The organism is Terrabacter sp. MAHUQ-38 (genome assembly GCF_014518425.1).
Taxonomy (GTDB): Bacteria; Actinomycetota; Actinomycetes; order Actinomycetales; family Dermatophilaceae; genus Terrabacter.
The window spans coordinates 791,435-846,939 of sequence record NZ_JACVCU010000001.1; the positions used below are offsets into that span (position 1 = coordinate 791,435).

57 protein-coding genes and 1 pseudogene (2 of these 58 running past the window's edge) are annotated in these 55,505 nt (G+C 71.9%); 28 read left to right on the plus strand and 30 right to left on the minus strand.

The features are described 5' to 3' along the window. A protein-coding gene (locus H9I49_RS03735) for a MerR family transcriptional regulator (protein WP_188028951.1) crosses the window boundary here: on the minus strand, window positions 1-3 show its start. 435 nt of this gene lie to the left of the window's left edge; 3 of the gene's 438 nt are visible here — the first part of the coding sequence; the start codon lies at window positions 1-3; its stop codon lies beyond the left edge, outside the window. Between the two features lie 60 nt (window positions 4-63). Here H9I49_RS03735 and H9I49_RS03740 point away from each other — a divergent pair, with 60 nt between their 5' ends. Next, window positions 64-963, plus strand: a complete 900-nt coding sequence (locus tag H9I49_RS03740) for an NAD(P)/FAD-dependent oxidoreductase (RefSeq protein ID WP_370587412.1) — start codon at window positions 64-66, stop codon at window positions 961-963. 2 nt (window positions 964-965) lie between these two features. On the opposite strand, the gene H9I49_RS03745 is transcribed toward H9I49_RS03740, so the two are convergent. Beyond that, the gene (locus tag H9I49_RS03745) at window positions 966-1,415 is read right to left on the minus strand and encodes a hypothetical protein (RefSeq protein ID WP_188028953.1); all 450 of its coding nucleotides are present in this window, start codon (window positions 1,413-1,415) and stop codon (window positions 966-968) included. A gap of 173 nt (window positions 1,416-1,588) precedes the next feature. Here H9I49_RS03745 and H9I49_RS03750 point away from each other — a divergent pair, with 173 nt between their 5' ends. Further along, window positions 1,589-5,158, plus strand: coding sequence for a BTAD domain-containing putative transcriptional regulator (locus tag H9I49_RS03750; RefSeq protein WP_188028954.1), 3,570 nt, complete (start codon window positions 1,589-1,591; stop codon window positions 5,156-5,158). A gap of 13 nt (window positions 5,159-5,171) precedes the next feature. Here H9I49_RS03750 and H9I49_RS03755 read toward each other — a convergent pair whose 3' ends face one another. Then, window positions 5,172-5,885: a hemerythrin domain-containing protein gene (locus H9I49_RS03755; protein ID WP_188028955.1), complete on the minus strand. Its 714-nt coding sequence runs from the start codon at window positions 5,883-5,885 to the stop codon at window positions 5,172-5,174. 167 nt (window positions 5,886-6,052) lie between these two features. On the opposite strand from H9I49_RS03755, the gene H9I49_RS03760 reads away from it, so the two are divergent. Further along, on the plus strand, window positions 6,053-6,565 hold the full coding sequence (locus H9I49_RS03760) for a hemerythrin domain-containing protein (protein WP_188028956.1): 513 nt from the start codon (window positions 6,053-6,055) through the stop codon (window positions 6,563-6,565). Window positions 6,566-6,569: 4 nt separating this feature from the next. Here the strand turns inward: H9I49_RS03760 and H9I49_RS03765 are convergent, their stop codons facing one another. The 6 genes from H9I49_RS03765 to H9I49_RS03790 all read right to left on the minus strand — a co-directional run bounded on the left by H9I49_RS03765 (window position 6,570) and on the right by H9I49_RS03790 (window position 11,762). Then, window positions 6,570-7,664, minus strand: a complete 1,095-nt coding sequence (locus H9I49_RS03765) for an alpha/beta fold hydrolase (protein WP_188028957.1) — start codon at window positions 7,662-7,664, stop codon at window positions 6,570-6,572. A 135-nt stretch (window positions 7,665-7,799) separates the two neighbouring features. Then, a complete protein-coding gene (locus H9I49_RS03770) occupies window positions 7,800-8,600 on the minus strand; it encodes an ABC transporter permease (protein WP_188028958.1) in 801 nt (266 codons plus the stop codon). Further along, a complete protein-coding gene (locus H9I49_RS03775) occupies window positions 8,597-9,565 on the minus strand; it encodes an ABC transporter ATP-binding protein (RefSeq protein ID WP_188028959.1) in 969 nt (322 codons plus the stop codon). Before H9I49_RS03775 ends, H9I49_RS03770 begins: the two co-directional genes overlap by 4 nt. A gap of 155 nt (window positions 9,566-9,720) precedes the next feature. Then, window positions 9,721-10,239 carry an EXLDI protein gene (locus tag H9I49_RS03780; protein ID WP_188028960.1) on the minus strand — a complete coding sequence of 173 codons (519 nt, stop codon included), beginning with the start codon at window positions 10,237-10,239 and terminating at the stop codon, window positions 9,721-9,723. Window positions 10,240-10,329: 90 nt separating this feature from the next. Further along, window positions 10,330-10,992, minus strand: a complete 663-nt coding sequence (locus H9I49_RS03785; RefSeq protein WP_223128245.1) for a class F sortase — start codon at window positions 10,990-10,992, stop codon at window positions 10,330-10,332. After that, complete coding sequence (locus H9I49_RS03790) at window positions 10,989-11,762, minus strand: DUF4397 domain-containing protein (protein WP_188028961.1); 774 nt, start codon at window positions 11,760-11,762, stop codon at window positions 10,989-10,991. The genes H9I49_RS03785 and H9I49_RS03790 overlap by 4 nt, the downstream gene beginning before the upstream one ends. Before the next feature lie 173 nt (window positions 11,763-11,935). Here H9I49_RS03790 and H9I49_RS03795 point away from each other — a divergent pair, with 173 nt between their 5' ends. Next, window positions 11,936-12,796 carry a hypothetical protein gene (locus H9I49_RS03795; RefSeq protein WP_188028962.1) on the plus strand — a complete coding sequence of 287 codons (861 nt, stop codon included), beginning with the start codon at window positions 11,936-11,938 and terminating at the stop codon, window positions 12,794-12,796. Beyond that, window positions 12,796-13,674, plus strand: coding sequence for a CopD family protein (locus H9I49_RS03800; RefSeq protein WP_188028963.1), 879 nt, complete (start codon window positions 12,796-12,798; stop codon window positions 13,672-13,674). The genes H9I49_RS03795 and H9I49_RS03800 overlap by 1 nt, the downstream gene beginning before the upstream one ends. A gap of 33 nt (window positions 13,675-13,707) precedes the next feature. Here H9I49_RS03800 and H9I49_RS03805 read toward each other — a convergent pair whose 3' ends face one another. Then, window positions 13,708-14,817, minus strand: a complete 1,110-nt coding sequence (locus H9I49_RS03805; RefSeq protein ID WP_370587413.1) for a glycoside hydrolase family 76 protein — start codon at window positions 14,815-14,817, stop codon at window positions 13,708-13,710. Window positions 14,818-14,934: 117 nt separating this feature from the next. On the opposite strand from H9I49_RS03805, the gene H9I49_RS03810 reads away from it, so the two are divergent. The 5 genes from H9I49_RS03810 to H9I49_RS03830 all read left to right on the plus strand — a co-directional run bounded on the left by H9I49_RS03810 (window position 14,935) and on the right by H9I49_RS03830 (window position 20,955). Next, window positions 14,935-15,330 carry a YciI family protein gene (locus tag H9I49_RS03810; protein WP_188028964.1) on the plus strand — a complete coding sequence of 132 codons (396 nt, stop codon included), beginning with the start codon at window positions 14,935-14,937 and terminating at the stop codon, window positions 15,328-15,330. Window positions 15,331-15,344: 14 nt separating this feature from the next. After that, entirely contained in the window at window positions 15,345-16,583 is a 1,239-nt protein-coding gene (locus tag H9I49_RS03815; protein ID WP_188028965.1) for an RNA polymerase sigma factor, read from the plus strand. A gap of 356 nt (window positions 16,584-16,939) precedes the next feature. Then, the gene (locus tag H9I49_RS03820) at window positions 16,940-18,769 is read left to right on the plus strand and encodes an amino acid permease (protein ID WP_188028966.1); all 1,830 of its coding nucleotides are present in this window, start codon (window positions 16,940-16,942) and stop codon (window positions 18,767-18,769) included. Continuing rightward, window positions 18,766-19,671 (plus strand): universal stress protein, encoded by a 906-nt coding sequence (locus H9I49_RS03825; RefSeq protein WP_188028967.1) that lies wholly within the window; start codon window positions 18,766-18,768, stop codon window positions 19,669-19,671. Before H9I49_RS03820 ends, H9I49_RS03825 begins: the two co-directional genes overlap by 4 nt. 156 nt (window positions 19,672-19,827) lie before the next feature. After that, a complete protein-coding gene (locus H9I49_RS03830; RefSeq protein WP_370587414.1) occupies window positions 19,828-20,955 on the plus strand; it encodes an SGNH/GDSL hydrolase family protein in 1,128 nt (375 codons plus the stop codon). 12 nt (window positions 20,956-20,967) lie between these two features. On the opposite strand, the gene H9I49_RS03835 is transcribed toward H9I49_RS03830, so the two are convergent. Both H9I49_RS03835 and H9I49_RS03840 read right to left on the minus strand, forming a co-directional pair. Further along, complete coding sequence (locus H9I49_RS03835) at window positions 20,968-21,423, minus strand: GNAT family N-acetyltransferase (protein WP_188028968.1); 456 nt, start codon at window positions 21,421-21,423, stop codon at window positions 20,968-20,970. Between the two features lie 38 nt (window positions 21,424-21,461). After that, window positions 21,462-22,343, minus strand: coding sequence for a DUF429 domain-containing protein (locus H9I49_RS03840; protein WP_188028969.1), 882 nt, complete (start codon window positions 22,341-22,343; stop codon window positions 21,462-21,464). Window positions 22,344-22,425: 82 nt separating this feature from the next. Between H9I49_RS03840 and gndA the strand changes: the two genes are divergently transcribed. The 5 genes from gndA (at window position 22,426) to H9I49_RS03865 (ending at window position 28,869) form a co-directional block, all read left to right on the plus strand. After that, window positions 22,426-23,874, plus strand: a complete 1,449-nt coding sequence (gndA, locus tag H9I49_RS03845) for an NADP-dependent phosphogluconate dehydrogenase (protein ID WP_188028970.1) — start codon at window positions 22,426-22,428, stop codon at window positions 23,872-23,874. Between the two features lie 151 nt (window positions 23,875-24,025). Next, on the plus strand, window positions 24,026-25,423 hold the full coding sequence (locus tag H9I49_RS03850) for a sigma 54-interacting transcriptional regulator (RefSeq protein ID WP_188028971.1): 1,398 nt from the start codon (window positions 24,026-24,028) through the stop codon (window positions 25,421-25,423). A gap of 4 nt (window positions 25,424-25,427) precedes the next feature. After that, a complete protein-coding gene (locus tag H9I49_RS03855; protein ID WP_188028972.1) occupies window positions 25,428-27,422 on the plus strand; it encodes a hypothetical protein in 1,995 nt (664 codons plus the stop codon). A gap of 33 nt (window positions 27,423-27,455) precedes the next feature. Further along, window positions 27,456-28,046: a dihydrofolate reductase family protein gene (locus tag H9I49_RS03860; protein WP_188028973.1), complete on the plus strand. Its 591-nt coding sequence runs from the start codon at window positions 27,456-27,458 to the stop codon at window positions 28,044-28,046. Between the two features lie 58 nt (window positions 28,047-28,104). Further along, window positions 28,105-28,869: a GNAT family N-acetyltransferase gene (locus H9I49_RS03865; protein ID WP_188028974.1), complete on the plus strand. Its 765-nt coding sequence runs from the start codon at window positions 28,105-28,107 to the stop codon at window positions 28,867-28,869. Window positions 28,870-28,991: 122 nt separating this feature from the next. On the opposite strand, the gene H9I49_RS03870 is transcribed toward H9I49_RS03865, so the two are convergent. Further along, window positions 28,992-29,945: a thermonuclease family protein gene (locus H9I49_RS03870; RefSeq protein ID WP_188028975.1), complete on the minus strand. Its 954-nt coding sequence runs from the start codon at window positions 29,943-29,945 to the stop codon at window positions 28,992-28,994. Between the two features lie 128 nt (window positions 29,946-30,073). On the opposite strand from H9I49_RS03870, the gene H9I49_RS03875 reads away from it, so the two are divergent. Then, window positions 30,074-30,439 (plus strand): iron chaperone, encoded by a 366-nt coding sequence (locus H9I49_RS03875; RefSeq protein ID WP_370587415.1) that lies wholly within the window; start codon window positions 30,074-30,076, stop codon window positions 30,437-30,439. Between the two features lie 2 nt (window positions 30,440-30,441). On the opposite strand, the gene H9I49_RS03880 is transcribed toward H9I49_RS03875, so the two are convergent. The 3 genes from H9I49_RS03880 to H9I49_RS03890 form a co-directional block, all read right to left on the minus strand. After that, on the minus strand, window positions 30,442-30,693 hold the full coding sequence (locus tag H9I49_RS03880) for a DUF4287 domain-containing protein (RefSeq protein WP_188028977.1): 252 nt from the start codon (window positions 30,691-30,693) through the stop codon (window positions 30,442-30,444). A gap of 187 nt (window positions 30,694-30,880) precedes the next feature. After that, the gene (locus tag H9I49_RS03885; protein ID WP_188028978.1) at window positions 30,881-32,149 is read right to left on the minus strand and encodes an FAD-dependent oxidoreductase; all 1,269 of its coding nucleotides are present in this window, start codon (window positions 32,147-32,149) and stop codon (window positions 30,881-30,883) included. Then, complete coding sequence (locus H9I49_RS03890; RefSeq protein WP_188028979.1) at window positions 32,146-33,210, minus strand: NAD(P)-binding domain-containing protein; 1,065 nt, start codon at window positions 33,208-33,210, stop codon at window positions 32,146-32,148. Before H9I49_RS03890 ends, H9I49_RS03885 begins: the two co-directional genes overlap by 4 nt. 157 nt (window positions 33,211-33,367) lie before the next feature. Here H9I49_RS03890 and H9I49_RS03895 point away from each other — a divergent pair, with 157 nt between their 5' ends. Next, the gene (locus tag H9I49_RS03895; RefSeq protein ID WP_188028980.1) at window positions 33,368-33,688 is read left to right on the plus strand and encodes a hypothetical protein; all 321 of its coding nucleotides are present in this window, start codon (window positions 33,368-33,370) and stop codon (window positions 33,686-33,688) included. On the opposite strand, the gene H9I49_RS03900 is transcribed toward H9I49_RS03895, so the two are convergent. From H9I49_RS03900 to H9I49_RS03910, 4 genes and pseudogenes are all read right to left on the minus strand, one after another. Further along, a complete protein-coding gene (locus tag H9I49_RS03900; RefSeq protein WP_188028981.1) occupies window positions 33,648-34,760 on the minus strand; it encodes a DNA glycosylase AlkZ-like family protein in 1,113 nt (370 codons plus the stop codon). The two genes, H9I49_RS03895 and H9I49_RS03900, sit on opposite strands and share 41 nt — an antisense overlap. Before the next feature lie 157 nt (window positions 34,761-34,917). Further along, entirely contained in the window at window positions 34,918-36,024 is a 1,107-nt protein-coding gene (locus tag H9I49_RS24330) for a helix-turn-helix domain-containing protein (RefSeq protein WP_370587463.1), read from the minus strand. A 72-nt stretch (window positions 36,025-36,096) separates the two neighbouring features. Next, a pseudogene (locus H9I49_RS24335) lies at window positions 36,097-36,285 on the minus strand (hypothetical protein); the annotation flags it as partial. Beyond that, a complete protein-coding gene (locus tag H9I49_RS03910) occupies window positions 36,197-37,183 on the minus strand; it encodes an alpha/beta hydrolase (protein ID WP_370587416.1) in 987 nt (328 codons plus the stop codon). The pseudogene H9I49_RS24335 and the gene H9I49_RS03910, both read right to left, overlap by 89 nt. A gap of 253 nt (window positions 37,184-37,436) precedes the next feature. Here H9I49_RS03910 and H9I49_RS03915 point away from each other — a divergent pair, with 253 nt between their 5' ends. The 4 genes from H9I49_RS03915 (at window position 37,437) to H9I49_RS03930 (ending at window position 40,678) form a co-directional block, all read left to right on the plus strand. Beyond that, window positions 37,437-38,252, plus strand: coding sequence for a hypothetical protein (locus H9I49_RS03915; protein ID WP_188028984.1), 816 nt, complete (start codon window positions 37,437-37,439; stop codon window positions 38,250-38,252). Window positions 38,253-38,382: 130 nt separating this feature from the next. Next, window positions 38,383-38,988 carry a sugar O-acetyltransferase gene (locus tag H9I49_RS03920; protein WP_188028985.1) on the plus strand — a complete coding sequence of 202 codons (606 nt, stop codon included), beginning with the start codon at window positions 38,383-38,385 and terminating at the stop codon, window positions 38,986-38,988. Window positions 38,989-39,054: 66 nt separating this feature from the next. Next, window positions 39,055-39,516: a MerR family transcriptional regulator gene (locus tag H9I49_RS03925; protein ID WP_188028986.1), complete on the plus strand. Its 462-nt coding sequence runs from the start codon at window positions 39,055-39,057 to the stop codon at window positions 39,514-39,516. Window positions 39,517-39,637: 121 nt separating this feature from the next. Continuing rightward, the gene (locus tag H9I49_RS03930) at window positions 39,638-40,678 is read left to right on the plus strand and encodes an NAD(P)-dependent alcohol dehydrogenase (protein ID WP_188029599.1); all 1,041 of its coding nucleotides are present in this window, start codon (window positions 39,638-39,640) and stop codon (window positions 40,676-40,678) included. 8 nt (window positions 40,679-40,686) lie between these two features. Here H9I49_RS03930 and H9I49_RS03935 read toward each other — a convergent pair whose 3' ends face one another. The 3 genes from H9I49_RS03935 to H9I49_RS03945 are packed head-to-tail and all read right to left on the minus strand — an operon-like array spanning window position 40,687 to window position 43,459. Continuing rightward, window positions 40,687-41,691, minus strand: a complete 1,005-nt coding sequence (locus H9I49_RS03935) for a D-alanine--D-alanine ligase (protein ID WP_188028987.1) — start codon at window positions 41,689-41,691, stop codon at window positions 40,687-40,689. Beyond that, on the minus strand, window positions 41,688-42,818 hold the full coding sequence (gene alr / locus H9I49_RS03940) for an alanine racemase (protein WP_188028988.1): 1,131 nt from the start codon (window positions 42,816-42,818) through the stop codon (window positions 41,688-41,690). The genes H9I49_RS03935 and alr overlap by 4 nt, the downstream gene beginning before the upstream one ends. Beyond that, entirely contained in the window at window positions 42,815-43,459 is a 645-nt protein-coding gene (locus tag H9I49_RS03945) for a M15 family metallopeptidase (protein ID WP_188028989.1), read from the minus strand. The genes alr and H9I49_RS03945 overlap by 4 nt, the downstream gene beginning before the upstream one ends. Window positions 43,460-43,546: 87 nt before the next feature. Here H9I49_RS03945 and H9I49_RS03950 point away from each other — a divergent pair, with 87 nt between their 5' ends. From H9I49_RS03950 to H9I49_RS03960, 3 genes are all read left to right on the plus strand, one after another. Beyond that, window positions 43,547-44,251, plus strand: a complete 705-nt coding sequence (locus H9I49_RS03950; RefSeq protein WP_370587417.1) for a response regulator transcription factor — start codon at window positions 43,547-43,549, stop codon at window positions 44,249-44,251. 10 nt (window positions 44,252-44,261) lie between these two features. Further along, window positions 44,262-45,332: a HAMP domain-containing sensor histidine kinase gene (locus H9I49_RS03955; RefSeq protein WP_255523595.1), complete on the plus strand. Its 1,071-nt coding sequence runs from the start codon at window positions 44,262-44,264 to the stop codon at window positions 45,330-45,332. 195 nt (window positions 45,333-45,527) lie between these two features. Beyond that, window positions 45,528-46,313, plus strand: coding sequence for an alpha/beta fold hydrolase (locus H9I49_RS03960; RefSeq protein WP_188028992.1), 786 nt, complete (start codon window positions 45,528-45,530; stop codon window positions 46,311-46,313). Window positions 46,314-46,349: 36 nt separating this feature from the next. Here the strand turns inward: H9I49_RS03960 and H9I49_RS03965 are convergent, their stop codons facing one another. The 4 genes from H9I49_RS03965 to H9I49_RS03980 all read right to left on the minus strand — a co-directional run bounded on the left by H9I49_RS03965 (window position 46,350) and on the right by H9I49_RS03980 (window position 49,604). Continuing rightward, on the minus strand, window positions 46,350-47,375 hold the full coding sequence (locus H9I49_RS03965; protein WP_188028993.1) for a molybdopterin-dependent oxidoreductase: 1,026 nt from the start codon (window positions 47,373-47,375) through the stop codon (window positions 46,350-46,352). A gap of 72 nt (window positions 47,376-47,447) precedes the next feature. Beyond that, complete coding sequence (locus H9I49_RS03970) at window positions 47,448-48,239, minus strand: alpha/beta fold hydrolase (protein WP_188028994.1); 792 nt, start codon at window positions 48,237-48,239, stop codon at window positions 47,448-47,450. A gap of 100 nt (window positions 48,240-48,339) precedes the next feature. Beyond that, complete coding sequence (locus H9I49_RS03975) at window positions 48,340-49,230, minus strand: SDR family oxidoreductase (RefSeq protein WP_188028995.1); 891 nt, start codon at window positions 49,228-49,230, stop codon at window positions 48,340-48,342. A gap of 170 nt (window positions 49,231-49,400) precedes the next feature. Next, window positions 49,401-49,604 carry a cold-shock protein gene (locus tag H9I49_RS03980; protein ID WP_009777120.1) on the minus strand — a complete coding sequence of 68 codons (204 nt, stop codon included), beginning with the start codon at window positions 49,602-49,604 and terminating at the stop codon, window positions 49,401-49,403. Window positions 49,605-49,897: 293 nt separating this feature from the next. Between H9I49_RS03980 and H9I49_RS03985 the strand changes: the two genes are divergently transcribed. Together H9I49_RS03985 and H9I49_RS03990 are read left to right on the plus strand one after the other, a co-directional pair. After that, window positions 49,898-50,488 (plus strand): carboxymuconolactone decarboxylase family protein, encoded by a 591-nt coding sequence (locus H9I49_RS03985; protein ID WP_188028996.1) that lies wholly within the window; start codon window positions 49,898-49,900, stop codon window positions 50,486-50,488. A gap of 71 nt (window positions 50,489-50,559) precedes the next feature. Beyond that, window positions 50,560-51,360, plus strand: a complete 801-nt coding sequence (locus H9I49_RS03990; RefSeq protein ID WP_223128246.1) for an isocitrate lyase/phosphoenolpyruvate mutase family protein — start codon at window positions 50,560-50,562, stop codon at window positions 51,358-51,360. A gap of 85 nt (window positions 51,361-51,445) precedes the next feature. On the opposite strand, the gene H9I49_RS03995 is transcribed toward H9I49_RS03990, so the two are convergent. Then, window positions 51,446-51,985 (minus strand): ABATE domain-containing protein, encoded by a 540-nt coding sequence (locus tag H9I49_RS03995; RefSeq protein WP_188028998.1) that lies wholly within the window; start codon window positions 51,983-51,985, stop codon window positions 51,446-51,448. Window positions 51,986-52,053: 68 nt separating this feature from the next. Here H9I49_RS03995 and H9I49_RS04000 point away from each other — a divergent pair, with 68 nt between their 5' ends. Continuing rightward, a complete protein-coding gene (locus tag H9I49_RS04000; RefSeq protein ID WP_188028999.1) occupies window positions 52,054-53,310 on the plus strand; it encodes an MFS transporter in 1,257 nt (418 codons plus the stop codon). Here the strand turns inward: H9I49_RS04000 and H9I49_RS04005 are convergent. After that, window positions 53,295-53,555, minus strand: coding sequence for a VOC family protein (locus H9I49_RS04005; protein WP_255523596.1), 261 nt, complete (start codon window positions 53,553-53,555; stop codon window positions 53,295-53,297). The genes H9I49_RS04000 and H9I49_RS04005 overlap by 16 nt on opposite strands. After that, a complete protein-coding gene (locus H9I49_RS04010; RefSeq protein ID WP_188029000.1) occupies window positions 53,552-54,589 on the minus strand; it encodes a LacI family DNA-binding transcriptional regulator in 1,038 nt (345 codons plus the stop codon). The genes H9I49_RS04005 and H9I49_RS04010 overlap by 4 nt, the downstream gene beginning before the upstream one ends. Before the next feature lie 101 nt (window positions 54,590-54,690). On the opposite strand from H9I49_RS04010, the gene H9I49_RS04015 reads away from it, so the two are divergent. Then, a protein-coding gene (locus H9I49_RS04015) for an amidohydrolase (protein ID WP_188029001.1) crosses the window boundary here: on the plus strand, window positions 54,691-55,505 show its start. Its footprint extends 1,093 nt past the window's final position; only the first 815 of its 1,908 coding nucleotides appear in the window; the start codon lies at window positions 54,691-54,693; its stop codon lies beyond the right edge, outside the window.

Genomic DNA, 55,505 nt, shown 5'->3' on the forward strand with positions numbered 1-55,505 from the left:
CATGTCCACATGAAGGTACACGCTGGATCCCGAAGCAGCACAACGACAGCAAGGAGAGACCACGTGCACACCGACGTCGCCATCATCGGGGGAGGACCCGCCGGCCTCCAGGCAGCCCTGACCCTCGGCCGCATCCACCGCGACGCCGTCCTCTTCGACGACGGCACCTACCGCAACGCCACCGTGAGCCACATGCACAACGTCGTGGCGCACGACGGCACCCCGCCGGAGGAGTTCCGCGCGCACGCGCGCAAGCAGCTCGCGGCATACGACACGGTCACGGTGCGGGAGGAGCGTGTCGACACGATCGAGGAGGTCGGCGGGATCTTCCACCTGCGCGTCGCGGACGGCTCGACCGTGACGGCCTATGCGCTCATCCTCGCCACGGGTGTGCGGGACGGGCTGCCGCCGGTGCCGGGGCTCGACGAGCTGTGGGGCGACTTCGTCGCGCACTGCCCGTTCTGCCACGGCCACGAGCTCGGTGGACAGCGCGTCGGCATCCTCGGCGCGGCGGTGGCACCGCACCTGTCGGCGCTCCTCGGGCCGATCGCCTCGGAGCTCGTCGTCCTCGCGGACGGCGAGGACCTCCCCGACGAGTGGCACCCGGGTCCCGTGGTGCGCACCGAGCGGGTCGTCTCGGTCGAGCGGCACGGGGACGGCGTACGAGTGACGCTCGAGGGCGCGGACGGCGAGCAGGTGCACGAGCAGGTCGCAGGCCTCTTCGTGAAGCCTGCGCTGCGGCAGTCCACGGCGTTCGCGGAGCAGCTGGGCCTCGAGCTGAACCCCTCGGGTTGTGTGCGAGTCGACGAGTTCGGGCGGTCGAGCCGCGAGCGGGTGTTCTGCGCCGGTGACATGGCGCACCTCGCCGCGTACCCGATGCCGATGGCGTCGGTCGTCATGGCGTCGGCAGCCGGCCAGCTCGCGGCATCGGCGGCCACCATGGCGCTCCTGGCTCGTCCCTGAGCTCAGCGGCGCCGAGGTCGGCGCGCCAGCAGCTGTCGGGCGCGGAGCGCGGCGAACACCCCGACCGCGCCGGTGACCGTGAGCAGCACCACCTGGTATGCCGTCAGCCAGCCCGTGAGGCGAGCGTTTCCCAGGCCTCCGTCGAAGAAGCCGGAGGCGATGCTCACGAAGCAGGCAAGCGCGAGCAGTCCAGCCGGGACCGCGCCCCACCGACGCCGCGTGGACACGGAGAGGTAGGTGAGGATCGCCTGTCCGGCCATCATCGGGACGGGTGCGGCGAGCAGGGCCGCGGCGCCCCAGGCCTCCGCCCACGTGTTGACACCGCTCGCGACGGCGAGGAGGCCGCCGCCGACGTCGACGCCGAGCAGGATGAGCTGCGCGGCGACGAGCTGCGTCGCGGGCCGCGACGGACGACTCTCGGTGCGCAGCGTCGGGTCGAGGGTGGTGGTCATGGCGTGGTCCTCACTCGTGGTCCGACCCGTCGGTCCGGGTCGCCTGTGACGAGCGTCCTCCGCGGTTCTTGCGACCGTCTTGGGGCCGACCAGGGGTGGGGCCGAGCGCGGAGGCGACGGGGTGGATGCCGCAATCAGCCCCGCCGCGCCGGCCCGCTGGCTACCTTGACGGCATGCGCGTCTTCGTCCTCGGCGGGAGCCGGGTCGAGCGTGCGCCCGGCGCCCCTGCTGACGCCGACCAGGAGCACCTCGGCGAGCCCGCCGGCCTCCGCGAGCGCGTCGACCTGGGCGCGCGCAAGCCACGCTCGATCGTCGCAGCGCTCGCCATGCGTCCCGGACGTCCCGTCCCTGTGGACCTGCTGGCCGACCTCGTCTGGGCCGGCGAACCGCCACCGGCCGCGCACGGCGCCCTGCACGCGTACATCTCCGGTCTGCGCAAGGCCCTCGAGCCCGGGCGTCGAGGCCGGTCCGCGCCGTCCGTGCTCGGCAGGAGCGACCACGGCTACGTCCTGTCGGTGCCGAGGGACGCCGTCGACACGCACCGCTTCGCCGTCGCCGTGCGTGACGCGGAGCGGTCCCTTGCCCCGCTGGGCACGCAGTTCAGCACCGGGCTCGCGAAGGACTGGCCGTCGCGCACCGAGGTCGTGTCAACGCTCGACCGGCTCGACGAGGCGCTCGCCCTGTGGGTGGGTGAGCCGTACGCCGACCTGCCCGACCACCCGGACGTGCTCGCGGAGCGTGCCTCCCTCGAACGGTTGCGCGCCGCCGCCGAGGAGACCCGGCTGCTGGGCCTGCTCGCCCTTGGCGAACACGTCAACGTGCTCGCGACGACCGAGCCCCTGACCACGCTGCACCCGACGCGCGAGCGGCTCCACGCTCTCCACGCCCTCGCCCTCGTGCGCGGGGGACGGCAGGTCGAGGCGCTCGACCACCTCCGGGACGCCCGGGCGCACCTCGCCGACGAGCTCGGGCTCGACCCCGGACCCGAGCTGCGCGACGCCGAGCAGGCCGTCCTGCGCCAGGAGCCGGGGCTGCTCGAGTGGCTCCGCCCCCACTCGTCGAGGTCTGGGGCACGGTCGCCGTCGCAGGAGCCATCGCCGGGCCGGGGCACGCTCGGTGATGCGACGTCGACCGCTGGGGCCCACGACGGCTCGGCTGTCGCCGACAGCGCAGGTGCGGCCGGCGCAGGCGCGTCGACGCCCCGTGGCGAGGAGCCGATCGGCCGCACGGACGAGCGGGTCGGACTCGAGCAGCTGCTCTCGGACGCGCTGTCCGGGCGCACCAGCTCCGCCCTGGTCGTCGGTGAACCGGGCATCGGCAAGTCGTGGCTCGTGCGCTACCTCACCGAGCGGGCCCGCGGGCTGGGCTTCGTCGTGGCCTCCGGCTCCTGCTCCCAGGACGACGGTGCCCCTCCGCTCTGGCCGTGGCTGTCGGTGCTCCATGCCCTCGACGAGCAGGCGCCGGGTGGTGGTGACGACAAGCCCAGCGGGCTGGCCGAGATGGTCCCCGACACCACCGATCTCGGGCCGGGCCGGTCGGCGTTCCAGACGTGGCAGCGTGTCGCGTCCGCGGTGCTCGCGGCGTCGGCGCGCGTCCCCGTCCTCGTCGTCCTCGACGACCTGCACTGGGCCGACGATGCGACGCTCCGCGCCCTGCGCCACCTGCTCGAGGTCGCGCCGGAGACAGCCCGGCTCTTCGTCGTCGGGACGAGGAGGTCCCACCCTGAGCCGAGTGGTGCCCTCGCCGAGGTGGGAGAGGCGTTCGCCCGCAGGCAGGGTCTGCGCCTCGACCTCGTCGGCCTGCCGGGCGCGGATGCCGCCGAGCTCGTCCACTCGGTCGTCGCCGGAGTGCCAGCCGGCACGGTCAACGAGTGGCACACCCGCACGGGCGGCAATCCCTTCTTCCTGCTCGAGCTCGCCCGGCTGGGCGCTGCCGGCAGCACCGGCGTCCACGGGGGAGGGGTGCCGGCGACCGTGCGCGAGGTCGTGATGCGGCGCGTGGCCCAGCTGCCGGGGGCGACCATCGCCGCGCTCGGCACCGCGGCGGTGGTGGGCCGGTCGTTCCGGGCCGAGACCGTCGCCGCCGCAGACCAGGATGACCCGGACGAGACCGCTGAGTCGCTCGAACCGGCCCATGCGGCAGGGCTGCTCGTGGACCATGAGGCTGACGGGTTCGCGTTCGCCCACGCCCTCGCACGCGAGGCCGTCTACCTCTCGATCCCGCAGCGTCGACGGGCCCGCCTGCACGCGCAGATCGCCCACGCGCTCGCGACCAACGAGTCGCTGCGTGCCGCGTTCACACCCGACGAGCTGACGGCCGAGCTGGCGCGGCACTGGCTCGCGAGTGGTCCGAGCCACGCAGAGCAGGCATGGCGGGCCGCGGGTGCCGCGGCCACCCAGGCGCGCAACGCCGCGGCGTACCGCGATGCCATGCGGATGCGGTCGGAGGCCGTCGCCGCGCACCGGCGGGTGCCCGGCGCGAGCCAGGAGGAGCGCTGGGACCTGCTGCTCGAGCTGGCCCGCGACGCCGCCTACGCGGCGCACTGGCCACAGGTCGTCGACGCAGCGCTCGAAGCGTTGGAGCTCGGTCGCTCACTCGGCTCGCCCGACCGCGTCGCTCGAGCCGCTGCCGCGATCTCGCACTACTGCGTGTGGATGCCGCACTCATGGCTCGAGGTCTTCGAGGACGCCATCGACGACCTGCGGTGGGCCCTGCGGACCCTGTCGGAAACCGACTCGCCGACGCGGGCCCTGCTGCTGCTGTCGCTCGCGGTCGAGCTCTACTACGACCAGAACGCCCCCGCCGAGCGGGCGGCCCTCGTCGATGCCGGCCTCGCGGTGGCTCGCCGCATCGGCGACCCCGAGCTGCTCTCGTGGGCCACCCGCGCGGCCTGGATCGCGTCGTGGAGCCCGTCGCGTACCGAGGCCCGGCTCGGCATCGGAGCCGAGGGTGTCGCAGCCGCCCGAGCAGCGGGCGATCCTGTGGCAGAAGCGGTCTCACTCCTCACGCTCGCCACCGACCACCTCGAGCTGGGCCAGGTGGACGAGTGGACGAGACTGGCAGGGCAGGCCGACCGCATCGCGCGCCGCGAGCGACTGCCGTTCGTGATCTACACGTACAACTGGGTCGAGCTGTGCCTCGCGGCGATGCGTGGGGACGACGGCGAGGCGCAGCGCCTGGCCACCGTGGCGCTCGACCTCGCGTCGCAGGTCGCCCTGCCCGCCGAGCATCTCGCCAAGCCGGTCATCGCTCTCATCGCCGGGGTGTGGCGGGTGCCGATCCGCACCGACGTGTCGTTCCTCCGGCTCCTGGCCCTCGAGCCGATGGCGCGCGCGACGGCGCACGCCCTGCTCGGACGGGCCGGGCGAGCCGACCTCGTCGAGGAGGAGGTGCGTGAGCACCCGTACGTGCGTGTGCACGAGAACTGGCAGACCCTGCTCACCGAGTGCCTCGAGGCCGAGGCCACGAGCTACATCGGCCACGAGGCCCTGGCGCGCCAAGCCGTCGCGGAGCTCGAGCCCTGGTCGGGCCGCATCGCCCTGTCGGGTGTGTCGGTCGTCATCGGCCCGGTCGACGGCTACCTCGCCCTCGCCCAGGTCACGGTGGGGGACCTGTCGGCCGGGCTGCGCAGCGCCGCACGCGCCTTCGCCGACGCGGAGAGGTGGGGCTTCACGGCATACGCCGAGTGGCTGACCCGCAACCTCGAGCGCCTCGGCGTGGACGCCGAGACGCTCGCCCCCTGACGTCGCGCGGACCTCAGGCGAAGGCGAAGGCCCGCCTCGTCGCGCGCTCGTAACGCCGCCGCGTCAGCTTCAGCAGGATGACGAACGGCCTCCCCGCCTCGGCGAGCACCCGCTGCGCGACATCGCCCGGGACGCCGTCGGCGACCCACGGCACCATGAAGCCCATGAGCCTCGGTGGGTACGCCTTCTGCGCCGTGGCCTCGAAACGCTCGTTCTCCTCGACCGACACGACCCGCTGGAGGAAGGGCAGTGCCTGACCCTCCTCGTGCGCGAGGTGGTCGAGCAACGCGGCTCGCGCGGCCGTGACGTGGACGTCGAGGGCGTTGCGGTGGTCGGCGCACGGGTGCTCGCGCATCGCCGCGAACCCGTCGGTGCACGCCGTGAGTGCCGGGTCGATGACCGCGTGCTCGGCCTCCATGTCCTCGAGCATCCTCATTGCCGTCTCGTCGCCGAGCCGCTCGGCGTGTGCCGTGAGTACCGGCCACAGAGCGTCGTCCTCGACGGAGTGGTGGTGGTGGAGGATCTCGCCGTAGCGCGTCCAGCGGTGGGCAAGTGCTGCCCACGTGTCGGCGGCGCCGATCGGGGTGGCGCGCACGGACGCCTCGAACCGGGCGAGGTCGCGGCGAAACGCGTGGTGCATGAGGTACATGCCGGTCTGGGCGTGCGGGCCGTTGGCGACGTGCGCCTGGCCGGGGAGCGAGATCTGCTCGGTTGTCGTGGCGGTCATGGTGGTCTCCCTGTCGTGGTGGGGCCGCCCTGTGCGGCTGCACCCAGACTCCGGGCCGTGTCTTGTGCCGCTCTAGGGATCCGCTTGGGGCGGCAGCGCCGTGGGGCCACCGCGCAGCCGCGCGGCATACGATGCGGGCAGCCCCACACTCGAAGGAGCTGTCACGTATGCCGTCCGCCCCCTCGGGTCCCGAGCGCACCGCGGCCCTCGCCCACCAGCTCGCCGCGGTCCATGACGGGCTGCGTGTCCGGGTGCGCGACATCCGAGAGGCACTGGACCAGCACGACGGCGACGCAGCGGGAGCCGACATCGTCGACGGCACAAGGCTGCTCGAGCACTGCCTCGGCTTCTGCCACGGCCTGCAGGCCCACCACACGGGCGAGGACGACGGTCTCTTCCTGGCGCTGCGCACCGAACGCCCCGACCTCGCGCCGATGCTCGACAAGCTCATCGAGGACCACCACCTGATCGCGGGGATCCTTGCACGCGTGCACGGCATCGCGGGCCAGGCGGGCTCCGGCTTGGACGGCCCGGATCGCATCCGTCTCCGCGGCGAGCTCGACGGGCTCATGGCGATCATGGACTCGCACTTCGCCTTCGAGGAGCGGAGCATCGGCGCGGCGCTGGACGGCCTCACCGACCGGTCATGGACGGCGACGGCCCTCGACGCAGGTCGCTGACCCGTCAGCGCAGGTGCTTGGCGAGGAACGCCTCGGTGCGGCGGATCGAGGTGTCCCACTGCGGTGACGCGAGGGTGTGCCGACCGCCGGGATAGATGAACAGCTCGACGTCCTTGCCCTTCGCCTTCAGGGCCGCGACCGACTCGCGCGACCACGCGAGGGGGCAGGACTCGTCGGCCGTGCCGTGGTGGATGAGGAGCGGCTCGATGACCCGGTCGAAGTACGTGCGCGGGCTCGTCGCCGCCCACTTCGCGGGTTGCGCCTCCGGCGTGCCCAGCCGGGCGATGACCTGACGGGCGGCCGACTGGCGCTGGTCATCGCGCCGGATCCACTTGTTGAAGTTGTCGACCGTGTCGGAGCTGACGGGGGCGTAGGCCACGGCTGCGTCGAAGACGCCCGGGCGGGCGACGAGCGCGGTGTAGACGACCCCGCCGCCCATCGACCGGCCGATGAGGGCGACCCGCTCGGGGTCGACGACCTGCGCCTTCTTCAGTGCCAGGCCCGCGTTGATGGCGTCGACCGTGTAGCCGACGCGAAGGTTCGCGCTGTTGCCCGGGTCCTTGTCGGACTGGGCATGGTTGCGGTAGTCGATGTGCAGCGTCACGTAGCCCCGGCGAGCGAGGTGGTCGCGCTCGCGGAGCATCGTCTCGCCGTTCGTGTAGGTCTCCGGGTCGACGTAGCCGTGCGCGAGCACCACGGCGGGGAACGGGCCCTTCCCGCGTGGGATGTTGATCCGCCCCGAGATCGTCAGGCCGTTGCTCTCGTAGGTGGCGAAGTACTGCCGGTACGCGCTCGTGCTGCCGCGCTCGCGGCCGAGCCTCAGGTTGCCACCGTCGTACCTCGTCGCGACGAGGGCGGCGATCGAGGCCGGGTCGGGCGTTGTCGGCCTCGCCGTCGGGCTCGCCGTCGGGGTGGGCTCTTCAGGTCCCGGTGTCGTCGGCACTCTCGACGTGCCCGACCCGCTCGGCGTGCTGGCGGATGCCGGCCCGACCGGTTCCGGAGAGCCGCCGCCGGTGTCGTCGGCCGGTCCGCTGCTCGTGCAGGCGCCCAGGAGCAGCGCGGCGGTCAGGCCGGCGACGGTCGCTCGAACGGGGCGCACACTCGAGTCTCGCCCGTCCGGTCCGGGATTCCCAGCCCACTCCCAGCCTTCGTGCCCGATCCGAGATCTTGGTTCGACGTATCCGCCGGTCGCGCGTGACCGGCGGATACATCGAACCGGGTGACCGACGGGGAGTCAGCGCTCGCGGCGGTACAGCTTCCGCGCCCAGAGGTAGCCGACCACGGTGATCCCCGCACTCCACGCGACAGCGGCCGCAGCGGTGGCGCCGTCGACGGCGGTGCCGGATAGGAGCGTGCGCAGCGTTTCGATGATCGGCGTGAACGGCTGGTGCTCGGCGAACCAGGCGAGCGGGCCCGGCATCGAGTCGGTGGGCACGAAACCGCTGCCCAGGAAGGGCAGGAAGACGAGGAACATCGGCAGGTTGCTCGCCGTCTCGACGCTGTCGCTGACGAGGCCGAGAGCGACGGACAGCCAGGTCAGCGCCAGGGCCATCAGGGTCAGCAGGCCGACGAGCGCGAGCCACCCCAGGGCGCTCGCACCCGGTCGGTAGCCGAGCCCGACCGCGACGAGGAGCAGCGCGCCCATCGCGAGGAGCGACTGCACGACGCTGCCTAGCACGTGCCCGGCGAGCACCGACCCGGGCGAGATCGCCATGGTGCGGAAGCGCGCGACGATGCCCTCGGTCATGTCCATCGCGACACTGATCGCGGTGCCCTGCGCCGCCGCCGCGGCCGCCATGACGACGATCGCCGGCGTCACGTAGTCGAGGTACGCAGCCCGCCCGTCCGCTCCGATGCCGCCCCCTCCGGGGAGGCCGGCGCCCAGCGTGCCGCCGAAGACGTAGACGAAGAGGAGCAGGAAGAGGATCGGCATGCCGACGAGAAGCACCGTCATGCTCGGGTAACGGCGCATGCGCAGCAGGTTGCGTCGCGCCATCGTGCGGGAATCTTTGAGTGCCAGCGAGATCGAGCTCATCGTGCTGCCTTTCGGGTGTCGTCGGCCGCCACGCGGCCCGGTTCGGTGAGGGCGAGGAAGACGTCGTCGAGGTCGGGGCTGGTCACCTCCAGGCCGGAGGCGGGGACGTCGTGCTCGGCGAGGCGGTCGAGCATGCGACGCAGCCCGGGTATGCCGTCCGCCGCAGGGAGCGAGTACGTCGACGTCTCGTCGTGGCGGACGCCGTCGGGGAAGGCGCGCGCCGCCGCGTCGAGCCCGGCGGCGTCTGGCAGGTGGAGGTGGATCGCGCCGCCGGGGATGCGTCGCTTGAGCTCGGCCGGTGTGCCTTGGGCGACGATGCGTCCCCCGTCGAGCACCGCGACCGTGTCAGCGAGTGCGTCGGCCTCCTCCAGGTACTGGGTCGTGAGCAGGATCGTCGCACCGTCGGCGACGAGGCTCCGCACGATGTCCCAGAGGTCGCGTCGGCTGCGTGGGTCGAGCCCGGTGGTCGGCTCGTCGAGGAACACGACGCTGGGTCGACCCATGAGGGTCATCGCGAGGTCGAGCTTGCGCCGCATCCCGCCCGACAGCGTGGCCGCGGGCTTGGCGGCATACGGCAGCAGGTCGAAGCGCTCGCTCAGCGCGGCGGCGCGCGCCTGTCCGGTGGCGCGGTCGAGGCGAAGCAGGTCGGCCATGAGCCGCAGGTTTTCGCGCACGGTGAGAAGGCCGTCGACGGCGGAGAACTGGCCGGTCACACCGATCGACGACCGCACCGCGAACGGGTCCGCGGCGACGTCGTGTCCGGCGACGGCCGCCCGGCCGCCGTCGGCCCTCATGAGCGTGGACAGGATGTTGACGGTCGTCGTCTTGCCGGCGCCGTTGGGGCCGAGCAGGGCGAGCACGGAGCCGGCCGGCACCGCGAGGTCGATGCCGTCGAGGACGACCCGGTCGCCGAACGACTTGCGCAGGCCGGTGAGCTCGATCGCGGGAGGACGTGGGTGGGACATGTGGGTTCCCTTCTGGGATGGATGTTTTCGGGGTCGCCGGCATGGCCTCGTGGCGCGCTGGGTGCGGCGGGCAGGCTGGAGCGGCGCGTGGCGCCGGGTGGGCGCGATGCGAAGAGTGCGGTGGTGGTCTGACCCGGAGTCGGGCGAGTCAGTGACTAGATGTCGAGGTCCTCGACGACGGGCTGCTCGGCGGCGGCCGCGACGAGGTCGTACAGCTCCCGGGGGACCCGCTCGCGCAGGTCCTCGACGGACTCCAGCACCTCGAGCGTCGCCGTGGCAGAGGTCTGGCCCCAGGTCTGGTCCTGGCTGAGGTGCTTGCGCCAGCCGGTCGCCTTGCCGTCGGGGCCGGCCATGTGGATGTACTCGGGTGAGCGCTCCACGTGCAGGACGATCTTGCCGGTGCGGCTGCGGTAGACGTGGAACTGCTCGACGCGGTCCTTCGTCGAGCGGCCCCACTCGACGAGCAGGACGCCGAGGAAGCGCTGGCGCCGTCCCTTGCCGGCGCCGACGCGCACCGTGATCTCGTCGTAGCCCTCGAGCCTGCCCTCCTCGAGCTCGACGAGGCGACGGAGCCCACGGCTGATGGCCTGCGACAGGTTGCCCCCGGCCAGCTCCTGGGCCCGCTGGTAGAGGGGCAGGTCGGCGTCGGAGACGTAGATCGTCTTGTTGGGCACGACGCCATCCTAGCCATGGCTGTGACTATACATATCCATATACGTATAACGCAATGGTTCAGGAAGCGGTTCAGCAGGTCGAAGCGCGGCTCACAGGGCGGCGCCGAGCGGCGTCGCCGTGACGACGAGGTTCTGGTCGTAGCTGCGCGTCGCCCGGTCGAAGGTGCCCGTGCACGTCAGCAGCACAAGACGGTGCCCGACCCGCTGGTCGAAGGCCGGGCTCGAGGCCGACAGCGCGTCCTTGAAGACGGCGTCGACCGCCACGACGCGGTATGCCGCTGCATGACCCTCGCCGTTCAGCGTGATCGTCGCCCCGGGCCGGATGTGCAGGAGCCGCTCGAAGTAGCCGAGACCCTGGCGGGGAGCGTCCACGTGCCCGGCGATGACCGTCGCGCCGAACGGGTCACCGGCATACGCGCTGCCGTCCCACCAACCCACCCGACGGATGTCGTCCGGCACCCGCAGCTCGCCGCCGACGGTCCGGGCCGGGACGACCACCGCGGTCGCGCCGCCGGGCAGCACGACCTGCTCCGGGCGGAACCGCACGCGTTCGCTCGCAGCGGTCCGCGCGGTTCGTGCCGGCTCTGCCGTCGTCGGATCCTCGCTCGACGAGGCCGGTGTCGGCACGCCCGTCGTCCGGGAGGCCTGGCTGGGCGCCTCGCCGGCGCAGGCCGCCGTCACGAGTGCGAGCACAAGCGAGCCGCCGATCACGCCCAGCCACGAGCGCGGTCGGCGGGTGGGCGAGGTTCTCACCGCCGCAAGGGAACTCGCAGCAGAGGCGAGCTCGCCCCGGTGCTGTTCAGGGCGGCCTGGCCGCCCGTGCCCGTGTCGACGAGGCCGGGCGCGCCGGAGCCGGTGGAGGCCATGCCGAGGACCTGGACGACGACGCGCATCGTGCTGCTGCTCGGGTCACCGACCGCGAACACACGGTTGAGCGAGCCGCCCTTGACGGTGAGGTCGAGCGGGCCGAGCACCACGGGCGACGTCGCGCCCGCGGGCACGATGTCCACGCGGTAGGTGCCGACTGGGACGACGAGGTTGAGCGCCTCACCGTTGGCGATGTTGGCGAAGAGCACCTTGCCGCCGACCCGGACGTCCGCCGGCGGCACGGCGGCGAGGTGGGCCACGGTGACCGACGCCTTGCTTGCGGGGACCGGAGCCCTGGCGTTGTCGAAGAGTGTCAAGACGGGGGCGCCCGTCGGGTCGACGGGCAGGTGCAGGGCGGCGTCGGTGCTGCTGCCCGCCTTGACGTTGACCGTCCGCGCTAGCAGTCGCGACCCACCCGAGGTGAAGGTGAGCGTGTGACGCCCCGCGTCGACCGGGATCCGCCGGCTCAGCGTTGCGCCGGCCAGGCCGCGCGCCACGGTGTCCCCGTCGAGCGCGACGTCGACGGTGCGGCCCGGGAGCCCTTGCACCACGAAGAGCTCGCCTCCGTCGGCAGCGCCGGCCGGCGTCGCTGCGAACGCGAAGGCGCCTGCGCAGAGGGCAGCGAGAACCGTCGCCCAGGTATGGACGTGTCGCATGTTCCCCCCATGCTGCTTCCCCACGCGACCCACATACCCATTCGGGAGCCCGCAGAAACATCACGTTCGGCATCCCCATAGACCCCGCGGATGGACGAGAATCGGGTCGAGGGACGCGGTCGGTACAGGGCCTCCGGGGGGACACGGGGCAAGCCGGCTGGGAGGTGGGGACGTTGGCGACGGCACATCCCAGTACTCGCCTGCGCCGACTCGCCGGCGTGCTCGGGCCCCTGCTGCTCGTGGTGGCGGCGCTGTGGGTGTACGCCGTCCTGCCGAGTGCGTCGGTCCTGCACAGCCGCGCCACGGCCAGAGCCCCGACGGTGACCGTTGCCGGGCTGAAGGCGCCGACCCCGCCCGCCATTCCACCTGCCACTCCGCCTGCCACTCCGCCTGCCACTCCGCCTGCCTCTGCGCCGCCGCCCGCGGGCCGCACGCCGCCGCCCTCGCCGACGACCCCGGGCACGACCGGACGTCGCGTGACCGGACCGGGCGTGACCGAGCCCGGCATCCGGATCTCCACGACGATCGCGGCCGACGGCACGCTCCAGGTCTCGGAGCGGGTCCGGGTCGCTTCGGAGATCGGCCGCCTCGAGCTCGCACCTCCTGACCTCACTCTTGCCGGGGACGAGTTCAGCGGCGCCTACCCCAGTGCCACGCAGCTGCGGCTCGCCGTGGGTGGCCAGCCGATGGCCCTGACGTTCAGTGCCCTCACGGCCCCGCGCGCCATCGTCCTCGGGCTGCCCGTCCACACGTACGAGCTGCGCTACGTCCTGGTGGGGGCGTCGGTGCGCAGCGTCCCCTCGAAGGCCGGTCGGGCGCTGGCGGCCCTCGGCCCGGTGAGCCAGTCGCTGCCCCCGCCGTCGCCGGTGGTCCTCGTCACGCGGGGCAAGGCAGTGCGCAACCTCAGCTGCCCCCTTCTCAGCGGCAACGAGGTCGCCTGCTCCGACGGCGTCAGGGGTGCCATGAGCGTGCGCGAACCGCTCTCGCTGCGGTCTGCGCTCGTCATCCTCCAGCTCGACCTGCCGAGGCCGTGATGGACGGCCCGATCGGCGACCTGCTCGTCGGGGCCACCCGCGTCCTGCTCTACGTCGGCTTCGTGCTGCTCGCCGGCACCCTGTCGATCTGGGTCCTCGTCTGGCCCGAGGGGCACTACGACCGTCGTCAGCGGCTTCTCGTCGACGACGGCATGGTCCTGCTGGTCATCGCGACGGTGCTCGGCCCCGTCGTCACAGTGCTCCTGAGCGACGAGCCCGTGGGCGAGTCCCTCTCCGGCGAGGCTGGTGCGGCTGCGCTCCTTCGTCTGGCGGTCATCGCCGTCATCGCTGCCTGGCTGCCCGAGCTCGTGGACGGCCCGACCGTGGGCTGGCGGCGCATCGCGGTCGGAGCGATCGTCGTCGAGCTCTCCCTGACGATGGTGATCGCGTCCGACGCGATCACCGGACAGCTCGTCGCGCTCAAGGTCGTCGCGACGCTCGGGCACCTGCTCGCGGCGGCGGCGTGGCTGGGCGGGCTCGTCATCCTTGCCGTCATCATCATCCCCGGGCAGCACCTCGACCAGCTCGACGAGCTGCTCCCGTCGTTCTCGAAGGTGGCGTTCGTCAGCGTCGTCACCCTCGCCGTCACGGGGGCCGTTCACGCCGTCGCGCAAGCGGGCGGCCTCACGGTTCTGGTCTCGAGCCCGTTCGGCGTCGTCCTGTTCCTCAAGGTCGCGATCTTCAGCGGGATGCTCGTCCTCGGCAACCATGGCCGCCGCTACGTGATCGAGTTCGTGCTGCACCGTGCGCGCCCCCGCGGCGGGGTTGCCGCTGGTGCCGTGAGCACTCTCGCCGTCGTCATGGGCGCTGAGCTCGCAACGGCCGGTGCTCTGCTCCTCACGACGGCCGTCCTCGTCGCGGTGGCCCCGCTGGGCTGAGTCCCGGGCCGGGAGAGCGGTCCCGCCTTTTGGTCACGCGAGGGTGGCCGCCGCCTCGAGGACGGTCCAGGCCTGGAGCTGTGGCGACAGCTCGAGCGGCCGCGTCGGCGGGGTTCCGCCGGGCTCGGTCGGGAAGGCCGAGGGGTCCCGCCGACCGGCGACCGGAACGCTCTGACGACCTCGCCACAGTGCGTCCGCGGTGTCGAGGACCAGGCGGCGGGCCGTGCCGCGCGCGTCGTCGTCGAGGCGCCGGCTGGACGCAGCGAGGGCGAGGTAGCGCACGAGGATCCCGGTGAAGAGCCCGCCGTCGCCGCCGCCGTGGGTGCGAAGCACGCGGGCCCCGTCGAGCTCCACGGTCAGCCGCGCGTCGACCGCGGCGACGAGGGCCGCGGCGCGCTCGAGACTGCGGTCGTCGCCGAGCGTGACGAGCGCGCCGAGGACCGTCCCCTGGTTGTAGGACCAGACGTCGCCGACGAGGACCTCCGTGCCCTCCCGCAGCCGTATGCCGTCGAGCACGAGTCCGCTCTCCTCGGACCACAGGCGCGCATACACCCAGTCGACGAGCCGGCAGGCCTCGTCGGTCTCGCCGAGACGGGCGAGGTGCAGGGCCGCCGGGCCCGTGGCAGGGCTGTTCTTGAAGTCGTGGTCGCGGCTCCAGAAGAGGCCGCCGCCGACGTCGTCCGTGTGTGCTGACCGCAGCTGCTCGGTGAGGTGTCGGACGGCGGACCGGATGCGGCGGCGTCTCGGCGTGCGGCCGAGCTCGTCGTGCAGTGCGGCCAGGCGGCCGGACGCGAGGGCGAGCCACGCCATGTCGTCGTAGAAGCCGTTGACCCAGCGCGCCCCGTTGCGCAGCCGGATCGTCGCGAGCAACCGGTCGCCTTGGCGGGCATGGCGTTCCGCGCCCGCGAGCTCGCCCGTCCGGATCGCCCGGAGCCCGGCGTCGACGACCGCGTCGAGGTAGTGCGCCTGCCACCAGTAGTGCCACTCCCCGCGGAGCCAGCCGAACGGTCGGGAGCCCGCGGGCGCGGGGTGCACGACCCGCGCGAGGTGCGTCCACGGCATGGGGCCCAGGCGACCGGCGAAGAGCGCCGACACGGACCGCTCGGCCTCGGCGGCCCTGTCGTCGAGCGGAGTCGTGGACACGCTCGGACGGTATCGCGGGGCCGGCGTCGGCGGCCCGTGTGGAAGGGTCGGAAGCGGTGTCGAGATCGCGGCCGCGGCTCCGACGTCTCGCTCGACCGATGAGGACGGAGGACCGACGTGAAGTACCTGCTCATGATCTGGAGCAACCCGCAGACCTGGGGCCACCCGATCTTCCTGCGCACGACCGAGGCGGCGGCGATGACCGACGACGAGCGTGCCGGCATGCTGCGCGACTTCGAGGAGCTGCTCGCCGAGATCAGCGAGTCGGGAGAGCTCGTCACCGGCCAGGCGCTCGCCGACCCGATCACGGCCCGGAGCGTGCGCGTGCGTGATGGGGAGAGCGTCGTGACGGACGGACCGTTCGTCGAGTCGAAGGAGCAGCTGGCCGGCTACTTCGTCGTCGACTGCGCCAGCCCGCACCGGGCCGAGGAGATCGCCGGCCGCTTCCCCGACGCGCGGTTCGCCGTGGTCGAGGTGCGCCCGCTCATGGACGGCTCGGAGCAGGATCTCTGACAGGAGTGGCCGGCATGAGCGACGCGATCGCGACCGACGAGCTGTGGCGCAGCGTGACCCCACAGGTCATCGGTGCGCTCGTGCGCCGCTACCGCGACTTCGACCGGGCTGAGGAGGCCGCGCAGGAGGCACTTCTCGCGGCCGCAGTGCAGTGGCCCGAGCAGGGCGTGCCCGACGACCCGAAGGCCTGGCTCATCCGGGTCGCGTCGCGCCGGCTCATCGACGGACTGCGCAGCGACGAGGCGCGGGTCCGGCGCGAGCTCGCCGACGCCACCCAAGCGCCCGCCGACGACCTGGTCGCACCGCCGCCGGATGCCGTCGGGGCTCCCGGGCACGACGACAGCCTGACGCTGCTCCTCCTCTGCTGCCACCCGTCGCTCACGCCGCCCGCGCGAATCGCCTTGACCCTCAGGGCCGTCGGCGGGCTCACGACAGCCCAGATCGCCCACGCCTTCCTCGTGCCCGAGGCGACGATGGCGCAGCGGATCAGTCGCGCGAAGCAGCGCATCCGGGAGTCCGGCGCGGAGTTCCGGATGCCACCGCCGGACGAGCTCCCTGCCCGGATGAGCGAGGTGCTCCACGTGCTCTACCTCGTCTTCACCGAGGGCCACACCGCGAGCAGCGGGCAGCGGCTGCACCGGATCGACCTGACAGCAGAAGCCATCCGGCTCACACGGCAGGCCCACATCCTGCTGCCCGACGACGGCGAGGTGGCCGGGCTGCTCGCCCTCATGCTGCTCACCGAGGCGCGCCGTCGCGCGCGGACGAACGCGGCCGGAGAGCTCGTGCCGCTCGCCGAGCAGGACCGCTCGCTGTGGGACACGGCATACATCCGGGAGGGCGTCGCCCTCGTGACCGATGCTCTGACGCGGACGCGCCTCGGGCCCTACCAGGTCCAGGCGGCGATCGCCGCCGTGCACGATGAGGCTCCCACGGCGGCGGACACGGACTGGGAGCAGGTGCTCACCCTCTACGGGGTGCTCGAGCGGCTCGCGCCCGGCCCGGTCGTGTCGCTCAACCGCGCCGTCGCGCTCGCGATGGTCGAGGGCCCGGCGGCCGGGCTGGCGGTGCTCGAGGATCTTGCCCACGACAAGCGTCTCGCCGGGCACCACCGCCTCCACGCCGTGCGCGCGCACCTGCTCGAGCTGGCGGGCGACGCCGAATCCGCAAGGGAGAGCTACCTGCTCGCGTCCCGGCTGACCACGAGCATCCCCGAGCAGGACCATCTTCGACGCAGGGCCGAGGCCCTGTGAGCGACGTCCGACAGGTGCGGTGACGTCACCGGCCTGACCGACGGCGGGCTACCAACCCTTGACAAGGCGGGCGCCTGAGGTGAGACTGTTGCGCTGTCCGCACATTAGTGCGTAGTTCGCAACTATGTGAGAAGGGATCGACGGGGCCGCCAGGCCAAGAGCACGATGGGATGACCTGGCCCACCGGCAGTGCCAGCAACCAACAGTCCCCGGCCTTCGACGCCGGCGGAAACCACCGCAGCCACGATCTCCCCCGACCGGACCTCGTTCGCGCGAGGACGTCCGATCCGGGGTGGGTCGACGAGCAAGTCGCGCCGGGCGAGCTCCTGCAGTGTTCGAGTGATGGAGGAACAACCATGGGCTCAACACCAACCCTCAAGAAGGGGCTCAACGATCGCCAGCTGAGAATGATCGCCATCGGAGGTGTCATCGGCGCGGGCCTCTTCGTCGGCTCCGGTGTCGTCATCGGTAGCACCGGACCGGGCTCGTTCATCGCGTATGCGCTGTGCGGCTTCGTGGTCATCATGGTCATGCGGATGCTGGCCGAGATGGCCGTCGCAAACCCCTCGACCGGGTCGTTCGCGGACTACGCGCGCAACGCCCTCGGCGGATGGGCGGGATTCTCGGTCGGCTGGCTGTACTGGTACTTCTGGGTGATCATCGTCGGCTTCGAGGCCATCGCCGGCGCGAAGATCGTCCAGTACTGGATGCCGAACACACCACTGTGGCTGGTCTCGCTGATCCTTCTCAGCGCGATGACCGCCACCAACCTGTTCTCGGTGTCGTCGTTCGGCGAGTTCGAGTTCTGGTTCGCCGGCATCAAGGTCGCGGCCATCGTCATCTTCCTCGGTCTCGGGGCGGCGTACGTCTTCGGTCTCTGGCCGGACAGGTCGATGGACTTCTCCAACCTCACGGCCCATGGCGGGTTCCTGCCCCATGGCGCGCTCGGCATCACTGCAGCGATCGTGACCGTGATCTTCTCGATGACCGGCGCCGAGGTCGCCACCATCGCCGCCGCCGAGTCGCAGGATCCCGAGAAGGCTGTGGCCAAGGCCGCGAACTCGGTGATCATGCGCATCGCGGTCTTCTTCATCGGCTCGGTCTTCCTGCTCACCGTGATCCTGCCGTGGAACGACAAGACCGTGGCCGCCTCGCCGTTCGTCGCCGCGTTCACCGAGATGGGGATTCCCTACGCCGACCACATCATGAACGCGGTCGTGCTGACGGCGGTGCTCAGCTGCCTGAACTCGGGCATGTACACCGCGTCGCGGATGCTTTTCGTGCTCGCCGCTCGCCGTGAGGCGCCGCTCCAGCTGGTGAGCGTGACGCGCCGAGGGGTGCCCGCGGTGGCGATCCTGGCGTCCTCGGTCGTCGGCTTCCTGTGCGTGATCGCGGCCGCCGTCTCACCCGACACGGTCTTCGCGTTCCTGCTGAACTCCAGCGGGGCGATCATCCTGTTCGTCTACTGCCTCATCGGCATCTCGCAGGTCGTGCTGCGGTTCCGCTCAGGGGATGAGTCCCTGAAGGTGAAGATGTGGATGTTCCCGTTCCTGTCGATCGGGACGGTCGTGGCGATCGGCGCGATCCTGGCGCAGATGGGCATCAAGGAGGACTCCCGGTCGCAGCTGATCCTGAGCCTGCTGGCCTGGGCGGTCGTGATCCTGCTGTACTTCGCGAACAAGTGGTACATCTCCAGCCGCCCGGTGGTGGAGGGAGCGGTCGCGACGGCCAAGGCGCATCGCGTGCTGGTGATGGCCAACCAGACCGTCGACTCTGCAGAGCTGCTCGACGAGCTGCGCGAGATCAGCGCCGACCGGTCCGCCACCTACCACATCGTGGTTCCGGCCAGTCCCGTAGAAACAGGAGCGGCGGCGACCCACGGTCCGCTCGACGTGTGGGAGGCCACCCAGGTGGCCGCACAGGCGCGGCTCGACCAGACCCTGGAGGCCCTGCTCTCGGACGGCCTCGTCGCCGACGGTGCGCTGGGCGACTACCGACCGCTCCATGCCCTCGCCGATGCCGTCGACACCTTCCACCCCGACCAGATCGTGATCGCGACCCTGCCGCCCGAGGACTCGGTCTGGCACCGCTTCGACGTGGTCGACCGGGCCCGCAGCGACCATCCCGACATCCCGGTCACCCACGTGGTGGCGGCGCCGATGGTGGCGGCGGAGCGCGTGCCATGACAATCATCGCGGGCTTCAGCTCGAGTCGGCAGGGCAGCGCACCACTCAACCTGGCGGCCCAGCTCTCGCTCACCACGGGGCAGAAGGTCATTGCCGCGGTGATCGTCGAGCGGTCGGTGCCCCGAGGGGCCGACCGCCTCGAGGACGAGTACCAGCGCTACGTCTCCGCCCAGGCGACGCAGTCCCTCGAACGAGTGGTCAGTGGGCTGGGCGACGACGTCGACATCTCGGTGGTCGTCCATGAGTCGACCTCGATTCCCCAGGGCCTGACGGAGCTGGTCGACGACTACGGTGCGGAGCTGGTCGTGGTCGGGTCCTCGTCGTCAGGGCTGCTCGGGCGGGTCACTCTGGGAAGCGTGACCGAACGACTCGTGCACACGGCGGCCGTGCCGGTGGCGATCGCCCCTCGGGGCTACCCGCGGAACCCGGCTCCGATCCAGCGGCTCACCGTCTCCTACGGTGGCCCGGCGGATGCGCCCGGCCTGATCGAGTCCTCTGCCGAGCTGGCGAAGCGGTGGGCGGTGCGGATGCGGATCGCCTCGTTCACGGTGCGGCCCGCCGCCATGTTCGGCGGTTCGATCGAACGGGGCGCCGAGGACCTCATCGTCCAGCGGTGGTCGCGCCGGGTCAGGGAGGATGCACTCAAGCAGCTCGCCGAGGCGCGGGCGCGTGTCGCAGTCCCGGACGTCGACGTGGTGATCGGTGCGGGCATCGAGTGGCGCGACGCCGTGGACGACATCCCCTGGGGCACCCGCGACATGTTGCTGCTCGGGTCCGGCGCCGCCGGCCCCATGGCGCAGGTGTTCCTCGGTTCGGCGGCATCGAAGATCCTCCGGCACGCGCCCGTACCGGCGATGATCCTTCCCCGAGAGCGGGAGGCGGCGGTGTCGGCGGAGCCCTGACACCGGCGTCCCCACAGAACCGAGGTATGCCGTCGCGCGGCGTCGCGACGGCATACCTCGGCCCTTGGTGAGGGCGACTGCAACCGGCGTGCGTGACCCGCCCGGTCGCGGACTCGTTGACTGCGCGAGACCGCCACCGGACGAAGGAGTCCAGCCGTGCCCCACTCCACCGTGCGCCGCCGCAGCGCCCGATCCGTTCGCGTCGCCGCCGCCCTCCTCGCAGCACTGGCCGGCGCCGCCGCACTCACGTCCGGTGGCGAGGCCAGCGCCCGTCCCGCCGGCGCGACCATGACGAGCACGGCGCAGGTCGTCCAGCTGGGCGACTCGTACTCGGCGGGCAACGGCACGGGCACCTATGAGGAGCGTTCCTGCTACCGGTCCCCGCGCAACTACGGCGCGCAGGTCGCCGCGTCGATCGGAGCGAGCTACGTCAACCGGGCGTGCAGCGGCGGGGTCATCGCCGACCTGCTCGAGCCGCGTGAGCTCGGCGACGCCCACCCCCGCACGGCGACGTACTCGATCGACCCGAAGGCCTACCCGGACCAGCAGGCCGAGTGGCTGCGCCGGGCCCAGACAGAGCGGCTCTGCGGCGTCCCGGCCCAACCGGACTTCTCCTACCGCTACACCTTTGTCGCCGGCGCCGGTGCCGGCAGCCTCTACACCGGCACCGTGTCGTGCCAGCTGGTGGTCCGCCCGCAGATCGACGCCGTCACCCGCGACACCGACCTCGTCTTCCTCACCATCGGCGGCAACGACCTCGGGTTCTCGACGATCGTCACGAACTGCCTCGTCCTGCGCGAGCCGTCCAGCTGCAAGCAGGCGCTCGACTCCGCGACCGCGAAGGCCCCCGAGATGATGGAGCGCGCCAAGGACGCGCTGCGGGCCGTCGTCGCCCGGTCGGGCGGGCACGCGGAGGTCTACCTCCTCAGCTACCCGTTCCTCGTCAACAGCGAGGGCTACGGCATCCCCGAAGCCGCCCCGACCTACGACGCGGGCGCGGCGCTCAACGACCTCCAACGGGTCGGCGACGCGATCCAGGCGCGCGGCATCGCGCAGCTGAACGCCGAGTCGGGCGCCGACCGCTACCACTACGTCGGGACCGTCAAGCAGGCGTGGGGCGGACGCGTCCATGGGCTCGACCCGCACGTCGTCGCGGACAACTCGAACACCTGGCTCGTCCCGGCCGGTACGCCGGGTCGTGACGTCGCGGAGCTCGTCCACCCGACCCAGCCGGGCTGGGACGCGACCGCCGGTGCGCTCCGAGACGCCGTGACCGCCGGCTGAGGTGGACGCGGGTCAGAGCTCGCGCGTCATGAACGTGCTGTGCGGGTCGAGCCGGTAGGAGCCGAACGGCCCGCACTCGGTGAAGCCGTGCGCGGCGTAGAGCGCCCGGGCGGGCGCGAAGAAGTCGGCCGTGCCCGTCTCGAGGCTGAGGCGGGTCAGCCGACGGCGCGTCGCCTCGGCGATGATCTCGCGCAGGACCGTGCGGGCCACGCCGCGGCGTCGGGCGCCCGGGGCGGTGCGCATCGACTTGATCTCTCCGTGGCCGGGTTCGAGCTCGGTGAGGGCGCCGCAGCCGAGCACCTCGTCGCCGTCGCGGGCGGCCCAGAACGTCACGCCGGGTGCACGCAGCCCGTCGAGGTCGAGGGCGTGCGAGCTGCCGGGCGGGGAGATCGACCGCAGCTGCGACACGTGCCCGTCGAGCAGGTCGATGACGGCCGGGTCGGTCAGGTCGTCAACCGTGATGTGCATGGCACCCATGGTCGGACACGACCACCGTGTGTCGTCGGTCAGGCCCAGATGGCGGCCGGGATGCCGTCGGAGAAGACCTCGGGCGGGTCGGGCAGGGAGCGCGCGAGGCCGCTGGCATGGCGGGCGGCCGTCCACGCGACCGCGCAGGCGTCGAGCACGTCGTCCGCGGCGTACCCCTGGCCCCGGAGCACGGACGGGCGGGCGATCCCGGCGGCATCGAGGGCGGCGAGGCGCTCGGCGCGACCCTCGTCGGTCTTCTTGTTCGAGGTGATCGGGGCGCCGGCCATGGCGGCGAAGGACACCTCCGGATGTACCTCGATCACGGTGACGGTGGGACGCGTCCGCAGCCAGGCGTCGACCTCGACGATCTTGTCGCGCAGGGCGAACGCCTGCGCTCCGACGCCCTGGCCCACGAGCTCGCGGTTGGCGGCGTCGGCCTCGAGGCGGGTCGCGGCGGCGTACGCGGAGCGGGTCACGGTCGAGAAGATCGACGACGCCTTGCCCTTGAGCTCCGCGCGGGCGAGCCTGTCGGCCTGGCGAATGCTCTTGTCGGGTAGGCCGATCGGGATGTCGATGCCGACGACGCGCAGCCCGAGCGACTCCCGCACCATCGCGACCAGCTCGACGATGGTCGGCGCGACGACGACGCGCGGGCGGGGTGCTCCGGGCTCGAGCACGGCACCGACCCAGCCGGCCCGGCACGCGTCGACGCCGAGGACGGGTGCCACGACCTCGACCGGTGGCAGGTGGGCCGTGGTGGCTGCTCCGCGGCCCAGCGCGTCGTGCAGCCGGGCCAGCGCCTCGCTCGCGGCGGCGAACGCGTCGACGAGGTCCGCCCGGTCGGCCGGCACCTCGCCCGAGCGTGCGTCGAGCTCCGCGGCGATCGCGCGGAGGCGGAGGCGCCACTCGTCCGTGTCCATGGCACCACCCAACCCCATGGCCGGGGTGGGCCGAGGGGTGCGTGCCGGAATACGCCTCGATGCGGCCGGGGTTGTCGCCCTCATGGACACTCGCGCAACGATCGGCGTCACCGGCCTCGCGACGATGGGTCGCAACCTCGCCCGCAACATCGCCCGGCACGGGCACACGGTGGCGGTCCACAACCGGACGACGTCGCGGATGACCTCACTCGTGGAGCAGTTCGGCGACGAGGGCGCCTTCGTCGGAGCCGAGACGCTCGAGGCCTTCGTGGCTGCGATCGAGAAGCCGCGCGCGATCATCGTCATGGTCAAGGCGGGTGAGCCGACCGACGCCGTCATCGACGAGCTCGTGCCGCTGCTCGACGAGGGCGACATCGTCGTCGACGCCGGCAACGCACACTTCGCCGACACGCTGCGCCGCGAGAAGGCACTGTCCGACAAGGGAATTTACTTCGTCGGCATGGGCGTGTCCGGTGGCGAGGAGGGGGCGCTCAACGGCCCGTCGATCATGGTCGGTGGCTCGGACCACGCGTACGAGCGCCTCGCGCCGGTCGTCGAGTCGATCGCAGCCCAGGTCGAGGGCACGCCGTGTGCGGCACACCTCGGGCCTGACGCCGCCGGCCACTTCGTCAAGATGGTGCACAACGGCATCGAGTACGCCGACATGCAGCTCATCGCGGAGTCCTTCGACCTGCTCCGCAGCGTCCTCGGGCTCGAGCCGGCCGAGATCGCGGAGGTCTTCCGGGAGTGGAACGGAGGCGACCGCGAGTCGTTCCTCATCGAGATGACCGCCGACGTGCTGGCTCACACCGACGCTCCGACCGGCACGCCGTTCGTGGACGTGGTCGGCGACGCCGCCGAGCAGAAGGGGACCGGCCGCTGGACGGTGCAGAACGCCCTCGACCTCGGTGTGCCCGTGACCGGTATCGCGGAGGCGACCTTCGCCCGCAGCCTCTCGGGCCACACGAGCCAGCGGGAGGCGGTCCGCGAGACGTTCGCCGACCTGACGGGACATGACCCGGCGGAGCGGGACGTCGACCGCGACGGCTTCGTCGACGACGTGCGCGCCGCGTTGTACGCGTCGAAGATCGTCGCGTACGCGCAGGGCTTCGACCAGCTCGCCGCGGGCTCGAGGGAGCACGGCTGGGACCTCGACCTCGGCGAGGTGGCGACGATCTGGCGCGGCGGCTGCATCATCCGAGCTCGGTTCCTCGACCGCATCCGCGAGGCGTACGCCGAGGAGCCGCAGCTCGAGACGTTGCTGACGGCGCCGTGGTTCGCTGACGCGATCCGCGACGGCGTGGCGGCCTGGCGCCGGGTGGTCGCGGTGGCTGCCGAGCGCGGCGTGCCGACGCCCGCGTTCGCCTCGTCGCTCGCCTACTTCGACGCCCTGCGACGCGACCGGCTGCCCGCCGCGCTCATCCAGGCCCTCCGCGACAACTTCGGCGCGCACACCTACACGCGCGTCGACCGAGAAGGGACGTTCCACACGAACTGGGCGGGCGACCGGGCGGAGGCGCAGATCGGTTGAACCCGCCATGTCACTGCCCCGGTGGGTGGGGCACTGACGTGGGCGCGGGACCTGGTCACCTGGCCGGGCTCGGCCCGCGGCCGTCCCAGCAACGGGCCATGCGGCATACGACCCCTTCGACAGCGTCAGGAGTCGGACGTAGCGTGAGGCAATGAGCTTCCCTGAGCCCGGTCGCGCGGCGACCCTCGGCGAGCTGCGCGCCTCCGGCCACGTGCACCGCAGCGTCAAGAGTGAGATCCGCGAGAACCTGCTGGCCCGGCTGCGTGCCGGTGAGGACGCCTTTCCCGGGATGGTCGGCTTCGAGGACACGGTGCTGCCCGAGCTCGAGACGGCGCTGCTCGCCGGCCACGACCTCGTCCTGCTCGGCGAGCGCGGCCAGGGCAAGACGCGGCTCATGCGAACGCTCGCGGGGCTGCTCGACGAGTGGAGCCCCGTCGTCGTCGGCTGCGAGATCGGTGACGACCCGCACGCGCCGTCGTGCACGCGGTGCCGGCGCCTCGCTGCCGAGCTCGGCGACGACCTGCAGGTCACGTGGCGGCACCGCAGCGAGCGCTACACCGAGAAGCTCGCGACGCCCGACACGAGCGTCGGTGACCTCGTCGGCGACGTCGACCCCGTCAAGGTCGCGCAGGGCCGCACGCTCGGCGACCCCGAGACGGTGCACTACGGGCTCGTGCCGCGCAGCAACCGCGGCATCTTCGGGCTCAACGAGCTGCCCGACCTCGCCGAGCGCATCCAGGTCGCGCTCTTCAACGTGCTCGAGGAGCGCGACATCCAGATCCGCGGCTACTCGCTGCGGCTGCCGCTCGACCTCCTGCTCGTCGCGACCGCCAACCCGGAGGACTACACGAACCGCGGCCGCATCATCACGCCGCTCAAGGACCGCTTCGGCGCTGAGATCCGCACGCACTACCCGTCCGAGGTCGGCGACGAGGTGGCGCTCATCGCTCAGGAGTCCGCGCTCGTCGCCGACGTCCCGGAGCACCTGCTCGAGGTCGTCGCGCGGTTCACCCGCGGGCTGCGCGAGTCGTCGGCCGTCGACCAGCGCTCAGGCGTCTCGGCGCGCTTCGCGATCGCGGGGGCGGAGGGGGTCGCCGGCTCGGCGCTGCGCCGAGCCGCCCGCGTCGGGGAGCAGCATGCCGTCGCGCGCGTCTGCGACGTCCCGACCGTCGTGCCCACCCTCCTCGGCAAGGTCGAGTTCGAGATGGGGGAGGAGGGCCGCGAACGCGACGTGCTGACGCACCTGCTGCGGCTCGCCATCGCCGAGACCTACCGCTCGCGGCTGGCGGGACTCGACCTCACCGGCTTCACGAACCTGTTCGCCGAGGGTGCGGTCGTCGAGACGGGCGACCTCGTGCCGGGCTCGGACCTGCTCGCCCAGGTCGGCCCGGTCTCCGGTCTCTCCAAGGTGCTCGACCGGCTCGGCCACGGCGACGACGCGACGCCCGGGCAGGTCGCTGCCGCGATCGAGTTCGTCCTCGAGGGCCTGCACCTGACCCGCCGCATCGACAAGGACACCGTCGCCGGCCGCACCGTCTACGGAGCCTGACACCGTGACGCCGCGCGAGGGTGGTGAGGTGCACGGGCGGTTCCGCTACGCCCCGTGGACCGGCGGGCCCGACCCGCTCGCGCCACCCTTCGACGTGCGGTCGGCCCTCGACGAGGTCGGGCACGACGTCCTGAGCGGCGGCAACCTGCGCGACTCGCTGCGCGAGCTGCTGCGGCGGGGCATGGACGGCCGCCGCGGCCTCGACGACCTCGCCGAACGCGTACGCCATCTCCGTGAGGCCGCCCGCCGGCGCGGAGACCTCGGCGGCACGCTCGACCAGGTGCGCGCGCTGCTCGACCAGGCCCTCGCCCAGGAGCGCGACACCCTCGCCGACGAGGACGGCGACGACGCTCGCCTCGACGAGATGGACCTCGCGACGATCCCCGACGACGTGGCTGGTGCCGTGCGGGCTCTGGGCGACTACGAGTGGCACTCCGACGAGGCGCGAGAGACGTACGAGCAGATCGCGCAGATGCTCCAGCGCGAGGTGGTGGGGGCGCAGTTCGAAGGGCTCAAGCAGGCGCTGTCGGGCAACGACCCTCAGGCCATGCAAGCCGTCAAGGACATGCTCGCCGACCTCAACCAGCTCCTCGCCGCCCACGCACGCGGTGAGGACACCGAGGACCAGTTCCGCGACTTCATGGACAAGCACGGCGACCTGTTCCCCGAGAGCCCGCAGAACGTCGACGAGCTCATCGACGCGCTCGCCCGGCGCCAGGCGGCCGCCGACCGGCTCCTGGCCTCGCTGACGCCGGAACAGCGCGAGCAGCTCGGCCAGCTCATGGCCGACGCTCTCGGCGACCCCGACCTCGCCTCGCAGATGGCACAGCTCTCCGACAACCTGCGCGCCCTGCGGCCCGGCCTCGACCGCCGCAGCCCCGTGCAGCCGGGACAGGGCGGCGAGCCGCTGGGCTACGGCGAGGCCGTCAGCGCGGTCGCCGAGCTGGCCGACCTCGAGCAGCTGGGCGAACAGCTCGGGCAGTCGTACTACGGCGCGAGTCTCGACGACGTCGACGTCGAGCGGCTCGAGCAGTACCTCGGCGCCGACGCCGCCCGCGACATGGAGGCGCTGCGCCAGCTCGAACGCGAGCTCGAGCGGCAGGGCTACGTCTCCCGCGGCGACGACGGGCTGCGCCTGACCCCGCGGGCCGTGCGACGGCTCGGCGAGACCGCGCTGCGCCGGGTCTTCGAGCACGTCGAGACCGCGGGGCGCGGCGACCACGACGACCACACCGCCGGCCAGGCCGACGAGCCGACCGGGCTGACCCGGGCCTGGGAGTTCGGCGACGAGCTGCCCATCGACACGGTCCGCACGATCTCCAACGCCCTGACCCGCACGGCCCGTGCCGCGCGTACGGGAGCCGGGCTCGGCGGGGTCGACCTGCTCGTCGAGGACTTCGAGGTCGCCGAGACGGAGCGGCGCGCGCGGGCGGCGGTGGCGCTGTGCGTCGACATGTCGTTCTCGATGATGCAGGAGGGGCGCTGGGGGCCGATGAAGCAGACGGCGCTCGCGCTCTCGCACCTCGTGCAGTCCCGGTTCCGGCACGACGCGCTGCAGATGATCGGCTTCAACCTCGTCGCGCGGCGGCTCACGCCCGTCGAGCTGGCGGAGGCCGAGCCGGAGTGGGTGCAGGGCACGAACCTGCAGCACGCGCTCATGCTCGCGTCGCGGCACCTGCGGCGGCACCCGGACGCCGAGCCGGTCGTCCTCGTCGTCACCGACGGCGAGCCCACCGCGCACCTGGAGCTCGACGGGCGGCCGACGTTCCACTGGCCCGCGACCCAGGCGACACTGCGCGCCACCGTGGCCCAGGTCGACGAGCTGCGGCGCTCGGGGGCGCAGCTCAACATCTTCATGCTCGGCGACGACCCGGGGCTCGCGCGGTTCGTCGACGCCGTGGCCCGGCGCGCGGGCGGACGCGTCTTCACCCCGGACATCGCGCGGCTCGGCGAGTACGTCGTGGCCGACTACCTGCGTACCCGCCGAGGGCGCCGCTGAGCTCTCGCAGGACCGAGAGGAAAGGAGGGCAGCATGGGCAAGGTCGTGTCGTCGGCATCGACGTCGCTGGACGGGTTCGTCGCAGGCCCGAACGACGAGGTCGGGCCGCTCTTCGACTGGTACGAGGCGGGCGACGTGCCCTGGACGTCCGCGGGCGGCGACATGACGTTCCACCTGACGCAGCGCGATGCCGACTACTGGGAGGGGTGGACCCGCCGGCTCGGCGCGCTCGTCGTCGGCCGGCACCTCTTCGACATCACCGACGGATGGAAGGGCACCCACCCCTTGGGCGTGCCCGTCGTCGTCCTGACCCACGAAGCGCCCGACGGCTGGGGCTACCCCGGCGGCACGGTCGAGTTCATGACGGGCGGGGTCCACGACGCGGTGACGCGGGCACGCGAGCTCGCGGGCGACTCCGACGTGGGCGTCGCGGCAGGCGAGATCGCGAGCCAGTGCCTCGCCGAGGGGTTGCTCGACGAGGTGGCGGTCGACCTCGTGCCCTGCTTCCTCGGTGTCGGTCGCCCGTACTTCACCGAGGCCGCCGGTCAGGTCGTGCTCGGCAACCCGACGACGATCGTCGACGGCGAGCGCGTCACGCACCTCGTCTACCCGGTTCGGCGCTGACCCTGCGCCGCTGACAATTGGGTCGCTCTCGCCCAGCGGTGCCTGTCATGGTGGCGCCATGACGCGCGGGCGCGACGGTCGGCTGGACCGCATCGAGACCTACTACGACTGCGTGCCGCGCGCCGTCGCCGCCGTCGAGCAGGTCGGCCCGTTCACGCTCTTCCTCGCCGAGGAGCGCACCGGCTGGCAGTTCTACGCGCGCCCCCGGCTGGGCGGGGGTGGCACGTTCACCGAGGCCGAGGTATGCCGTGTGCTCGATCGTCAGGAGCAGCTGGACGTCCCGCGCGCCATCGAGTGGGTCGACGAGGTCACGCCGACGCTCCTGCCCGCGGTGCGTGGCGCGGGCCACGAGCCGCATCACCACCCGCTGCTCGTCATGCCTGCTGACGTGGTTGTCGAGGCCGATCCGCGCGCCCGGCCGCTGCGTCCGGCCGAGCCGCACCTGTCCCTTGCGCTGGGGTCGGTGTCGGCGGGGTTCGCCGGGAAGGACGACGTCGAGCCGAAGGACCCGGGTCGCCGGTCCGAGCTCATGGACCGGGGCGCCCTCGTCGTCGTGGCCTCGTTCGACGGCAACCGTCTCTGCGGGGCCGGTTCGGCTGCTCCGCGCGGCGCCGTCGCCGAGCTCATCGGCATCGCCGTGCCGCCCGGACACCGAGGCCGCGGGCACGGCACCGCGATCACGCGTTCGCTCGTCGCGGCCTGCCGCGCGCAGGGCGTCGACCTCGTGTTCCTCTCGGCCGGGTCCGACGCGGCGGCCGACATCTACCGCCGGATCGGCTTCGTCGACGTGGGCACGGCCTGCGTCCTCGACCTCGACGACTGAGCCCCCGCGCCCTCGACCGCAACACACCGAGAGACTGGCCACACCCCGGCGTCCGATCCCGGAGCGTTGATGGGTGCTCGGTGTGTTGCGGGGTGGGGTGCGCGGCGGGCGAGGGCGCGCGGTCAGACCTTGGCGGGCCGGAAGCCGGCGGCCTCGGCGTCACTCATCGTCGCGAAGCACTGCTCGGGCTTCGTGACGTTGTAGTACCGGTCGCCCGGCTCGTGGGCGATCCACGAGTCCTCGTTGCCCTTGACCGGCAGCGCCTCCGGGCACGGGTACTTGTCACCCGACAGGGGCCATGCGCCGCCGGACGTGCCGCCCGAGCTCCCGCCGGAGTCGGGCTCGGCACATGCGGCCTTCGGGCTCGCGATGTCGGCCCGGACGTATGCCGTCTCGCGGGTGTGGCGGCCATAGCCGTCGCGCGAGTCGTAGCGGGCGACGGCATACCCCTTCTTGATGAGGCGCAGGCCGGCGTCGACCCCGTTGACGTCGACGTAGCGCAGCAGCCGGCCGTAGCGGTCGACGTCGTCCTGGGCGCCGGCGGTGAGCGTCACCCGCTGGCCGCCGATGACGCTGCGCAGGGCGTTGCGCGCCTCGGTGAAACCGCACTGCCCCGACTCCGGGGTGTCGATGCCGATGAACCGAACCTTGCTGGAGACGCCGGCGCGCGAGACCCAGATGGTGTCGCCGTCGACGACCTTCGTCACGGCCCACGTCGCGGCGGCGGCCTTTGCTGCTGCAGCAGCGGCGGCCGCCCTCGCCTTGGCCGCCTTGTCGGACGCGGCCTTGGCAGCCGCGGCCTTCGCGTCGGCGGCCTTCTTGGCGGCCGCGGCCTTGGCCTCGGCCGCCCGCTTCGCCGCGGCGGCCTTCGCGGCGGCGTCGTCAGTCGAGGCAGCGTCGGTCGAGGTGGAGGTCCAGGGGGCCGCCGTCGGGGTCACCGTGACCGTGACGGCCGGCTGCTGCCCGGTACCGGCCAACGCGATCTCGTCGTAGCCTCGTGAGGCGTTGCCCGCCAGGGCCGCCACCACGACGAGGCTGCCGATCGTGATGAGTCCGTTGGTCCTGCGACTGCGCATGCTGCTCCCTGTTCCCCGGTGATCCGATCACGGTAGGTGACCGACCCGGACCTGTCCGGCGAATGGCCCATCGCTGCAGCCGCACTCGGTCACAATGGGCGCGTCAGGCACTGGACGAGGGGGAGCGCGTGGGCGAGAGACAGGCCGCGACGCCGACGACGATCGACGACTACGTGGCGGGCTTCCCGGACGGGCCCCGCGAGGTCCTCGAGCAGGTCTGCGAGGCCCTCCGGCGGGCAGTGCCGGGCGGCGAGGAGAAGATCCGCTACGGCATGCCGGCGATCATGTTCGCCGACCGCTACGGCATCCACTTCGCCGGGTGGAAGAAGCACGTCGGGCTCTACCCGGTCGGCGAGCTCGACGCCGACCTCGAGGCCGAGGTCGCGCCGCACCGCACGACGAAGGACACGGTGCGGTTCCTCTACGCCGAGCCCGTGCCCTACGACCTCATCGAGCGTCTCGCCCGGAGGCTCGCTGCGAAGCACGCCGCCTGAGCTCAGGTCCGCTGGTCGGCCTTGATGAGCCCGAGGGTGTGGGCGACGACGGCGTTGGCGTGGCCGTGCCCGAGGCCGTGCTGGGTCTTGAGCCATGTGACGAGCTCGCCGTGCTTGACCGTCCCGACGGCGTGCTGGTCGCGGACGAGCCCGATCCAGTGGTCGATCGGCTGGCCGTAGCTCTTCTCGATGGACGGGAAGTACGACGCCGGGCCCTGGGGGGCGGGAACGCCCGCGGCGGGCTGCGTGCTCATGGCTCCTGCTGAAGTGCTCGTCATACCCTCACGTCGAACGGCGCGACCGGTTCTCGACGCGAGACCCCGCGGGACCGCTGACGGGACCGCTGACGGGACCGTCCCGGCATACGTCCGCTCCCCGTGGGGGACGCCGAGGCTACGTCCCGTCGTCCGACCCGTGCGGAGGCGTGCGCGGGAGGCTTCCCTAGGCCGTCCGGCTGGACGCGAGCTGGGTGACCGCGGCGTCGGACGGTGCCGAGGCGGGTGCCCTTCGGCCGTGTGCAGCGTGGCGGGCGAAGTCTCCGACGACCTGGGCGGCCTTGCGGCGCGAGGGCATGAACCGCAGGAAGAAGGTGACCCGCAGCACCCACGCGACCCAGCCGGTGAACGGGATGCCGTAGAGCTCGGAGATCGACCGCCCGAACCCGAAGGACGCCGCCTGCCCGAGACCGCGGTAGCCGAACGGCTTCGTGCGGCGTCCGTGGAGCGACCGGGCCAGGTTCGTGCCGAGGTGGTCACCGCCCTTGATGGCCCAGAGCGCGTTGGCCGGGACGGGCTCGCCGCTCGTCGGGTGGACGACGCAGGCGGCATCGCCGGCGGCCCACACGTGGCCGACGACAGACAGGTCGGGCCGGGTGACGAGCCGCCCGCGCGGGTCGCGGTGCTCGTCGAGCCCGGGGACCTGCACGGGTCGCTGGCCGATCGTCGCGATGACGGTGCTCGCGGGCAGGCTCGTCCCGTCGGAGAGGTATGCGTGGTCGGCCGTCACGGAGGCCAGGCGCACACCGAGCCGCACCCGGACACCGAGCCGTTTGAGCTCCTGCGCGGCGCGGCGGGCCAGACGCGGCTGCGACTCGTGCAGCTCGGACAGCAGGTGCTCGCCGGAGTGCACGAGCTCGACGCGGACACGGGCGCCGCCGAGGTCGGCGACGGCGGCGGCCATCTCGACGCCGGCCATCCCGCCGCCGGCGACGACGACGGTGTGCCGGCGCGGTCCGCGGTGGGATGCGGCGGCGCGGACGCGTTCGGCGAGGACGGCGATGTCGCCCGGCGCGCGCAGGGTGAAGCCGTGCTCGGCAAGACCCGGCACGGCGGCCGCCGGCTCGCGACCGCCCGTGCCCACGACGAGCTCGTCGTAGTCGAGGATGCGCAGGCCCGGCTCGTCGGACTGCTCGTAGCGCACGACGCGGCGCTCGGCGTCGATCGACAGCGCCCGTCCGATGACGACGTGCGCGTGCGGCATGGCCGCGGTGAGGGGCGTGCGGGTGCGGTCGTAGGGGAGGAGGCCGGCGAGGACCTCACCGGTGAACCCGTGGTAGCTGTGCGCGTCGTCGGCGCTGATGACCACGACCTGGACGTCGCCGCGGCGGACGGCACGCCCGGCGCGACGCATCAGGGCGGAATACGCGTGGAGGGTGACGTAGCCGCCGCCCAGCAGCACGACGCGGTGGTGCGCGCGGGCGAGCGTGGTCACGACGCCACCCCCAAAGCGGCGCGGCCGACGGCCACGTGGCGACCGAAGCTCGTCGGCTCGGCGGCACGGAAGCCGAGGTGCGCGAGATCGGCGGCGAGCGCACGCGTCCGGTCGACGAGCTCGAGCGTCGGGACGCCGATGGAGAAGTGGCCGCGGTGGCCGGACAGGGCGAGCAGCGCGGTCTCGGCGAAGCACGCGTACGACCGGCCGTCCGGCAGGCCGATGTTGCCGCCGACGAGGCGCAGGCTCGGGATGTCGACGACGCCGCCGTCGACGACGAGCACGTCGGGTCGCTCGTCGACGAGGGTGGGTGAGGTGTTGCGGGGCTGGGTCGCGTCGAGCACGACGGCCCCCGGAGCGAGGTGCGCCGGGCCGAGGAGCGCGTCGGCGGAGGCGGTGAGGAGGATGACGAGATCGGCCGTGGCGACGGCGTCCATCGTCGTGGCGGTCGTCGTCGGGACCTGCCGGCCGACCTCCGCCGCCAGTGCGTCGAGGCGTCCGGCCGAGCGGGCCACCAGGGTGAGGCGAGCCGCGGCGCGGTCGCGGGCGATGAGCCGGGTGACGGCGGCGCCGACGCTGCCGGTCGCGCCGACGACGGCGACGTGTGGGTCGGCCGAGCGGTCGACGGCGTCGCGCAGGAGGCGGCGGGCCTGGTCGTCGACGATGGCGGCGGTGAACGCGTTGCCGTTCGTGACGCCGATGTCGGTGCGGCTGCGCAGCGACACGCCGCCCGCGGTCACCGTCGCGGTCAGGGCGCCGAGCCCCACGACGTCGCAGCCGAGGGTGCGGGCCTTGTCGACCGCGCGGTGAACGCGGGCCCGGCCCTCGCCGGGTGAGGTGAGCAGGTGGCGTGCCCCGAACGGCACGAGGACGACGTGGCCGACGTGCTCGCCGCCGATGTGGATGCCGGCCATGTTCACGGGCGGCAGGGGGAGGTGGCGCAGGGCGGTGGCGTAGACGGGGTCGGGCACGCGGCCGAGCGGCGACCAGACCCGGGCGAGGTCCTCGCCGAGGCGGGCGCGCGGGTGGACGGTGAAGGCGAAGGTGCCGGGGGTGCTCACGGGTGCTCCTGAGGGGTGGGCCTTGCGTGTCGGTGGGCTGCCGCGTGGGACGGCGCCGTTGCACGAGAGGAGGAGCGGGCGTGAGGGGTGATACGTCGCGGAGGTGCGCGGACGGCATACGCGGGCGGATCTGGGTATGCGTGCCTAGGCTTCGGTCATGCCTGAGCTGCCGAAGCGTCTACGGGGGAAGTGGTCGATCGGGTCGAAGGACTCGTTCCTGTCGATCGGATCAGTGGGCTCGGTGCTCTCGATCGGCAGTGTCGGGTCAGCGCTGTCGATCGGGAGCGTGGGCTCGTTCGCGTCGATCCTGTCGATCGGGTCCTCCATGAGCACCTTCTCGATGCTGTCGAACCAGTCGAACGCCTCGGTGCTCTCGCACCAGAGCGACGGGTCGATCCTGTCGGCGCAGTCCCGGCGGGCGCTTCGCGGCCACCGCGTCAACGGCGCCCTCGGGTGGCCGAAGCCGCGGGGCCGCTGACCTCCAGCCCGAGCCACGCGGCGAGGTCGCGGACCTCGCGCTGGACGCCGGCCGTCATCGCCTTGGTGAACGGGACGTCCTCGTGGACGGCGTTTACGGTGAGGACGCCGGTCTTGCGGTCGGCGAGGGCGTCGAGCTTCCCGATGAGCCGGTCGTGGTGGAGGATCGGCAGCGCGAAGTAGCCCCAGCGGCGTTGGTCCTTGGGCTTGTACATCTCGAGGACGTACTCGAAGCCGAAGAGCTGCTCGGCGCGGACGCGGTCGTGGATGAGCCGGTCGAACGGGCTGAGCAGCGCGGTGCGGCCCTCGAACGCCGGTAGGTCGAGGTATGCCGGGTGGACGCGCCACGTGCCCGTGACGCCGTCGATCTCGGCGGGCTCGCCGGCGTCGCCGACGTAGGAGCCCTCGCCCGGCATGACGGTGCCGGTCGCGCGGGCGATGCCGAGGGAGGCGAGGCGTCGCTCGTTGCGGTGGACGACGGCCTGCTCGAGCGTGAGGGTGGGGAGGCCGGCGGGGTAGACGCGCTCAGGGAGGTCGAAGTAACGCTGGCGGCCCTTGCGGCCGGCGATGGCGACCTGACCCCGGAGGGCGAGGGCCTCGAGCATCTTGGTGATGTTGCGGTTGTTGGTCCAGCCGGTCGAGGGCCACGGCACGACGCTCGTGTCGGGGATGTCGCGCGAGAGCAGGGGTCCCTCGGCCTCGAGCTTGGCGAGGATGTCGCGGCGGAAGGAGTCGTTGGCGGTGAGCCACTCGGTCATGAAGGGGTGCTGCTCGGCGTCGCGGATCTCGGCGATGACGGCCGGGACGTCCTGCGGGCTGCGGATGTAGGCGACGGTCTCGACGAGGGTGTGGTCGTGCTCGACGGCCGTGACGAGGTCGGTGGGGTCGTAGGTGCTGCCGAGGCGGCTCCACAGGACGAGGTCGGCGTTCGGTGCGATGGCCGCGGTCGGGTCGATCTGCAGGAAGGTCAGCCGCTCGACGGTCCCGATCAGGTCGGTCGGCCGTGGCAGGTCGAGCAGCTGCGCGTGCACCGCGATCCGTCGCGCGTCGCCGAGGCTGAGCCGGTGGGGCATGCGAGAGACGCTAGCCGAGCGTGGCGACAGGACGGCCGCTTCACACCCGCACCGCCGTGGATGGATCGTTGCGGACGTCGCGAGGGTCTGCCCGCAACCTTCCGGCCGCGGCTGGCTTCCTGGTGGCTGGTCACGGTCGGCAGGATCGACGTCCTCGTCAGCCGAAGCGGGCGCCCACCGCCCGGCGCACGAGGAGCGCCGTGTGCAGTCGCGCCCTGCCGCGCCCACCCGACACGTCGAAGCCGAGATGCCCCGGCAGGTCGGTGAGTCGCGCCTGGAGGGTCGAGTGGTGCAGGCCGGCCGCGCGCGCCACGGCCCTGACGCTCTCGGCGTCGGCCAGCGACTCCAGTGCGTCGACCGACCAGCCGTGTGCGATCGCCCGCTCGACCCCGGCGACGTCGGCCGGTGGGGATGACGCGTGGTCTGTCGCCTGGACGGCATGCGCCAGCAGGCCGAGGTCGCCGACCCGTACGAAGGGGGCGAGTACGGACGTCGCACGCAACGCCAGCAGCGCGCCCGCAAACGACTCCGGCAGCCGGTCGACCGTGACCGCCTCGCCGACCCCCACGCGATCCGCGGTGGCGCCGGCCGTCGCCACAGTCACCGTGTCGCCGCGCACGAGCAGAGCGGTCACGAGGCCGTATGCCGTCGCCATCCTCGCCGTCGCCAGCGCGGTCATCGGCTCCCGGGGCGCCGGTGCTGCGGGCCTGTGTGCTGCGGGCACCTGTGCCTCGGACGCGGGCGCGCTGCGACCGGTGGCGACGACGGTGAGGAGAGTGCGCGGCTCGAGCCCGAGTCGCACGGCGGCGCGGTCCCGGTCGGTCGCCGGGGAGGCGGGGTCGAGCAGGACCTCGAGGGCGTGCTGACCTGGGACGGCAGACGCAGCTCCGGGGCGGCTCACCGTCACCGAGTGGGCGAGCCGTTCGAGCACCATGGCGTCGTTGGCGTGGGCCGGTCCGGTGCGCTCGAGCCAGACGAACGCGCCCTCGCCACAGTCCCGCCGAGGCCAGGGCGGCGAATCATCCGGGCGCGCAAGGTCGCCCGCGCTTCCGCCGTCCGGTAGCCGGGCTCCCGACGAGTCGACGCGGATCGTCCTCCCCGCACGCGCGAGCCCCGCGACCGCGCCCGACAGCAGCGCGGCCCCGCGCACCATCGTCTCCACACCGACGCGGCCCTCGACGAGATGGTCGAAGTAGGTGATGACCTTCAGCGTCTCGCTGGCCTCCGGGTCGAGGGAGGTCAGCCGGCCGACGAGCTCCTGCACCTGGCGTCCTTGGGGTGTGCGGTTCTCACCATCGTAGGCGCACGGTGAGCGCGCCAGGCAGCCCGCGGTGGGCTCGGCGGTGGGCTCGACGGTGGGCTCGGCGGTGGGCTCGGCGGTGGGCTCGGCGGTGGGCTCGGCGAGGGTCGCCGAGCCCGCCGGACGGCATACGTGATCAGGCCTCGTCGACCACGTGCCCGAGGATGCGGTCGAGCCAGTCCAGCTGTGCCTCCACCGACTTGCGCGCGACCGTCGCGGCGCCACCCATCATCTGGAAGCCGTGGAAGCCGCCCGGCCACACGTGCAGCTCGGCGACGCCGCCGTCGGCCCAGATCTGCGTCGCGTAGGCGACGTCCTCGTCGCGGAACACCTCTGCGGAGCCGACGTCGATGAAGGCCGGCGGCAGACCGGACAGGTCCGTGGCGCGCGCCGGCGACGCGTAGATGGAGACGTCGTCGGTGCCGCGCCGGTCGCCGAGGAGCGCGTCCCAGCCGGTGTCGTTGGAGGTGCGGTCCCAGACGCCGATGCCGTCGTACTGGTGGGACGACACCGTCTCGTTGCGGTCGTCGATCATCGGGCACATGAGGAACTGGCCGATCAGGGCCGGGCCGCCCCGGTCGCGGCACAGCAGCGCGACGCCCGCCGACAGCCCGCCGCCGGCGCTGCCGCCCGCGACGACGACCCTCGAGGTGTCGAAGCCGAGCTCCTCGCCCTGCGTCACGAACCACTGCAGTCCCGCGTAGCAGTCCTCGACGGGTACGGGGTCGGGGTGCTCCGGGGCGAGGCGGTACTCGACGCTCGCCACGACGGCGTCGTAGCGCTCGACCCATTCGATGCAGGCCTCGACACCGAAGAAGCGGTCGCCCACGACCATGCCCCCGCCGTGGATGTGGAAGATCGCCGGGCCGCCCGTGACGTGGTCGGTGCGGCGGAAGACGGACACGATGATCTCGGCGCCTTCGTAGCCGGGCACGGTGAACTCGTCGTGCGTGACCGGGCGTCCCTCGAGCACCTGCTCGAGCGGGAGCATCATTGGGGTCTCTCGCATCAGCGGGATCATCTCGGGCGTCAGCGTCGGGGGCAGGCTCTCGCCGATGACCGACAGGACGGCCGCGAGCTCGGGGTCGAAGGGCGGGCGCCGAAGCGTGTCGGACGTCGTCACGGGGTTCCTCCTGGGTCCGGGGCCACCTCGTCGTGGCCACAGGAGCCATCGTCGTATGCCGCGTGGCCGGCTCTCCACCGCCGCGGCGACGCGATGTGGCGGCCCTGACCCGCCGCGTGGCCAGGGCTTCGCCGTGGAACCCGCCGCCACAGCTCCACCGCAGGCGCGGTGGCCACGACCGCTCGACCCCACGGTCCGCGCCAGGGGCCTGGGCCACGTCTGCCCGACATGGGTTCCCGCTACGGTCGAGCGCATGGGTCGTCTGTCCGAGATCACCTTTCTCCTGCCGGCGAAGCCGGATTCAGGACGTTTCCTCGGCGAGCTGCGCGCGCTGCTCGCCGAGGTGGCGTACGCCGACTTCGCCGGATCTGCGGGCACGGACGACTTGGTGGGGGAGCGCCTGACCCTCACTCCACCGCGGCCCGTTGGTGCGCGTCCGCTGACGACGTTCCGGCTGGCCGACGTACCTGCACCGGAGCTCGTCCTCGACACAGGCCGCTCGATCAGCCTGCGGGGCGGTGATGCACCACCCGATGCGCGGCCGAGCCCGGCCGTCGTGGAGATGGCTGACCTGAGCCGCCGTCTCACCGGGCACGTCAAGCGAGTCGATCACACCGGGGTGAACCTGCCCACCCGCGTCACCTCACGCGAGGCCTGGGACAACCTGGTGGGTGCACTCGCCTCGGTGTCCACGATGTACCGGTATCCCACCGGGGAGGAGTGGCCGTTCGTGCTTCCGTCGACGTCAGATGAGCTGCTCGCCGGCATCCACGACTTCGTCGTCGGCCGAGAGCCCCGATTCGAGCTGGTCCATGACGAGGGGCTGACACAGACCGAGTGGCAGTTCGCGCTCTGGACCGACCTGACGCGCGCCGAGCTGGAGCTTCTGTTTCCCGAGCCCGAAGGGTTCACCTTCCCCGGCCTGGAGGAGATCTTCCGCGCTGTCCCGATCCGTCACCCGTGGCCGGGACTCGGTATCCGATTCGACCTGTGCTACCGCATCGAGGACGGCCCGTCCGACTGGGAAACCGGCGAATGGCTGGTCAGAGAAGGCGGGCGTATTCGCTGACGTGACGACGTGAGGCATCTGCTGAGGGTGGCGATCCGCGCGCGAGTCGTGCGAGCGTTGCCGGCCTCGGAGCGGGCCGGCGTGAGTCGGGACCTGAAGGCAAGACCGTCCAAGCAAGGAGAGCGGCACCGTGTCACACATCGACGAGCGCGAGGTCCTGGAGCGGATCCGCCAGGGGCTCATCTACTCCGAGTCCGAGGCGTCGTTCCAGTCGCCCATGCGGCGCAGCGACCTCGTCTTCGAGTACAACCAGACACCGCCGAGGGAGAGTGGCCGGAGACGAGAGCTGCTCGGTGCGATCTTCGGCTCTGTCGGTGAGCGGCCGATCCTGAACTCGCCGTTCAACGCGGGTTTTGGGAGCAACGTCCACATCGGCGACGACTTCTACGGGAACGTCAACCTCACGTTCGTCGACGATGTCGAGATCCGTATCGGTGATGGCGTGATGATCGCCCCCAACGTCACCCTCACGACGACCGGTCATCCGGTACACCCCGCCCGACGCGTCGACTTCGCGCGCTTCTCCGAGCCGATCGTGATCGAGGACAAGGTGTGGATCGGCAGCAATGCCGTCGTCCTCCCGGGTGTGCGCATCGGCTACGGGTCGGTCATCGGCGCGGGCAGTGTCGTGAGCAACGACATCCCGCCCATGGTCGTCGCGGTTGGAGTGCCCGCTCGCGTGCTGCGCCCGATCTCGGATGACGACCTGGCGACGCGGACTACCGCCGCGGAGTAGAACGGCGCGCTCAGGGAGAGCCGCGCCCTTTGACTTCAAGTACTTGAAGTTCCTACGGTCGATGACGTGAGTGCACCGACGACCCAGCACACCTACACGATCAAGGAGACTGCCGCGCTGACCGGGCTGCCGGCCAGCACGCTGCGCTACTACGAGTCCATCGGAGTGATCGCGCCGATCAGCCGCGGTGCGAGCAGCAAGCACCGCGTCTACGACGAGGAGGACCTGGACCGGCTCATGTGGGTGGCCTGCCTCGCCGCCACGGGCATGTCGGTCGGTGCCATGCGGCAGTACGTGACCAACGGGCAGCGCGGTCCCGCTGCAGCCGCCGAGCAGATCGAGCTTCTCGCCGAGCAGGAGCGGCGACTGGCCGTCGAGGCCCAGCACATCGCGGTGCGGCAGCGGTACGTCCGACTGAAGATCGACTACTGGCAGGCGGTCGAGGCCGGCGACACCGCACGCGCCGAGCGCGTGTCCAGCGAGGCACGCACTCTCGCCGACCAGCTGAAGCGAACCACGAAGCAGTAGGCAGCAGCGCATCCACGACGGACCAGCCCGGTCCGACGGACGAGCGCGCCCTGTCGCGCCACCCCAAACGCTCTCCCGAGCAACCCCGCCACACACCACCCAAGAGATGAAGGAACACCACATGCACGTCAACGCGTATGCCGCCCCCGCCGCCGGCCAGCCGCTGGCCCCGATCACGATCGAGCGCCGCGACGTCGGGCCCAACGACGTCCTCATCGAGATCCAGTACGCCGGCATCTGCCACTCCGACATCCACACCGTCAACGGCGACTGGGGCCCTCAGCCGTTCCCCGTCGTGCCCGGCCACGAGATCGTCGGCGTCGTCACCGAGCTCGGCTCCGACGTCACCAGGCACCAGGTCGGCGACCGCGTCGGTGTCGGCTGCATGGTCAACTCGTGCGGCGAGTGCACCAACTGCCGCAACGGTGACGAGCAGTACTGCCTCGAGGGCATGGTCGGCACCTACGCCGGCACCGATCGTGACGGCAGCACCACCCAGGGTGGCTACTCCACCCACGTCGTCGTGGACGCCGACTACGTGCTCTCCGTCCCCGCCGGACTCGACGCTGCCGCCGCAGCACCGCTGCTGTGCGCCGGAATCACGACCTACGCGCCGCTGCGCAAGTGGGGCGCCGGGCCCGGCAAGAAGGTCGCGATCGTCGGGCTCGGGGGACTGGGCCACATGGGGGTCAAGATCGCCCACGCGCTGGGCGCCGAGGTCACCGTGCTGTCCCAGTCGCTGAAGAAGCAGGAGGACGGTCTGCGCCTCGGCGCCGACGAGTACTACGCGACGTCCGACCCTGGCACGTTCGAGCAGCTCGCCGGCCGGTTCGACCTCATCGTCAACACGGTCAGCGCCAGCATCGACGTCGACGCCTACCTCGGCCTGCTCGCGGTCGACGGCACGCTCGTCAATGTCGGTGCCCCGGCCGAGCCGCTGAGCCTCAACGTGTTCTCCCTCATCGGGGCGCGTCGCTCGTTCGCCGGCTCGATGATCGGCGGCATCGCGCTCACGCAGGAGATGCTCGACTTCTGCGCCCAGCACGACATCGGCGCCGATGTCGAGGTGATCTCGGTCGACCAGGTCAACGAGGCGTACGAGCGCGTCCTCGCCTCCGACGTCCGCTACCGCTTCGTCATCGACACCAGCACCCTCGCCTGACCAGCCCGTCAGGAGCGCCCGTCCGACGCAGGTTCCGGACGGGCGCGGGGGCCGGCCGCCGGCACCGAAGCGGCGCCTACCAGGCGAGCGACCAGCTCCTCGTAGGAGACTCCCGCGGCCGCGAACATCCTGGGGACCTGGGACTCGGCGGTCATCCCGGGCACCGTGTTGACCTCGTTGAGGACGGGACCGTCCTCGGTGAGGAAGAAGTCCATGCGCGCGACCCCGCCGCAGCCAAGTGCGTCGAACATCCCCAATGCCGCTCGTGTCAGTGCGGCCCCGTCGGTGCCGTCGAGGTCGGCGGGCACGGTGAACCGGGCGGTCCCGTCGTACTTGGTGGCCGTGTCGAACAGTCCGTCGGCGTGGATCTCCAACGGTGGCGGCACCCAGAGGCTGCCGTCGGCCTCGCGAAGGACGGCGACGTCGATCTCGCGGCCATGGACCACCTGCTCGACCAGGATCCGCTCGTCGTAACGCGCCGCCGTGCGCAGGGCCTCGTCCAGCTGGCCGGCGTCCCGGGCAAGGGTGACGCCGTAGCTGGAACCGGCAGAGACCGGTTTGACGACGACATCAGTCACGAACTCCATGCTGCCGACGTCGGCTGCGTGGACCAGGCGTCCGGGGGCGGTGCGTATCCCGATGGCCTCGGCGACGAGCTTGGTCGCCCACTTGTCCATTCCGATCGCTCCGGCACGCATCCCGGAGCCGACGACGGGCTTGTCGGCGAGGGCACACAACGCGGCCAGCGTTCCGTCCTCACCCAGTGAACCGTGGACCGCCGGGAAGACCACGTCGGCGCGGGCGAAGAACGGCAGCGATGCGAGCAGCGAGTCGGCAGCGCTCGCGCCGAGCGGTTCCGTTCCCTGCCCCCAGCGACCGTCGCGGCCGATGGTGATGGTGGTGACCTCGTACCCGCGTCCGAGCAGAGCGCCCTCGATGGCGGCTGCCGTTGCCAGGGAGACGTCGTGCTCGGCGTTCTGTCCGCCGCCGATGAGCAGGACGTGGGGTGTCATGCGGTCCTCCTCCTCACGCGGGGTCCGATGCCTGTGACGACGGTGTGCGGGATGGTCCCGGCCCAGCGGGCCCAGTCGTGGATGGTGGGGGTGAGGCCGTCCCGCGGACCGAACACGGTCGCGGTCGTGCCGCGCGGAAAGGCGTGCGCTCCGGTGTCGATGACGATCTGGTCCATCGAGACACGTCCGACCACCGGGTGGCGTCGTCCCTGGATCTCCACCGAGGCCCCCGCGCTGAGCTCTCGTGGGATCCCATCCGCGTACCCGAGGGGCAGGACGCTGAGGTTGGTGGACGTGCCGGTGACGTAGGTGCCGCCGTAGCCGACCGGTGTCCCTGCCCCGACGCTCGCGCTGTGCACGATCGGTGCGGTCAGACGGGACGCGCCGAGCAGCTCGGTGGTCCCGGACGGGTCGATGCCGACGAGGCCGGCGCCGATGCGGACCATTCCGAAGTGGGTGGCCGGGTCGCACAGCGTTCCCGAGGTCGCGGCCAGGTGGGTGAGCGGGGCGTCGAAGCCGGCCGCAATGAGCGCTCTCGTGGCTTGGCGCAGGCGCGACACCGCGGCCTCGTTCGCCTCGGGTCGTGCCTGGTCAGCCGACGGGAGATGCCCCATGAGACCCACGACGAGGATCCTCCCGCGCCGCTGTCCCTGCCGGGCGCGTGCGATCAGCGCGTCCCACTCGCGTGGGGGGCAGCCCTCTCGGGCCATGCCGGTGTCCAGGTTCAGGTGCACCCGAATGCTGGAGGACGCGCGCTCGAGCAGCGCCTCCAGCTCTTCGACGGAGCCGACTGCGACGTCGATCTGCTCGGTGGCAGCGGCCTCCGCGTCCAACCCGGACGGGTTCAACCACGTCAGGATCGGCACGGTGAGACCTGCCGCGCGGAGCTCGCACGCCTCTGCGATCTCTGTAGTGCCAAGCCATTGCGCCCCGGCGGCGACCGCGGCCCGCGCGACCGTGCACGCCCCGTGCCCGTACCCATCCGCCTTGACCACCGCCATGATCGGGGCACGGGTCCGCGTCCGGGCGATCGCGACGTTCCTGGCGACCGCGCCGGGGAGCGTCTCCAGAGTGGGGGGCTCGAAGACACCGAGGCGGGGGCGGGAGAGGCTGGCCGTGTGGGTCACTGCTGCATCCTCGGGTCGTGCGTGGGGTCGGCATACCTGGGAGGGCAACCGCGGTCGATCGCCTCGGGGCGCAGCTCGTAGTGCCACGACTCGTTCCGGTAGATCTGGCACAGCCCGTACGCGGCGCCATGCTCCGACAGCCAGGCCGTGGCATCGGCGGACCCGATGTCTACCGCGTCCCCGGACACGTGTGGAGAGGTTTCCGCCGTGGCGACCCATCGGGCGGCTTCCTCTTGAGACCCGTACTCGGCGACCGCCTCGCGAAGGAGCTCGTCCTGGTACTCAGGCGAACGCCATCCGCTCTCGACGTAGAGCTCGATGCCCTCGTCAGCGGCCTCCGTCGCCGCGTCGCGCAGGGTCTGTAGCAGATCGGGGTCGAGCTCGGCCACGCCGGGATACGCGTCGTCGAAGACCGTCACACCGTCGGGGAGGGCGCCGTCATCCTCGGTGACGGCACCGTCCTTCCCGGTGGTCGTACCGCTGTGGTCGCCGCCAAGGACCTGGCTGAACGAAGGCACCGGTGACGACGCGGACTGATGGACGAGGACTCCGATGAGCGCAGCGGCCACGACTGCGATGCCGGCGGCCGCAGGCCGGAGAGCGCCGCGGTTCGTCGTTCGCCCTGCCGTCGTCTGACTCATGCTGCCAGTCAAGGCAGCCTGGTGTTGTCAGCACGTATGCCGTTTTCGGTACGCCGACGATATGCGCCTGCTCGTAGCATCGGGAACGTGCGCGTGCTGGTCGTCGAAGACGAGCCCTTCATGGCAGAGGCCATCCGCGATGGGCTGCGCCTGGAGGCGATCGCGGCCGACATCGCCGGTGACGGCGACACCGCCCTGGAGCTGCTGAGCGTCAACGCGTACGACATCGCGGTCCTCGACCGCGACGTTCCGGGGCCCTCCGGTGACGAGATCGCCGAGAGCATCGTCGCCTCCCGTAGCGGCACGCCGATCCTGATGCTCACCGCTGCCGACCGGCTCGACGACAAGGCCTCCGGGTTCGGGCTCGGAGCTGACGACTACCTCACGAAGCCGTTCGAGCTGCAGGAGCTCGTGCTCCGGCTCAGGGCGCTCGACCGCAGGCGCGCCCACAGCCGGCCACCGGTGCGGGAGATCGCCGGCCTTCGGGTCGACCCGTTCCGCCGTGAGGTCTACCGCGACGGCCGGTACGTCGCGCTCACCCGGAAGCAGTTCGCCGTGCTCGAGGTCCTCGTCGCCGCCGAAGGGGGCGTCATCAGCGCCGAGGAGCTGCTGGAGCGGGCTTGGGACGAGAACGCAGACCCCTTCACCAACGCCGTGCGGATCACGGTCTCTGCCCTGCGCAAACGGCTCGGCGAACCCTGGCTCATCGCCACGGTGCCGGGCGTCGGCTACCGCATCGACCCAGGACCGGACGCCGGACGTGAGGGACGTGACGGAGGCCGGCGTGGATAGGCCGCCCGGGTTGAGCGTTCGGCTCAAGCTCACCCTCAGCTATGCCGGGTTCCTCATGCTCGCAGGCGGGTTGCTGCTGGCGGTCGTGTGGGTGTTCCTCCTGCGCTACGTGCCCGACAAGGCGGCGTTCATCATCGGCCCGCGTCCCTCATCGCCCAACCGCGACGACCTGGTGCGCGCCTTCGCCCCGAAGGCGGCCTGGGCGATGGTGTTCCTGCTGGTGTTCGGTCTGCTGGGAGGGTGGGTCCTCGCCGGCCGGATGCTCGCGCCGCTGACCCGGATCACGGACGCCACCCGCAGGGCTGCGAAGGGGTCGCTCTCCCACCGGATCGGGCTCGAAGGCAGCAAGGACGAGTTCCGCGAGCTCGCCGACAGCTTCGACGCCATGCTCGCCCGGCTCGAAGCACACGTCGCCGAACAGCAGAGGTTCGCAGCCAACGCGTCCCACGAGCTGCGCACCCCGCTGGCGATCACGCAGACCCTTCTCGACGTCGCCCGCAACGACCCGAACCGCGACACCGCCGAGCTCGTCGACCGGCTCCGCGCCGTCAACACCCGAGCGATCGAGCTCACCGAAGCGCTGCTCCTGCTCAGCCGCACCGACCAGCGATCCTTCACGCGCGAGCGCGTCGACCTGTCCCTCATAGCCGAGGAAGCCACCGAGACACTCCTGCCCCTCGCCGAGAAGCACGGCGTCACCATCGAGACGTCCGGGGACATCACCCCCGCCATCGGCTCACACGCGCTCCTCCTGCAGCTGACCACGAACCTGCTGCACAACGCCATCGTCCACAACCTCCCCGAACACGGCACCGTCCAGGTCAACACCGCGCTCGCCCCCGAGTCCGTCACGCTCACCGTCGAGAACACCGGCGACAGGCTCAGTCCACAGCTGGTCTCGACACTGACCGAACCGTTCCAGCGGGGCACCGAACGCATACGCAGTGACCATGCCGGTGTCGGGCTCGGCCTGGCGATCGTCAAGAGCATCACCCGAGCGCACGACGGAGAGCTCACCATCGTTGCCCGCCCCGACGGCGGGATCCGCGTCACGGCGCAGCTACCCGCCGGGACCCGGTGACCCGGAGGGGCCGCTCGACAAGGTGCGCAACGCTGAACTGCTGACACCCGAAACCCATCAGGGGCAGATGCACGCCGAACCTCACGTGACCAGTTCGACACCCACGGGCCCGTCCCACCGGGCAACCATCTCGACCCGTGAGGACTCCGACGACGCGGCGTACAGTTGAAGGGATCGGGCGACGCGAGGTGCGATGTGGGCGTTGACTGGCAGCTGTTCGAGTCGGGTCCGGCGGACGCCGAGCACACCGTGCTGTTGCTGCCCGGCGGCATGTGCAGCTCGCGCTCCTACCTGGAGCTGATGCAGCAACCCAGCCTGTCCGGGCTGCGGCTGGTGGCGGCGACGATGCCCGGACACGCGGGCGCGCCGTCCCCGGACGACTACAGCCATGAGGCCTATGGACGGTCGACGGCGGAGCTCGTGGCCGAGACCGGTGCGGATGTCGTGGTCGGGTTCAGCATGGGTGCCAACGTGGCGTTGGAGCTGGTCGAGAAGAAGCTCTTCACCGGCCCCACGGTGCTGCTCGGCATCAGCTTGTCGTTGCCCGACGAGTCGGCGTTCTTCATCAACGTCATCAGGCTGTCCAGGGTGCTCGGCAGCCTGCCGATGGCGTTGATGAAGAAGGGCGCCGGGTCGATGGTGAAGAGCATCCCCGTACCACCCGAGCGGCGGGCCGAGCTTGCCGCGGACTTCCGCAGGACCACCGCGCGGGACATGCGCCTCGGACTTCGCGCCTACCTGAAGTGGCTGACGAGCGGCGAGGACCACGCCGCAATGCTGTGCCGCTCAGGCGTGCCGGCATGGGTCGTCCACGCCGAGAAGGGCGACGGCGGGCTCACGGACGCGGAGCGGCACACGCTGGAGGCCTGTTCGACGGTCACCATCGTGACGGTTCCGGGCAGCGTCTTCTTCCTGCCGAACGAGGTGCCCGACCAGATCGCGTCCGTCATCACCGATGCCGTCGCCGCGGTCAGGGCCTGATGCCGGCGGCCCCGCTGTGGTGGCGGGACGTGTCGCTCACTGCAGCGGGAACGGCGACTGCAGCCACCATGGTCGCGGTTCGACGCTCACGCGTTCGACCCACTTGACCCACCAGAAGCCACGACGTCCCGGGGCGACCAGCCTGACCGGCCCGCCATGGCCGGCCGAGAGCGGGGCGCCGCCGACGTGCGTGGCCAACAGCAGCGCCGAGGCGTCCTCGGCCGGGAACAGCCTCGTGTAACCGGTCACCGAACGCACAGCGATCGATCCGTAGCCCGAGGTCCCGAGCAGGGTGTCCAGCCGGACCGCGCGCCAGGTCTGCTCGGCCCACCACCCGCCCGTGCAGTCGAGGACCGCTGACCGGGTCGTGCCCGTCATCGCGAGCAGCTCACCGTATGCAATCCGCAGAGTCGGCTCGTCGGGCCGGCTGACCAGCAGTTCGTAGGCGCCCACGTCGATGCGGGGCACCCGATCGGTGAACCACTGCGTGACCGGCATCGCGGAAGGTGCACCGGACCCGACCTCGTAGGACCCGGTCGCGCGACGGTGTGCGCCGGGGAGCCGTGCCACCGACGTGACGGACTCCAGCGTGCCGTACCCCAGGGCCGCGGCCCCGCCGACGGCGATGGCTCTCAACGCGGTTCGTCGAGACAGGTCGCTCGCTCGGGCCCGCTGAGGTCGACGGACCACGTGCAGCAGTGCGAGCGGTACGGCCGCGACGGCGGAGGCGACGTGCACGTCGAGCGCACTCACCCCGGCCACTTCGAGGGGACCGAGCGTGGCGTGCGCGACCCCGGCGAGCAGGCACACCGCGACGACCACGGCGAACGCGACGGCGAGAGCGTGCCGGCGACGCCGGCGCAGTCCGCGTCGCACGATCACGGTCTTCCACGGGGCGAGCACCAGGATGCCGAGACCCACCACGCCGTGGAGCACGCTCACGGCCCTGGACGCCGGCGCACCCTCGACCCCGAACGCCAGCCAGCCGGTCACGAAAGCCCCTGCCAGGAGCAGGAGGAGCGCCAGGTTGGTCCGCCGGCTGGGCCGGGACAACACGACCATCAGTCCAGTGTGCCGCGACCCTGGCGGACCGGCCGCACGACGTCGAGAGTGGCCGCGTGCAGTGACGGGTCTTCAGCTGTGGCGGTCGAGGAATGCGGTGAGCTCAGCCACGTAGCGGGGGCGGTTGTCCCGGCGCACCGAGTGGCCGGCACCGGCGATGCGCACCGCCCGGAACTCGCCGGCCGCCACCTGGGCGCAGCGTGCGGCGTACTCGGTGGAGATGAGCGAGCCGCGTTCGGTGTCGCCGTGGATCAGCAGCACCGGGCAGGTGACCGCGGCCAGCACGTCGGTCAGCGGAGTCGCTTCCGGGGACGGCTGGTCGAACAGGTGTGGGTCGAGCTGGGCCTTCGACACGGCCCAGGGCTCGAGCTCGTCATCGGGCCAGTCGGGGTTGTCGGATCGGCACTGCGCGATCCGGGACGGCAGGTCGAGTGCTCGGGCTTCCGCGAGCCAGGTCGGCATGGTCCTCGATCCGTCCCGCTGGCCGGCACGGCGCTCTCCGGGTGGCGGATCCTCCAGCACGACCGCACGCACCAGGCTCGGCTCGGCGGCGGCCAGGTGCGCGGCCGACATCGCGCCCATCGAATGACCGACGACGATCACACCGCCGTCGCGCGGCTGGCTCGACAACACGAGCGCGGCATCCTCGCCGTGTGCGGCATGGCGGGACGGGTCCTCCGGAAGCCCGGACCTGCCGTGCCCCCGCGCGTCGATCGCGAGCGCCCGAATCCCGGGCACTTCGCGGATCAGCGGCTCCCAGCACTGCGCAGAGTCGCTGAAGCCGTGCAGCAAGGCCACGTCGGCCACTGCGTCATCGGTCCGGTACCACGCCAGATGCGCCGTCTTGCCTCGTATGCCGAACATGGGCTCCGACGATAGCGTGGCACCGTCCGCGGCACCCGGGTCCAGGTCGTGGACTTCCTGGCGTGGCAAGGTGCTTCGCCCACCTGCGGCAGCGTTCTGCTCAGCCCAGCTCGCGGGCCTGTTGCCGGAGGAAGTCGCTGGCCGATCGCGGCGTGATCCCCCGCTCGCGTAATGGCGCGTCGTCCCAGGTCGCTTCCACCACGTCCTGTTGAAGGCCGGCCCCGAAGACGGAGGCGAGTGCGTCGTTGCGCCTGGTCAGCACACGAATCGCGAGACGGGCGACCGGTCGGGGCATGCGCTGGACCTTCATCCGTCGATGGGTGAGCTGTCCGGCGAGGGCGATGGCCTCGTTCTTGCTCATCGCCTCGGGACCACCGAAGGTGAGAATCGCCGGCGGGTCGGGCTCGACCGCGACGGCGGTCGTGAGCGCGGCCACGTCGTCCGTGGCGATCCAGCGCCGCCTGGTGTCCCCCTTGCCGATCACCGAGACCTTCCCGGCTGCCAGGTCGAAGCGCCCGATGGCTGCCAGGTGGATCTCCTGGAACGCGTCCGAACGCAGGATGACGGTCCGCATGGATGATGACCCGAGACGCTTCTCGACGGCCAGCTTGGCACGCTCCAGGGGCGTACCGGTCGCGTGCTCGGGTGGGAACGACAGGTAGACGAACCGCTGGACGCCCGCGTCTTCGGCGGCGTCCACCAGCGCGAGCATGCCGCGCTCGTCGGTCTCTCGGATCGTCGGGGTGCGCGCCCCGGCGAGGATGCGGGCGATGGCGGCCGCCGTCGCGACAACCGTCTCCACCCCTTCGCAGGCGGCACGCAGGCTCGGTGGGTCGGTGAGGTCGCCGCGGACCACGCTCGCTCCCACCTCACGTAGCGCGGCGTCGTCGCTGCCGGCCCGGACCAGGCACCGGACGTCGTGTCCGTCGGCACGCAGGAGGCGGACGACGCGTCCGCCCAGCTCTCCCGTGGCACCTACGACCAGGAACATCGGCGACCACACTCCCTTGGCGTGACACTCCGGGTACCGGCGACGCCGCAGACGTCCGAAGGCACCGAATTCTATCGTCCGCAGTGCGAGGACGCCTGAGACAGCGAAATCCCCCGACCGGCTGGTCGGGGGATTCGCTCGGGACCGGAGTCACCGGAGGCTGTGTTGGGTCAGATGCCCTTGACCTTCTCCGCCTGGGGGCCCTTCGGGCCCTGCGTGACGTCGAACTCGACCTTCTGGCCCTCCTGCAGCTCGCGGTAGCCGCCGCTCTCGATGGCCGAGTAGTGAACGAAGACATCGGCGCCGCCGCCGTCCTGCTCGATAAAGCCGAAGCCCTTTTCGCTGTTGAACCACTTCACGGTGCCTGTTGCCACTGGTGTTGCCTCTTCTTGTTAGCGAGGCCTCCCGTGTGGAGACCTCAGGCTGCCGATGATCACGACGAGCGCGACACGCGAACCTTCGCACGGCGGCTCGGTCGTGCCCAGCCCTGCGCGGACTGGGACGACAGCTGGGAACGACGGTAGCAGCCGCAGGTGAACTTGCCCCGGTCTTCTTGCGTGCGCGCTGGGTGCCAGGTCCGTCCAGCGGAGCTGTTCGGTGGTGCTGCGCTCGCGATTGCCGAGCCAAACGCCAGCGGGACTGTGCCCGGTGGGGAGAGGATCGGGGCATGTTCATCGACACCGTCCCCGAGGATTCCGCTGCCGGCACGCTGGCGGACTTCTACCAACAACAGAAAGGTGCTTGGGGGTTTCTTCCGAACTTCGCCCAAGCCTTTTCGACCCGGCCGGAGGTGGCGAAGGCCTGGAGCCTGCTGAACAAGACCGTGCGTGACGGAATGGACCGCCGCCGGTACGAGATCGCCACCATCGGCGCCGCCCGGGCGCTGCGCTCGACCTACTGCACCGCCGCGCACTCGAAGTTCCTGCGGGACGAGTGCGGAGACGAGCCCACGATGATCGCCATCGCCGAGGACCCGAGCGGTGCAGGCCTCGACGAGCAGGACCGGGCCGTCTACACGTTCGCCGCGCGGGTGGCCGGGGACGCGTCGTCGATCCAGCAGCAGGACGTCGATGCGCTGCGTGAGGTCGGACTCACCGACACCGACATCGCCGACATCGTGTTCGCGGCGGCCGCCCGGTCATTCTTCACACGCGTCCTGGACGGGCTGGGCGCACAGCTCGACGTCCAGACCGCCGAGACCTTCGCTCCCGGCGTCCTCCCGTCCATGGTGGTCGGACGCGCCGTCGCCGAGGCTTGAGCCGGAGTGCAGGGGCACGGGATCGGAAATAGAGTGCAGACTCCGGTCCCATGACGAGGGGTGGCACGACCGTGCACGACGATCCGATCGCCGAGTTTCACCGCCTGCACTCCTCGGGGTGCTTCGTGATGCCCAACCCGTGGGACGTCGGGAGCGCGCGGGCCCTGGAACAGATGGGGTTCAAGGCGTTGGCCACGACAAGCGCCGGAATGGCGTGGACGCTGGGTCTGGCAGACAACCAGGTCACGCTCGAGCAGATGCTCGAGCACCTGCGCGCGGTCGTGGACGCGGTCGGGGTGCCGGTCAACGCTGATTTCGAAGGCGGTTTCGCCGTGGCTCCGGCCGAGGTCGCGGCGAACGTGAAGCGAGCCGTGGACACGGGGATCGCGGGGCTCTCGATCGAGGACTCGTCGGGCGACGAGACTGACCCGCTCTTCGACTTCGACCTGGCCGTCGAGCGCGTCAGCGCCGCGCGACGTGCGATCGACGAGAGCGGATCGGGCGTCCTGCTCACCGGCCGGTCCGAGGGGTTCGTCGTCGGACGTCCCGACATCGACGAGACGATCCGGCGGCTGCGCGCGTACGCCGAAGCGGGAGCCGACTGCCTCTACGCCCCCCGGATCAGCAGGCTCGAGGACGTCGCGGCCATCGTCGCCGCGGCGTCACCCAAACCGGTGAACCTGCTGCTCAACGCCCCGTTCACGACCGTCGAAGAGGCGGCACGGTTGGGAGTGCGGCGGATCAGCGTCGGCGGCACGCTCGCGCGCACCGCGTGGGGTGGATTCCTGCAGGCCGCCAGGGAGATCGCCGACGAGGGGACCGTCTCGTCGTTCGAGCAGCTGCCGGATGTCGATGCCCTCTTTGGTCGTTGAGGAGCCGACCTCGGAGCTGGCCAGGGCCCGAAGGGAACCGCCCCGCCTCGACTGTTCGGAGATCGGCTGAATGCCGTCCGGCCGGTCAGGCTGACGCCTTGCCGCGGTAGCGGCGCACCTTGGCGCGGTCCCCGCAGGTGTCCATGTCGCACCAGCGCCGCAGCTTGCTGCGGGAACGGTCGAGGAAGGGGTGCGTGCAGCGGTCGTCGGCGCAGAAGCGCACGACGGCCCCGTCGGTGCGGTCGAACAGCTCCACGCCGGCCTGGGCCACGGCGGCCAGGCAGGCGCCGGCGTCTCCTCGGCGCACCCGTCGCGCGTCAGGGCCGATCGTCTGCACCGTCCCCGGCCGGCGAGCCACACGGTTGAGCGACGAGCGGCTGCGCTCGGGCAACGGCGTCCCCTCGACCAGTGCGCACACCAGGTCGTGCAGGTGTTCACGAAGCCGGCGAGCCTCCGCGAGGTGCGTTGCGTCCACCTTCGGCGGCCGGTCGACGAGCCCCGCTTCGACGTACCACCTCGCGAGGGCGGCACCGTCGGTGAGTCCCTCCTCGTCGGCCGTGCCGCGTTCGCTCACCGTGCCCACGAAGTCCAGTGCGGCATTGCCCGCGATGTGCAACATGGCCATGTCACCAGTTTGACCAGTTACAAGCCATCTGGCAACGTCGACGGTGTAACCGGTTGAAGGAGTGTCACATGAGTGGCAGCCGCATCGGCGCCTACGTGCTGGCGGCAGTGCTCGTCCGGTGCATGGACGCCGGCACGACCGTCGGTCTGGTGCTGCTCTGCACGGCCACCCACGTGTCGTCGCCGCTGCGCACCGCCGGGCTCGTCGCCGCCGCCTTCACCGCTCCCCACGCCCTGGGGTTCCTGTCCGCCCCGCTGCTGGACCGCATCGCCGACCCGCGCCGGGTCGTGGCCGCGGCAGCAGCCGCTTTCGCCGCCCTGCTCGCGATGGTGACGACGTGGCTCGGCCACACGCCGCTGCCGCTCGTCCTGCTCACCGCGCTCGGTGCCGGCGCGGCCGGGCCCATGCTCACCGGTGGCTTGAGCAGCCTCGTGGAGGGCCGTACCGCCGACGCCCGGACCCGACGCCTTCGCGCGCTCGATGCCCTCACCTACGGCTTGGCCGGAGCCGGCGCTCCGGTCATCGTCTCGGTCCTGGCCGCTGCCGTCTCGCCGCGCGGCGGCCTGCTCGCGCTGAGTGCCCTCGGGCTCGTAGGCGCCGTCCTGGTCTTGTGCCTGCCTGTGGTGGGCACGTCACCAGCTCAGGCAGCAGCCGCTCACCAGCACGCTCGGACGAACCTGCTGGACGGCGCGGACCCGTCAGCGCCCGGGACCCGCGCCGGACCGGCCGCGGTGTTCCGCCACGTCCCCCTGCGCCGGGTCGCACTGCTCACCTGGGTCGGTGCACTCCTCGTCGCGGCCGCTCTGCTCGCGGGGATGAGCCTGGGCGAGGAGCACGCGAGCGGCCACGGCGGGTGGGTGGCGGCGGCATTCGGCCTGGGCGGCCTGGGCGGCGGGCTCGCCCTGACCGTCCGTCCGCCGCGGATGGCACCCGACCGCGGGATGCTTCTCGTCGGCCTGACAGCCCCGGTGCTCTTCACGGCCGTCCTGACGGGCGGGTGGTTCCCAGCCCTGCTGGTGACGTACGCAGTCCTCGGCGTCGTCGTGGCGCCACAGACCGTGCTGAGCCTCGCCGCCAGGGGCGAGTTCGCCCCGCCGGGCGCCCGCGGCTCTGTCTTCGTGACGGTCGCGGGAACGAAGGTGGCCTTTGCATCAGCCGGGACGGCTCTGGCCGGCCTCGCGGCGGGGTCTGGACCCCGGTCGACGCTGGTGGCCGTCGCCGGAGTCGCGCTCGTCAGTGCGGCGCTGGCCGGTGCCGGCGTCAGGCGTTCACCGACCGTGCCTTCGCCCTGGACAGCGCGTCGGGGGGATCAGTTGTCGTCGTAGGCCGCCCGAAGCCCGGCGACGTCGATCCTGCCCATCTTCAGCATCGCCTGGCGGACCCGCTGGTTGGCCGCGCTGGTGTAGTCGCCGGACAGCTCCTCCAGCTCGCGCGGGATGACCTGCCAGGAGACGCCGAACTTGTCCTTGCACCAGCCACAGGGGCCGGGTTCGTGCCCGGCGACGGTGAGCTCCACGACCTCGGCGAGGGGCCTGTCGGGTTCGGCGCGCGCTGTGAGGACTCTCGTCACATGGCTGATGTGGTGGAGGCGGCTGCGGTGGAGGCGCGCGGGTGGAGGGTCGGGTCGACGAGCCGCCAGCGGCGCACGCCCCTGCGGTTGTCGATCACGGCGAGCAGCAGGTCGACCGCCTCGACGCTGAGCAGGCGCGGCTGGAGGCTGACGGTGGTGACCGGGGGCTCGGTCCACGCGTAGCCGGGGTCCTCGCTGATGCAGGCCACCTTGAGGTCATCCGGCACAGAGAGACCGAGCCGCTCGGCGGCGCGCAGGATGTGGGTGCCCGAGTCGGTGTAGACCCCGACCAGGGCGTCGGGTCGATCCGGCCGGTCGAGCAGCTCGTCGACAGCCCGCTGCTCGGCGACGGGGTAGCCCGGCACCAGCGGGAACGAGACCAGCTGCACGGGGATGCCGTGAGCAGCCTCCCAGCTGCGACAGGCCTGACGCACCAGCATCGGGTAGGAGTCGTCGTGGTCAGGAACCACCACCGCGGGCCTGCGCGCGCCCGCAGCCGCGAGATGGTCGAGCAGCTCCGTCACGGCGACCTCGTCACGGGTGTCGACCCAGTAGTCGCCGCGCCGTGACTCGACGGGCCGCCCGATGCACACCATCGGGATCTGCCGACGTTCGAGGATGCCGCGCACCGGGTCGGCCAGGCGCGGCTCGCAGTGGATCACCCCGTCCAGCGGCGTCGAGAGCCAGGACCACGACGACAGTGAGCTGGGCAGCACGACGAGCAGGTAGCCGCGCCGCATGGCCGCACCGATGGCGGCCAGCACGAGGTCGGCGTAGTACGGGATCTGCGTGTAGTCGACGGCGGCGTCGCCGTAGGTGGTGAGGGTGAGCCCGATCATGCCGGTGCCGCCGCGGGCTCCCGCTCGCGCCGAGGTGAAGGGCAGGTAGCTGAGGGTCTGGGCCTCGGCGAGCACCCGGGCCCGGGTCGCCTCGCCGACGCGACCCGTGCCGTTGAGCACGTTCGACACGGTTGCCGCGGAGACCCCGGCGGCTGCGGCGACCTGCCTGACGGTCGGCCGCTGCCGAGAGGTCATGGCTACCCCCTTGTGGTGAACGCGTTCATCATCCAGCGTCGGGCCGAGCAGCACCAGAGCGCGCTCGCCCAGGCCGGCGCCCCACGCATCCGGAGGTTCACGTGACACCGAGCATCAGCCGTCGCAGCTTCGTCGCCGGAGCAGGAGCCGTGGGAGCCCTGACGGCCCTGACGGCAGGCGCAGGCACGGCCAGGGCCGCTGACGCGAACACGGCTGCGCGCCGGGCGCGCACCGTGATCCTCGGCGGCCGGGTCTTCACCGGCACCGCGCGCGGGGGCGGCGGTCTCGAGGCGGTCGCGATCGGCACCGACGGTCGCATCCTCGAGGTGGGCCGGTCCCGGGACGTGCGCCGCTGGATCTCGCGGGGCACCGTCGTCGTGGACGCGGCCGGCGGCAGCATCATGTCGGGCGTCCACGACGGCCACATGCATCCGCTGGGCGCCGCCGCGCAGTCGCTCAACCCGTCGCTGCAGAACGCCAGCGTCACTGTGGCGCAGCTGCAGGAGATCCTCACCGGCTTCATCGACGCCACCTCGGACGCAGGCCCCGACGCGTGGTTGCAGGTGACGGACTGGAACCCCGTCGGCCTGCTGCCGGCCGGCACGGTCGCGAACAAGGCGCAGCTCGACGCCATCGCCACCACCCGGCCGATCTACCTGCAGGGCTCCGACTTCCACAACAGCTTCGTCAACAGCCGGGCGCTCGCGCTCGCCGGCATCACCCGGGACACCCCGGACCCGGCCGGCGGCGAGATCGTCAAGGACGCCGCCGGCGAACCCACGGGGCTGCTCAAGGACAACGCGCAGGGCCTCGTCGGTGACGTCATCCCCCCGCCGTCGCAGGACCGGCTGGATGCCGCGTACGCGACGATGGCGACCTTCCTCCTCTCCCAGGGCGTCACCTCCTTTCTCGACGC

What these genes read in the sequence shown, in the direction of transcription:
- H9I49_RS03745 (WP_188028953.1), bottom strand. Translation starts at nt 1,415, where the DNA reads ATGACCACCACCCTCGACCCGACGCTGCGCACCGAGAGTCGTCCGTCG.
- H9I49_RS03750 (WP_188028954.1), top strand. Translation starts at nt 1,589, where the DNA reads ATGCGCGTCTTCGTCCTCGGCGGGAGCCGGGTCGAGCGTGCGCCCGGC.
- H9I49_RS03755 (WP_188028955.1), bottom strand. Translation starts at nt 5,885, where the DNA reads ATGACCGCCACGACAACCGAGCAGATCTCGCTCCCCGGCCAGGCGCAC.
- H9I49_RS03760 (WP_188028956.1), top strand. Translation starts at nt 6,053, where the DNA reads ATGCCGTCCGCCCCCTCGGGTCCCGAGCGCACCGCGGCCCTCGCCCAC.
- H9I49_RS03770 (WP_188028958.1), bottom strand. Translation starts at nt 8,600, where the DNA reads ATGAGCTCGATCTCGCTGGCACTCAAAGATTCCCGCACGATGGCGCGA.
- H9I49_RS03775 (WP_188028959.1), bottom strand. Translation starts at nt 9,565, where the DNA reads ATGTCCCACCCACGTCCTCCCGCGATCGAGCTCACCGGCCTGCGCAAG.
- H9I49_RS03790 (WP_188028961.1), bottom strand. Translation starts at nt 11,762, where the DNA reads ATGCGACACGTCCATACCTGGGCGACGGTTCTCGCTGCCCTCTGCGCA.
- H9I49_RS03800 (WP_188028963.1), top strand. Translation starts at nt 12,796, where the DNA reads ATGGACGGCCCGATCGGCGACCTGCTCGTCGGGGCCACCCGCGTCCTG.
- H9I49_RS03815 (WP_188028965.1), top strand. Translation starts at nt 15,345, where the DNA reads ATGAGCGACGCGATCGCGACCGACGAGCTGTGGCGCAGCGTGACCCCA.
- H9I49_RS03820 (WP_188028966.1), top strand. Translation starts at nt 16,940, where the DNA reads ATGGGCTCAACACCAACCCTCAAGAAGGGGCTCAACGATCGCCAGCTG.
- H9I49_RS03825 (WP_188028967.1), top strand. Translation starts at nt 18,766, where the DNA reads ATGACAATCATCGCGGGCTTCAGCTCGAGTCGGCAGGGCAGCGCACCA.
- H9I49_RS03835 (WP_188028968.1), bottom strand. Translation starts at nt 21,423, where the DNA reads ATGCACATCACGGTTGACGACCTGACCGACCCGGCCGTCATCGACCTG.
- H9I49_RS03840 (WP_188028969.1), bottom strand. Translation starts at nt 22,343, where the DNA reads ATGGACACGGACGAGTGGCGCCTCCGCCTCCGCGCGATCGCCGCGGAG.
- gndA (WP_188028970.1), top strand. Translation starts at nt 22,426, where the DNA reads ATGGACACTCGCGCAACGATCGGCGTCACCGGCCTCGCGACGATGGGT.
- H9I49_RS03850 (WP_188028971.1), top strand. Translation starts at nt 24,026, where the DNA reads ATGAGCTTCCCTGAGCCCGGTCGCGCGGCGACCCTCGGCGAGCTGCGC.
- H9I49_RS03860 (WP_188028973.1), top strand. Translation starts at nt 27,456, where the DNA reads ATGGGCAAGGTCGTGTCGTCGGCATCGACGTCGCTGGACGGGTTCGTC.
- H9I49_RS03865 (WP_188028974.1), top strand. Translation starts at nt 28,105, where the DNA reads ATGACGCGCGGGCGCGACGGTCGGCTGGACCGCATCGAGACCTACTAC.
- H9I49_RS03870 (WP_188028975.1), bottom strand. Translation starts at nt 29,945, where the DNA reads ATGCGCAGTCGCAGGACCAACGGACTCATCACGATCGGCAGCCTCGTC.
- H9I49_RS03880 (WP_188028977.1), bottom strand. Translation starts at nt 30,693, where the DNA reads ATGAGCACGCAGCCCGCCGCGGGCGTTCCCGCCCCCCAGGGCCCGGCG.
- H9I49_RS03895 (WP_188028980.1), top strand. Translation starts at nt 33,368, where the DNA reads ATGCCTGAGCTGCCGAAGCGTCTACGGGGGAAGTGGTCGATCGGGTCG.
- H9I49_RS03900 (WP_188028981.1), bottom strand. Translation starts at nt 34,760, where the DNA reads ATGCCCCACCGGCTCAGCCTCGGCGACGCGCGACGGATCGCGGTGCAC.
- H9I49_RS03915 (WP_188028984.1), top strand. Translation starts at nt 37,437, where the DNA reads ATGGGTCGTCTGTCCGAGATCACCTTTCTCCTGCCGGCGAAGCCGGAT.
- H9I49_RS03930 (WP_188029599.1), top strand. Translation starts at nt 39,638, where the DNA reads ATGCACGTCAACGCGTATGCCGCCCCCGCCGCCGGCCAGCCGCTGGCC.
- H9I49_RS03935 (WP_188028987.1), bottom strand. Translation starts at nt 41,691, where the DNA reads ATGACACCCCACGTCCTGCTCATCGGCGGCGGACAGAACGCCGAGCAC.
- H9I49_RS03945 (WP_188028989.1), bottom strand. Translation starts at nt 43,459, where the DNA reads ATGAGTCAGACGACGGCAGGGCGAACGACGAACCGCGGCGCTCTCCGG.
- H9I49_RS03965 (WP_188028993.1), bottom strand. Translation starts at nt 47,375, where the DNA reads ATGGTCGTGTTGTCCCGGCCCAGCCGGCGGACCAACCTGGCGCTCCTC.
- H9I49_RS03970 (WP_188028994.1), bottom strand. Translation starts at nt 48,239, where the DNA reads ATGTTCGGCATACGAGGCAAGACGGCGCATCTGGCGTGGTACCGGACC.
- H9I49_RS03975 (WP_188028995.1), bottom strand. Translation starts at nt 49,230, where the DNA reads ATGTTCCTGGTCGTAGGTGCCACGGGAGAGCTGGGCGGACGCGTCGTC.
- H9I49_RS03985 (WP_188028996.1), top strand. Translation starts at nt 49,898, where the DNA reads ATGTTCATCGACACCGTCCCCGAGGATTCCGCTGCCGGCACGCTGGCG.
- H9I49_RS03995 (WP_188028998.1), bottom strand. Translation starts at nt 51,985, where the DNA reads ATGGCCATGTTGCACATCGCGGGCAATGCCGCACTGGACTTCGTGGGC.
- H9I49_RS04000 (WP_188028999.1), top strand. Translation starts at nt 52,054, where the DNA reads ATGAGTGGCAGCCGCATCGGCGCCTACGTGCTGGCGGCAGTGCTCGTC.
- H9I49_RS04010 (WP_188029000.1), bottom strand. Translation starts at nt 54,589, where the DNA reads ATGACCTCTCGGCAGCGGCCGACCGTCAGGCAGGTCGCCGCAGCCGCC.